Raw genomic sequence first — 57,671 nt, 5'->3', positions numbered from 1 at the left:
TAAATACCGGCGGTTACTATAACTGTAATAATTATTAATTGCGCTGGAGTTCCTGAAAATAGTTATTACCCTGGCACGTGGTACATAATAGTTGTAAATACCCGGGTCGTTAATGTATGCTTGTGGTGCAAACACCCAATAGCTATCGGGTGTATCATAGCTATTATAACCACCATAAGCGCCATCAGTGTTATCATTAGGGCCTAGTGGAGCCCAACCGTAGTAGCCATCACCACTGCGCCAGTTTACCCAAGCCGGTGCCCATTCGGTATCGGGTATCCATTCCCATCCGTAATAGTCATCAAATCGCCAGCGGCCATAATGGAAGGTAGCCCAGCCCCATGGGTAGTCAGATACCCAAGTGTTACCATAATCGGTCATTACCCAATGCCCATTGGTGGCATAAGGCCTGAAATCCTGATCTACGTCGGGCACCCATACGCTGCCATAATCAGGGTCATCTATCCAAGTACCATAAGGCTGTAATTGGTCGTAAAATTCCTGAAATGTTATTTCATCATCGCTCTGAGCTTTAGCGCAATGAGGGAGTGCCAGCAGGAAGGTAAATGCTATACTGCACAAGCCGATATAGTGAATTAGCTTTCTCATACTTATTGGATTTATAGGTTTGTAAGGTTTGGACTTGTAAAAAGCTAAAGCGTTTAACAGCTGGTATTGTTTTCCTGGGTGCTGGTAAATTGTAGTTCTGCACTGGTAGTTAACAAAAGAAATTCAGCTGAATTTCTGTGTATGTAATCTGAATTAAATAATTTTACCAATTATTATTAAAAAGAGTTATTATGAGCACAGTAAATATTCCGCGACTCGATTTAAACACCTATATCAACGGTGATGCCGAAAGTCGCAAAGCGTTTTCGGATGCTATAGGTAAGGCTTTTAATGAAACCGGCTTTGTTACCATAGCTAATCATGGATTAAGCAAGGAGCTGATTGATAAATTATATGAGCAGGTGAAAGCTTTGTTTGCTTTACCCGAAGATGTAAAGTTAAAATATGAAAAGCCTGAATTAGCTGGTCAGCGTGGTTATACCAGCAAGGGGAAAGAAACTGCCAAAGGTTTTAAAGTGCCTGATTTAAAAGAATTTTGGCAAATAGGTCAAACTGTTACCGACAATGATCCAGTTAAAGATCAATATCCTCAAAACGTACAAGTAACCGAGCTGCCAGAGTTTAATACCGTAACCCGCGAGATTTATCAGAAGCTGGAAACAGCCGGAAAATCTTTGCTGGAAGCTATTGCTACTTACCTTGGTTTGCCGCAAAATTACTTTGATGATAAAGTACACAATGGCAACTCCATATTACGTACATTACATTATTTCCCAATTGAGAACCCGGATGCTGTACCAGCTGATGCCGTACGTGCAGGTGCTCACGAAGATATTAACCTAATTACTTTATTGATTGGCGCCAGTGCCGATGGTTTGGAAGTACTAACCCGCGACAATGAATGGTTCCCAGTAAAAGCACATGGTGAAGATATTGTGGTAAATGTAGGAGATATGCTGCAACGTTTAACCAACAATAAGCTTAAATCAACAACGCACCGGGTAGTAAACCCACCTAAAGAAAAAATGAAAGAATCACGTTATTCAGTGCCTTTCTTCTTACATCCAAAGTCAGGCATGGATTTGACCAGTCTGCCTTCAACCATTGATGAGCAACACCCTAAGCTGTACAGTGACATGACTGCCGGTGAATACTTAGACGAACGTTTACGTGAGATTGGTTTAAAAAAGTAATTTAAAATTTAGTTCTGACTCAGGTCTTATTAAAGGTTATAAATTGCACAAAAAGAGGCTGTCTCATAAGGGACAGTCTCTTGTTGTTTTAGGATATTTTTGGTATCTTAAAGGCATGGGAGGCAAGATAGTCTTTAAGGAATATGATCCAGACCAGTTAACGTTTTTACCGTACAAACTGGAGGAACTGGTACCGACAGGTCATCCGGTCCGTATCGTTAAACAGGTCGTGGACACGGTAGATGTCAAACCGATCAACCGGAAGTACAAAGGCGGCGGGGCGTCAAGTTTCCATCCCCGGCTGATGCTGAAGCTGCTGGTTTACGGCTATCTGACCAATACTTATTCCTCACGCAAACTGGAAGAACAGGCGGCACAGAACGTACACTTCATGTGGCTTTTAGGGATGAAAAAGCCCGACCACAACACCATCAACCGTTTTCGCAGCGAGAAGTTGTCAGGCGTCTTAAAGCAGATCTTCTCACAAATCGTGTTGCTGCTCGAGCAGGAAGGTATCGTATCCTTGAAAGAAGCCGTTTTTACTGATGGTACCAAGATCGAATCAGCGGCGAACAAGTACACCTTCGTATGGGGCAAAAACATCAAGGCGAATAAAGATAAGATGAAAGCCCAGCTTGATGAACTGTGGGGTTATGCGCAAAGCATTGCCGCCGAAGAACTAAAAGATACAGCGCCCTTGGAATATAGTGAGATCAACCCGGAGAAAGTAAAGGAAACCATCTCAAAGATCAATGCAGCCTTAGATGATAAAGAAGACGTAGACAAAAAAGTAAAGCAAAAGCTGAACTACGCAAAGAAGCACTGGCCGGAGAGCCTGGCACGGTATGACGAGCAGGAAAAGTTATTAGCCGGCCGTAACAGCATGTCAAAGACCGACCCGGATGCCACCTTCATGCGGATGAAGGAAGACCATATGCTGAACGGACAACTTAAGCCGGCCTATAACCTGCAGATATCCACCCAGGAGCAATTCATCCTTAATTATACCCTGCATCAAACCTCAACCGATTACCAAACCTTGTCTTCCCATATTGAACAATACCAAGCCTTATATAAAGACCTGCCCAAAGCCATTGTTGCCGACGCCGGCTACGGATCGGATGAGAACTACGGTGTGTTAGCGCGAAAAGGCATTGAGGCTTACATCAAATACAATACGTTCGATAAGGAACAAAAGGACGGTATCAAAGCGTTCAGTAACGACAGCCTGCATTATAACGAAGCGGAGAATTACCTTGTTTGTCCGATAGGTCAATGGATGGCGCATATCGGTAACGGTCAGCGAGTCACTTCATCTGGTTTTGTACAACTGATCAGCCGTTACCGTGCCCAGAACTGTGAAGGTTGCCCGATGCGTGGTGTTTGCCATACTACACAGGGTAACCGGGTCGTTGAGATCAACCACAGCCTAAGACAACATAAACAGGCAGCCAAAGAACGGTTGAATACAGAACAGGGTATCAACCTCAGGAAACGAAGGCCGGCCGATGTGGAACCGGTATTCGCCCAATTAAAGCATAACCATGGCTTCAGACGATTCCTGCTGAAAGGGATGTCCAAGGCCGAGGTCGAAATCGGCTTATTATCCATCGCACATAACCTAAGAAAATGGAAAACCTGAAAACAAGCTTTTTATAGACTTTTAGAACCTGTTAGAATCAATCCCCCGGTTCTTAAACGGCTGCTGACATCTTTCACTCAACCTTCCAACCAAAAATCATAACTAAATAAAAAACCGCCTCATATTTGACTTATGAGACGGCCTCTTTTTGTGAGTTAAAACTAGTTATTAAATTTTAACGCCAAAACCAACATTAAAGGTAATGCCATCAGCAGGTAATATGCCAGGTCCTGGTAAAATGGTGATTCTACGAGTAAAGTATTTAGCGTTTAAAAGGTTGTTGATATTGCTGAAAACATGATAATGCTGCAAAAAACTATAGTTGAACGACCAGTCAAAAACATGATATGCTGGTACGATGCCACTTAGCCCAGTAGGGTTAAATACCGTATTGTTGGCATCGGTGAAGTTTTTGCCTACGTAGCTAAACTGCAAAGTAGTGCTAATATGCTGGTTCAGGTAAGTTAATCCAGTACGATTAATCCAGGTAGGAGTACCTTCAAGCCAATTACCATTTAAGCTGATATTAGTACTGCCAGCAGTAATTGAACCACTGGTGTACCGGGCATGATTATAAGACAAGGAATTAAATAATCTTATATCCTGTACCGATTCTTTGTCAAACAATTTCCATAAAGACAGCTCCGTAAACATCTCAATGCCTTTTGCTACGCCATTACCAATGTTCGTAGTGTAAATGTAGGTTTGTTTGTTTGCGTTTACTTCAGTCAGGTTACCAATACGATTTCCATAATAAACGTAATACAAATCAAAATCATAGTTGAATATATTGTTGATGTTACCCCGATAGCCTAAATCGGCACTATAACCACGACTGTCTTTCAAGTTCGGATCTACTATAGCTAAATCATTACCCGGAATAATGTTGGCATATGAAAATGGTCGGTAAGCTTGTGAAATATTACCGTAAAGCTGGCTGCTATTGGTAAGTTGATACTGTAAACCTGTTCCAAAAAGCGGGAAATGGCGATTGTTTTTATACGCTACATAATGAGTTGCATTATCAATTACACCATCCATACTGGTGTTAATGATTTCATATCGGGCACCAGGGGTTACTGAAAAGCGCGAAGTAATCTGGAAAGTATTCTCGGCAAAAGCGGCATAATTGTGCGTATGCAGATTTAAGGCTATACCATACGGGTTCACTAAGGTTAAGTCGTAGTCAGAACCGGTAGTGCCGGTGCCTTTTTGATCCCGTTTGGTACCTTCTATAAAATACCTTAAGCCAGAAGTAAAGGTACTGGTTTGATTGCCTAGTTGGTAACGAGTTAAAAACCGGGCTTCTGTAGTAAAGCCGGTATAGTAATCACGATCAACCTGGCGCGGATTATAAGTGTTTAATTTTTTGTTAACTGTATCAGCAACGTTAGGGTTATTCAAGAATTGTACACTGTTACGTTCGCCAATTATAAAATGTGAAGTGACTTCCAGTTTACTTCGTTTACCTAAATTATAATTAAATAGTAAAGCAGGTATATTAATTTCCGGATCAAAGTAATTACGCGAGCGGGTAGATTGTTGTCTATCTGCATTAAACTGGGCATCAGTTAAGCCGCCCGCGTCCTGCTCCCGAAAGTTTACCCTCGAAAATTGCAGGGCAATGCTACCTTTTGCGTTAAACTGGTACTTTAAGTTGCCATAAAACCACTGCCCGTTAAAAGCCGAGTTTTTACGCCAGCCATCACCAGTACGACTAGCAAAATAACCATAGTAGCTCCATTTGCCGCTTTTCCCACTTACCGCATTAAACGAGTTGAAATAATGGTTAGAACCTGCGCTTTGCTCACTTTCAATGCCTAATACTTTACTAGTGTCACCTTCTTTCATTTTGTAATTCACCATGCCACCAAACTGACTGCCGAATTGTAATGCAGCTGAGCCACGTACAATTTGTATTTCCTGCACAGCTTGAAATTGGGGTACATAATGAGCTTCAGGATAGCCAAACAAATCGGAGTTGGTGTTATAGCCATTCTGGCGTACGTTGGTTTCATTAGAACGATGTGTATCAGTACCCCGGGTGCCAATATTTACCTGAAAGCCATTGCCGCTCATTTCCCAAACATTCACTCCTGGAACTGTAGCAAATATGGTTCTGATGGTGCTATTTGCCAAATTGGCTCTGCCCGCATCAGGCGTTATGGTAAAGGTTTTTTTTCCGGCAAAAATGTAGGTGCCACTTACATCAGGCAGGTGCTTAGCCCGGCTTTCCCGTATCCTGATACTATCCAGTTGTACGATGCTAGTGTCATTATCTTTTTTGCTTTGTGCAGCAGCGTAGCGGTTAGTTAAGGTGAATAAAGAAGTAAAAATAAAACCTGTGTAAATTAGTTTCATAGGCTAGTGGAGTGGTTATGAATTAAGTGCTATAGAAAAGTTGTTAGTGGAAGTAAATGCCACCAATGCATAAATTCGTTATTCATGAGCGTATATAACGTTTAATGTGATGTATGGTTTTATGATCGTCTTCAATATAAAGTTAGCTTATTTATAAGCTTAGTTCCTGATGTAGATTGATACCGGAAGATTTGGAAATAAATTAATAAAAAATGTAGCTGTTGTACGGCAATGTTTAATGTCAGAGCCGCATATTAAGCATTACTGTTGCATTTCGCTTTGTATTGCCCGTAAAAACTCATTAGGGTGCTGCGAACCAATAATGTAAACCAAACCATCACGATCAATAAGATGTATAGCTTCATTACCAGCAGTATAAAACCGGATAGTCCCTTTTTTATGCAGATTATAAACCGGGTTGTTAAAAAGATAACGGCTGTAACTACCAATTTCGACACTTACAATGCTGTTTAAATCAATCTTTACCAAACGGGTAGTCCACAAACCATCCAGCAAAATGCTTTTGTTTTGTACTTGAGTCCGGAAGTGCAGAACAAAGCCCAAAACAATCGACACCAGTAGTATCGTAAAGCCAACCACCGCCAGCAAATCAGCTGTTTTGTCGTTATTATCAGTAAAGCAATAAATAGCAAAACATAGTATAGCTAGCATCAGCCGTATGGTAATAGGTATCCACTCGCGCCCTAAATACTGTTTCTCTGTAAAAACCGGTTTTGTAGATGTCATGATTTCGATAGTTCGAATATAGTAACTTTTTGGGTATCGGCTGTTATTTTGTAGCGGTTATCCAACCGATAGCCACTTACCCAAATGATATCACCATTACCATTTATTAGCAAAGGAATTTTGGTTTTTTGATATAAAGGCACTTTTTGATGAATAAAAAAGTCGCTTAGCTTTTTATGAGTATTCATACCCAGGGGTATAAAAAGATCTCCTTGTTGCCAGGTGCGTATTATTAGTGGATAAATTAATAAACTAGTATCAACTGCAGCAATCATGAGGTTGCGGCTAACAGTTTCTACTTTATCACTATGAGTTATATGCAAGGTGTAATTACCGGAGCTAACGTAGCTATCCTGTACTGTAATGCTGGTGTATTGTGTAGGTTGATGTATTTTAACGGTAAGAATCAACCGATCACGATCGAGCAGCAAGGTATGGGTAGGGGATGCAAATGTTCGACCTGAATGCTTGCCTAAAACGGAAATTAAATCATCTATCACAGATTCTGTAAAACCATAAGGCTTTAACAAATTAAATAATAATAAATGTTGTGGATGTAACTGCTGAATAGCTGCCAGGTTGATCTGTAGATCACCATCTATTTCTGTAAAAAGCTTCTTTCGGTACTCCTCAACTTGTTGATTAAGTAATTGTTCCAGTTCTGTAAAATGGCGTTGGTTCCGTTCAAAGGTTTGCTCCAGGTTGGGGTTTAACTCTTTCAACCTAGGTATTACTTCGTGCCGTAGTTTGTTGCGGGCATATTTTACCGAACTGTTTGAACTATCTTCCCGATAAGCAAACTGATTTTGCTGTATTAACGTATCAATCTCGGTGCGGGTTAAAAATAAGAGTGGCCTTACCAACCGTCCGTTAAGGGCTAAGATACCGTGTAAGCCGGCAATACCGGTACCACGGGTTAGGTTTAGCAATATTGTTTCAATTGTGTCGTTCTGGTGATGAGCTAGCGCAACTACGTCATATTGATGAAGTTGCCTGATTTTTTCAAACCAGGCATAGCGTAACTCTCGGGCTGCCATCTGTACCGATACTTTATGTTGCTGTACATAAGTAATGGTATCAAAATTTGTGGTGTGGAAAGGTACTTGCAGCTCAGTAGCCAGTTGTTGGCAAAATTGCTGGTCAGCATCAGCATTGGCTCCGCGTAGCTGAAAATTACAGTGAGCCAAACCAAATGTGTACCCCGCTGCTTTAAGCAGATGTGCCATCAGTACTGAATCCATACCGCCGCTTACGGCTGCTAGTATGCGGCTATCGGGAGTAAACAGCTGATTTTGCTGTATAAAGTGAGTAAAGCGTTGAACCGGCAGCATGGTCAAAATTATTTAATTTAATTACCGTAACCAAAAAACTAATTTTGCTGAGTGATTAAGCATCTGTTAACCTTTCTGTTATTGTTCACAGTACTGGCCGCTGTTAGTCAGCGAAAAACTGCCCAGCCCAAAAAAGCTACAGGGCAAAAAAAGTCTATTGTGCAGCTAATCAAATCGGCCAGCACACAAGGCATCAAGATAAATGGTGAAGATGTTTACAAGGTATATAAAGGTACCTTTCAGCAGGAGTATTCTATACTGAGTTCAGATAGTGCTTACTTCTATCCGCAAAAAAATGCTTTTGATGCCTTTGGACATGTACGTATTAAACAAGGTGATACCTTAAACGTGTATTCTGATAAGCTAAATTATGATGGTAATACCCATACAGCTCTGCTTACCGATAATGTGCGCCTGGTGGATAAAGATGCTACGCTAAGTACCAACTATTTAACTTACAATACAGCTACTCGTACCGGTACCTACACGGGTGGTGGTAAACTGGTAAATAAACAAAATACATTAGTAAGCCAAAACGGCTACTACTATGCCAACACACGCGATGCCTATTTTCGGTATAATGTTGTACTAACAACAAATGATGCCGTAATTAACACCGATACGCTTCGGTACAACTCCGGTTCGCGTATTGCCTACTTTTTAGGGCCTACCAACATTATTGGCAAAAAGGATAAAGATAACTTGTACACCGAAAATGGTATTTATAACACTATTACTGAACAAGCCTCTTTTGGCAAAAAGAATTTATATACTCAAGGTACCAAAACTTTGAAAGGGGATAGCTTATTTTACGATCGTCTGAAAGGTTACGGCCGGGCAGTAAAAAACATCACCTTTAATGATGAGGAACAAAAAATAACCATGCGTGGCGATTTGGGTACTTACTACAAAGCCGATGAGCACACTGTTGTAACCAAAAATGCTTACGTTATTATTGTTACTGAAGAAAAGGATACAACCAAAACTGATTCTACCGTAAGACCATTAACACCAACGGGCAAAAAAAGCAAACCTGCTACTGTTAAGAATACGCCTCCGCCTAATACTATACCGGTAAAAAGTATAAAAGCTACTGCGAAAAACCAATTACCTGCCAATGTCAAAGATAGCTTACTAAATGCAGTGCGTACCAGAGTGCCGGTTCAGATTAAAGATTCCCTATTAGCCAATAAGCAGGTTAAAGCACTAGCACAAGCTAAACCTGGTTTGCCGGCGAATGTAAAAGTTCCGGCACCTACCAACGCGCAGATAAAATCAGTAGCGGATGAGGCAAAAAAACTGTCTTTGGCAGATACCTTGAAAGGTAAAGCAATTACAGGTAAAAAGCCCAAGACTAGTACACCAACAGATACAGTTAAGCTAGCTAAAGCTCCCGCTAAAACCAAGCTGGATTCAATTTATATAGGTGCTGATACTTTGGAAACAAAGATTATCACCTACAAGGCTCAAAAAGATTTACAAGAAAAGATGCGGAAGGCTGGTATTAAAGATACCACTTTCAAAAATAAAGCAACAACTGCAGTACCTACCAAAAAGAAAATACAGCTATCTACCGCCAAGAATCTGATTATGCCGCCGTCACCATCAATCATTCGGACGGATACCAGCTATTATCATCGAGATTATTTTGGTTTACCACGTAAACAGGCAGTAGATACTACACAAAAAAAGAAGGCAACTCCACCTAAGGTAGTTAAAGCATCTTCGCTTAAAAAACAGACTTTAGATTCTGTTTATCTAACTCGCGAGATTAACCTGAGTGATACCGCACGAGTTCGGATATTGAGTGCGCATCATGATGTTAAAATATTTAAGTCGGATTTACAGGCTGTATCTGATTCGATGTTTTACAGTAATAGTGATTCGATTATGCGCTGCTATGTTCATCCTATGTTCTGGACACAAGGTTCGCAGCTTTCCGGTGATACCATTCATTTGCAGCTGCAAAACAAAAAGCTGAACAACATGAATATTTTTTTGTCAGGCTTTATCGTCAATATTGAAAATAATGATTCGACACACTTTAACCAATTAGCAGGCAAACGCATGCGTGGGTATTTTGTAGATAACAAGTTGCAACGTGTGTTTGTGGATGGTAATGCTGAGAGTATTTATTTCAACCGGGATAGCGGAAAAGTTACCGACATGGTACGCTCCCTGGGCAGTCGTATCCGCATCAACTTTAGAGATAATAAAGCCGTTAACCTGGCCGTTTTTACAAAACCTGAAAATAAATACGGTTCTTTAGAAAGCTTTCCAGAAGATGACCGTATCTTAAGAGGGTTCATTTGGAAACCCAAAGATCGACCTGTGTCTAAAGACGCTGTTATTCATCGTACAAGACGTAAACTATCGGGAGAGAAAGAGGCACCTGCTAAAACGCCTTCGCATAGCAGTTCACCACCAGCTAAAGGTGGTACACCGCCACCAGCGCTTCCAACTAAGGGGCAGCCTAGGCTTAAACCTCCACCTAAAGATTCGGTAAGTACTAAGCCAGCGGTACGTGATACCATAAAGGCCGTAAAACCGTAAAAGAAACATAAAAAGCAAGAAGACCATTGTTCTGCTATCGCTAACAATGGTCTTCTTGTTTATAGCGTAATGTTTAAAAATGTGGCAAAATTTGTAGCGTATTTCTAACAACAGGTGTTACTCTTCTAATTGCTGCAAGTAGGTATTGAAGCCAGCCCTCAAGATTGCTGGTTTAAAAAGTTAATCAGCTTCTCCATAGCTATAGCACGATGACTGATGCGGTTTTTTTCTTCCAGACTCATTTCGGCAAATGTAATATTGTAACCTTCTGGTTCAAAAATAGGGTCATAGCCGAAACCGCCAGTACCGGCTCTTTCCGTACGGATAAGACCGTTAATAGTGCCTTCAAAAAAATGTTCTTGTCCCTGCCATAGCAAAGAAATTATCGTACGAAAGCGAGCTTTGCGGTTGGTGGCGCCATGCAATCCAGCCAGTACTTTATCCATATTAGCTTCATGGTTGCCATGCTCGCCAGCATAGCGGGCAGAGTACACGCCAGGTTCATTATGTAAAGCTTCTACTTCCAAACCGCTGTCATCGGCAAAGCAATTGAGCTGATACCGGTCAAAAACATAATGGCTTTTTATAGATGCATTTTCATGGAAAGTAACACCAGTTTCCGGTATATCTTCGGTACAACCTATATCAGTTAAGCTAAGCAGTTGTAGTTGATTGCCAGTTTTGGCAGTTACTTCTTGTAACTTTTTAGCATTGTGAGTGGCAAATACTAGGGGAGTAGGCATGTTTTAAAAAGTTTTAATCAGGTTCCAAAAAGCTTTTGTGTTATCTTTATTACCCACCATTTCATCAAAGCTATAGGTATAAAGTACTTGTTGGGTATGGTGTTGTTGTAAGTTGTGTTGTTGTAAGGCTGGGGCGTTAGCTGGTAGGGCAAACAGGCCAAGCAGTAGTACTTTTTCTGGTGTAAAGTAATTTACCAAGGTTGCCCAATCCGTATCCGGGTATGTAGCCAAGTTAAGTAGCGCTACATTATCCATACTCATTTCTTTACGTTTTAATGTACTTTCCAATGCAGTTAAATGGGTAGGTGTCATAAACTCTTGATCAGGATAATAGCTCAGGATCAGGAAGCTTTTTTCGTTATTACCCAAATGCTTGAAACTTATTACAGGTACTGGTTCCAGAACATTAGTTTCCATAGGCTGACGAGGCTCACGGTAATAAGCAGCATCATCGGGCAGTAAATATAAATCATCAGATAGCAGGTAGCGCAAATTGGCTGGGGTAGGCTCACTCATCACTTTAACAAATTTTAACAAAAATAATTAAAGTGCTTGAAGCTTTATCCGGATATTCGCAGCTGAAAAGGTAAACAGCATTTAATGACACAATTATGCTGCTCAAATTCATAATTTTTCCGACATTCGGGAGTTTATTAACCAAGGTGTATCCTCCTGATAAACAATAAGCACATCCATACTGTACATGAGAAAAATTACATATTTATTTTTTAGTTTTATACTGATTGCTCTTACTGCCAGCGCGCAAAAACAAACGTTAGATAAAGTAGCCGGCGTGGTAGGTGGCAGCATTGTTTTACAATCAGATATTGAATCTACATACGCCCAGTATCTATCATCTGGTATGCAGCCCGATCCTGCTGCTAAGTGTACTATATTACAGCGCCTGATTGTTCAGAAATTATTGGCACAGCAAGCCGTTATTGATAGTGTTACGGTGAATGAAGATGACGTGGACGCGGAGGTTGACCGCCGTATGCGTGCCATGATACGTAATGCCGGTAGTCAGGAGCGTTTGGAGCAGTTTTTAGGTCGCTCGGTAGTTCAGTATAAAGATGAAATACGTCCTGATATTAAAGAGCAATTGGTAGCTAACAAAATGCAGGGTAAAATTACTGAAAAGGTAAGTGTTACTCCGCAAGAAGTAGAGCGCTTTTTTAACAAGATACCTAAGGATAGCTTGCCTTCTTACAACAAAGAGGTAGAAGTTGCCCAGATAATGTTTCAACCAAAACTTAATAAAGAAGAAAAAGCTTACTACAAGCAAAAAGCCGAAGATTTGCGTACTCGTATTAAGAATGGAGAAGATTTTGGTACATTGGCTCGTTTGTATTCGCAAGACCCTGGTACAGCACCTAGCGGTGGTGAACTTGGTTTTCAAGACCGGAGCAGCGGTTTGGCTACTGAATATGCTGCAATGGCTTTTAAGCTGAAAGCAGGTGAGCTATCGCCAGTGTTTGAAACCGATTTTGGTTTTCACTTTTTGCAAGTTATCGAGCGTCGCGGTGAGCAAGTAAATACTCGCCATATCCTGATTATGCCGACTACTACCCCAGCCAGTATTGAACGTGCAAAATCAAAAGCTGATAGTATTTACAACCTGGTTACACTCAATAAAAATATTGATTTTGCGTCAGCCGCTTCTTTCTATTCTGACGATAAAGAAACCAAATATAATGGTGGTATGATGATGAACTACGAGGATGTGCAATCTCGTTCAACCATTATCCCTACTGATAAATTAGATCCGCAAGTGGCTCTGGTAGTAGATACCATGAAAGTAGGTGAAGTGTCAAAACCACAATTGATTACTGGACAGGATGGTAAATCAACCTATCGTATTTTCTATTTGCGTTCAGTAACTAATGCTCACAAAGCCAACTTAGCGCAGGATTTTCCTCGTATTAAGGATTTAGCACAGAGTGATAAAGTGAACCGTACGGTAAGCGAATGGTTCGAGAAGAAAAGAAAGGATAACTTTATTCGCATCGATCCTGAGTTTCAATCTTGCCCGCAATTAAAAGGTTGGAACAGTACCTCAGTAGCAGCGCAGGTAACAGCCACCAAGTCTGACGAGAAATAATAAATGATAACGTATCCATCAGAAGTTGAAGCAGCCGATGCTTTACGGCAAGCATACCAGCGTATCAGAGCCGAAATAGGTAAAGTTATTGTAGGTCAGGATGAGGTGGTGAAATCCGTTCTTATCTCAGTATTCAGTAACGGACACTGCCTGCTGGTTGGTGTTCCTGGCTTGGCTAAAACCCTGTTGGTACAAACTGTTGCACAAGTGCTAGACCTGCATTTTAACCGGGTACAGTTTACGCCCGATTTAATGCCTTCAGATATTATAGGTGCTGAAATATTGGGCGAAGATCGAAACTTTAAATTTATACGTGGGCCTATTTTTGCCAATATCATTTTGGCAGATGAGATTAACCGTACGCCACCTAAAACACAGGCTGCCTTGCTGGAGGCTATGCAGGAAAAAGCTGTTACAGCCGCTGGTGTAACTCATAAACTGGAACAACCCTTTTTTGTATTAGCTACACAAAACCCAATAGAGCAGGAAGGAACTTATCCATTACCTGAAGCGCAGCTTGATCGTTTTATGTTTAATGTGGCTTTAAACTACCCATCGTTTGCGGAGGAATTGCAGGTAGTTAAAAATACCACTAGTACCATCAAACCGCAGGTAAATAAGATTATTGGAGCTGAACAAATTGTTTATTTTCAGCACTTGGTTCGCAATATACCGGTGACCGATCATGTGCTGGAGTATGCCGTAAGATTGGTGGCTAAAACCCGTCCGCAAGGAGAAATGGCTACGCCGCAGGTAAAAAGATTATTAAACTGGGGAGCAGGACCACGAGCTTCGCAGTTCCTGATATTGGGTGCTAAATGCCATGCGGTAATCAGTGGAAAGTACTCGCCAGATATAGAAGATGTTCAGGCAGTAGCTAAGCCTATTTTAAGGCACCGTATTGTACGTAGCTACCATGCTGAAGCCGAAGGTTTATCTACCGATCAGATTATTGAGCAGCTATTTTAAATAGCTGCTAATATTATAAAAAAGAAAGCCCCGGTTATTTAATAACCGGGGCTTTCTTTTTTACTCAGCTTCAATAGCCGAAAATACTTCGAGCAGTACATTCCATTGGTGCTTGGCATCAATCTCCCAGATACGAACGTAATTGTAATTGCTTACAATAGCACCTTTTTTGATACGGGCCCGCCCATAACTGTAAGCTAAATCACCACTTGAAGAACGGCCGGCATTAACCGTTTGTGCGCTAATGGTAACAGCCTGACTTTCTAAAAAGTGTAGAGTTTGGTCTTGTCCTACCATTGGGTTAAAGCCTGGGAATAGGTAATGGGCCTCAGGTTCAAAAAATATTTTGTAAGCTGCCAGCGTTGATTTTTGCAACGTAGTATTAAACAGCTTATCCGTATTCATAATAACATTTTTCCCATTAAACGGATCTTTTGATGGAGCAGCATGAACTGGTTGGGGTTCTTTGATGTCTGTTAACTCCTCTTTTTCATTTTCCGGGTGCTGAATGCCTAGGTTAATTAGCAGCTTTAGCTTGTTGTCGGTGCTCATACGCCAAACTGATACACAATCGCCAAATACTTTATCTTCATCAGTTTTGCCGTTTTGGTAAACGTAAGGGCCGGCAGTTACTGCCAAGTCGCCGCTGGCTGATGTACGGGCAAATTTAGTATGCCAGGTTAAAGTGCCGGGCTGCTTATCTATTTTACTATAAAAATCAGTAATATTGACAGCCTCAGGTTTAAAAACAATGCCTTCCGGATCGGCCACAGTTAAAAATGCATCTTTAATGCCTTTACGAGAAACCAGTTTGTTAAAATCTTCTTCTGCTTTAATAACGGTTTGTGTAGTTGCCGTAGTAGTTTGTGCTAACGCAGATAGCGTGAAGCAACTTGCAATCACTAAAGATGATAAGGTTTTGTATGTATTCATATGTGGATTGAAAATAAACAACAATGTTAACAGCTATTCCTCAAAAGCTATTAACCATATCATTCAAACTAACTTAAAAATATCATAATTATTATACTTTTACTTAGTAGTAAATGTAATTAGTTGATAGTAAGAGTTTTTTGTTGTTATGAGTAGTGGTTTAAATAAATTGAATTTACTTGTTCTAGTTTTATTAGTTTATATCCCAGGTTACACTTGCAGTAAATATTACATTTTGTTCCAAAGTGTACCTTCTTTACTGTCTTTCAACTGAAAACCTATTTTTTGCAGTCCTTCTCTTATTTTATCTGAAGTGGCATAATCGCGGTTAGTTTTAGCTTCACTACGTAGGTTAACAATAAAGTCAAGAACTTCAGGTAGTTCATTACTGTTGGCATGTTCGTCTTTTAAGCCTAAAATATCTGTAACAAAGTCATGCATTAGTTTGCGGAGAAGGTCTAAATTCTGTTCATCTATTTTAAGCTTGTTGTCATGCACCGAGTTGATGATACGTGAGGCTTCAAATAATTCAGCAATCAATATAGGGCTGTTAAAGTCATCATTCAAGGCTTCATAGCAGCGGGTAAGCAGGGGTTGTATTTCTATGTCAGTTTGGGGTGATGGCTTTAAATCATCCAGCAAATTAAAGGCATTCATCAAACGTTTGAAACCTTTCTCAGATGCTTCCATAGCATCGTTGCTAAAATCAAGCGTGCTACGATAATGAGCCTGTAACATGAAAAAGCGCACCGTCATGGGGCTATATCCTTTATTTAGGATGCTGTTTTGACCACTAAATAACTCATGCGGTAAAAAGCTGTTACCTAAAGATTTTGACATTTTCTGCCCGTTTACTGTTAGCATATTGGTATGTACCCAATAGCAAGCCGGATTTTTACCGCAGCAAGCCACATGCTGCGCAATCTCATTTGTGTGATGGGTAGGAATCAAATCAATGCCGCCGCCATGAATATCAAATTGTTCACCCAAGTACTTCTGACTCATAGCCGAGCACTCTAGGTGCCAGCCTGGAAACCCTAATCCCCAAGGTGAAGGCCACTTCATCAGGTGTTCGGGCTTGGCTTTTATCCATAAGGCAAAGTCCAGCTTACCTTTTTTTTCTTCCTGTCCGCCCAGTGTACGGGTGTTATTTAGTAAATCTTCTAAATGGCGGCCACTTAGTACGCCATAATCTCGAGATTGGTTGTACTTCTCTACATCAAAATAAACTGAACCATCCACCTCATAAGCATAACCTTGTGCCAATATAGCTTTTACCAGTTCAATTTGCTCAATAATATGCCCGGTAGCTGTAGGTTCAATACTAGGGGGTAATACATTAAAAGCTCGCATTACATCATGAAAGCCGGTAGTGTAGGTTTGCACAATTTCCATAGGCTCCAGTTTAGATAACTTAGCCTTTTTGGATATTTTATCTTCCCCTTCATCTGTATCCCCTTCCAAGTGACCAGCATCAGTAATATTACGTACGTAACGTACCTTGTAACCCAGATGTGTAAAGTAACGAAACATCAAATCAAATGATATATAGGTTCGGGCATTACCTAGGTGCGCATCACTGTAAACGGTTGGGCCGCACACATACATGCCAATGTAAGGAGCATCTAATGGCACAAATTCTTCCTTGCTGCGGGTTAGAGTATTGTAAACAAATATATTTTGTTTCATGGGCGCAAACTTACAATTTTTTAAGTTCTGACTGAGGTATTTTAACCAGGCTGTAGTACATCTTGCTGTACAATATTGAGGCTATCAGGTATTTATCTGATAACAATATCACTACATACTGGGTAGTGGTCAGATAACTTTTTGGGGATCACCCAATAGCTGGCTACGTCTAGTTGCGGACTGGTCATGATATAATCAATTTGGTAGTTCGGGAAGCTACCGTTGTAGGTACGCCCTAATCCTGTGCCTTTTTCTCGAAAGGCGTTCTTCATGTTTTTAGCCATTTGGTTAACTGCAAATGAAGTTGGCGTATCATTAAAATCGCCCGAAAAAATATACGGATATGGGCATTGTGCTGCATGAGATTTTATCTTAAAAACCTGCTCGCTACGTTGTATAAAAGCTGCTTTAAGTTTGCTGCCAATGCGTTTAGACGAATTTACACTGGTTTTTCCCTGCTTAGATACTTTGTTCAAGTACTCATAATCTACAGGATCGAGCCTGATGGATTGCAGGTGGATGCTATAGATACGGATAATTTGTTTGTTCTTTTTTAAATCTACGAACAAACATTGGTTTTCGCTGCCTTTATCGTCTGATAGATGGATGCTCCCTTGGTTGATAATAGGGTATTTGGAAAATATAGCCAACCCCATAGCATCTGTGGGTCGGTTAAAGCTAAATGGTTCAAAGTAGTAGTACGATGAATGCATAATACTTTTCAGTGAATCAGTCATATTGTAACGGCCGCGATGGTGAGTGTAATACTCTTGGAAGCCAATAATGTCTGGGTGCTGTTCTTTAATAAGCTCTAGTATCTCGTGCCGGGTAGTAGCGTCATTGTTGTTGGCACCATAAAGTTTAAAATTATGCACATTGTAAGTCATTATTCTAAATTGTTGCTGCGGTGTATAGGCTGATGCTGCTACTTGTGGTATGAAATGAAAACCAATATTGTTGCGCAATACGGGCCAGCCAATTATAATAGTAATGGCAGGTAATAACAGGTAACGGTTGCGTAGCAGCAACCAATACAGTAATACAACTAAATTTACCAGTAGCAAGTAAGGATAGGCTAACCCGAAAAAAGCAATCACCCAGTACCTACGTGGATCAGTTACCGGAGCTAAATAACTTATGAGTAAAGCCAGGCTCAGAAATATGCTAAGCCCTAAAACTAATCTGTTAAAAATACCAAGCTTCTTCTTATTACTATTGCTGGGTTTAATCTTCATTTTTGCTAGCCCGGAATAAAGTTTCTTTTTCCTGTTTATTCAGGCTATCGTATCCGCTGAGGGATATTTTATCTAGAATGCGGTCAATCTCTTCCTGACGCGGAAAAGGAGTTTGATGCACTGTAGGATAAGCGTGACTTTTAGAAACTACTTTCACCTTGGGCTGATGGCTAAGTACTTTCTCGATAGATCGGTTCCAGTCGTGCCCGCTTTTTAATTGTTTAATATAAATAAAGCCTAATAAGGCACCGCCCAGGTGCGCAATTTCGCCACCGGCATTTGGTCCGATAATACCTAAAAAATCAATCAGTACGTAAGCTATGGCTATCCACTTCAGTTTGACCGGGCCAATAAACATCAGGTAAATAGTATAGTCTGGCAGTAGGGTAGCGGTTGCTACCACAATAGCCATTACACTGGCCGACGCACCAACAACAGTAGCATACACCACATGCTCATCTGCAAATACCGGAAACACGTTGTAGCTTAAAATAAAAGCAGCTGCACCGGCCAGTCCTCCTAGCAGATAAAGCCCTATTATACGTTTATTGCCCAAGTATTCTTCAAAAATTTGCCCCATCCAGTATAGCCACAGCATGTTAAACAAGATGTGTAAAATGCCATCGTGCATAAACATGTAGGTAAGTGGTGTCCAGAAGCGAATAGCTAATTTAGGCAGGTAGGATGGCAAGGTTAGGTAATCATTAGCATAACTGCTGATTAAACCATTGCCAAATAGCTCAAGTATTACAGAAGGAATGTTGATGAGCAGAAATACCAATACGTTGATAGCAAGCAGTAAATTGAGTTTACTGCCCGAGTAAAATACTTTATAACGTATATCTTGCCAGATAGAGCCCATAACAAAATGAAGATTTTTTTATGTATTAACTTACATTGCTTAATAAAAATTGTTTGGCGTGCGCGTATGCCAAATTTTAATTAGAATATACCCCACCACAGCCCCACCTACGTGTGCAAAATGGGCTACCATATCGCCTCCTTTTGGGTTAACTCCGCTGTATAATTCATATAAAACATAAAGCGGAACCATATACTTTACTTTTACCGGTATAGGAAAAGGGAATAGCAAGAATTCCAGATCAGGATACAATGCAAATATAGCTGCCATCAAACCAAAAATGGCGCCCGATGCTCCCAAAATTGGATCGCGGTAAATTTCAATAAGTGCTCGTAAATCACTTTCACTTCGAGGCGTGTAGTTATAAATGTCAGGAAAGAATGCACCTGTAATTTGATGTACATGAATAGCCTGAACTATAAAATTAAATAATAGTGCGCCTATACCTGTAATGAAGTAATAATTAAAAAACCGTTTTGAACCAAAAGTTTGCTCTAAAATAGGACCAATGAAAAATAAACCCAACATGTTCGAGAATATGTGCCCTAAGTTGGCATGCATAAACAGGTACGTGATAATTTGCCATATTTTAAAATTAGGCGAACTAGGGTAAAAAGCAGATAAAAGAGCAACTAAATCAATATTAAGCCTACCTAAGGCATAGGTGGCAACAAAAAAAATAATGTTAATAATTAGCAGGTTTTTTACTACCGGAGTAATATTTGAAAACGGGCTTTGGGTGTAAGGACTCATAGATGGGTGTAAAGCTTGAATAAGCTATTTTTCAAATCGTTCTGCTAATTCATTCAACGTAAATGTACTGATTATAGATTTGCCGGTCAATGATAAATTAGGCATTTGGCATGCAAAAAGCTGGTCAACCAATAAATTCATTTCTTCTAAACTTAGTTTAGTGCCAGCTTTAGTAGCGGCATTACGGGCCAGCGTACGGGCCAGGGTGTCGCGCTTATCTAACTTTAAAATGGCTTGGTTGTTTTTAAAATTTTCCAGCAGGTGTTCCAACAATTGTAGCTCGTTGGTGGAGTTAATATCAGCCGGAATTCCTTCTACTACTACCGTATTTTTACCAAACTCTCGAATGTCAAAGCCTAAGGCTCTGATATCAGGCAATAGTTCACGAAGCAGTTCAAAATCACTGCCGTTTAAGGTAACTGTTTGCGGGAATAGGCTTTGCTGGCTTACCCCCGAATGGTTTTGTACTTGCTGTAAAAAACGTTCGTACAGCACCCGTTCATGCGCTGCTTGCTGATTAATCAGCATAAAACCTGATTTGATAGGTGATAAAATATAACGATTATGTAATTGAAATAGCTGTCGCTCGCTGTCTTTACTAATTTGTTGATTGTTAATAGCAAAGCTTGGTGCATCCAATATTTCAGGCTGTGGCTGTTCGGGTTCTTGTTTGGTTATTTCGTATAGCGTCTCCCATTTTTGTGGTATACCAGTTTTAGGTTGATAACCTTCGCTACGAAAAGCCGGATCACGAACAACGGTTCTTTTGCCGTTTGGTGACTCAAATGGATTAAAATTAGGATTGAAAGTTACACTGGGTTGAATAATCTGCTCCAGCGGTTTATGCGTAATCATGTTCCCAATAGTATTGTCTTGTTCAAAATCTAAGGTCGGCGTAATATTATACCGACCTAATGAACGTTTTACCGCCGAACGGATAATGGCATAAATTGATTTCTCATCCTGGTACTTAATTTCTGTTTTAGTAGGATGAACATTGATATCAATTTTACTAGGGTCAATATCAATAAATAGTACATACAATGGGTAGCTGTCTTCTGGTAATAACTCTTCAAATGCTGTTAGTACAGCATGATTTAAATAGTTATCACGAATAAAGCGGTTATTAACAAAAAAGAATTGTTCGCCTCGTGTTTTGCGGGCAAATTCAGGTTTGCCTACAAAGCCGTTTAGTTTAATGATAGAAGTGTCTTCTTCAACCGGCACCAGGCGTTGGTTGTAATTGTTGCCCAATAAATGTACAATGCGCTGTTTGAGTGAGGTAGCCGGCAGGTGATATACTTCCTGCCCATCATGATGCAGTGTGAAAAATATTTGCGGATGTGCTAAAGCCACGCGCTGAAATTCATCCAGCACATGCCGCATCTCTACCGAATTACTTTTTAGGAAGTTACGGCGGGCAGGTATATTATAAAACAGGTTTTTTATACTAATAGAAGTACCCGCACTAGCTGCACAAGCTTCCTGGCCTAACACTTCCGAACCCTCAATTGAAATGCAGGTGCCTAGTTCGTCTTCATGGCGACGTGTTTTTAGTTCTACATGGGCAATAGCAGCAATAGAAGCCATAGCTTCGCCACGAAAGCCCATGGTACGAATGGCAAATAAATCTTCGGCTTTGCGTATTTTTGAAGTGGCATGACGCTTAAAGCACATGCGGGCATCGGTAAGGCTCATGCCACAGCCGTTATCAATTACTTGTATCAGGGTTTTGCCTGCATCTTTTAGCAGCAATTGTATCTTATCCGCTCCTGCGTCAATGGCATTTTCTACCAACTCTTTTACCGCCGAGGCAGGGCGTTGCACCACCTCGCCTGCGGCAATCTGGTTTGCCACCGCATCTGGTAAAAGCTGTATAATATCAGACATGTCCAAAAACTCCCTTCATTTCTAATTCGATGCTAAATTAAAAAAATTGCCGTCATAACTTTACCTTTACACCGTTGTATATAGTTTTACGATGAGTTGACGAAGCTTAACCCTGTTTATACCAACCTGATGAAAAAAATTTGGCCTGTGCTATTGCTGGCAATTTTAGCTGCCTGTAACCAAAAAAAGGAATATAACGCCGACCTCCTGGTTAAAAATGCCCTAGTTTATACAGTTGATAGTAATTTTACTCAAGCTGATGCCTTTGTAGTAAGTGCCGGTAAAATTATAGCCGTAGGTAAAGCTGATACTCTTGAGAAAAAGTACAACGTCCGTGAGATAGTTAATGCACATGGCAACCCGGTTTACCCGGGCTTTATTGATGCTCACACTCATTTTTATCGCTATGGCTTAGGTTTACAAGATGTAAATTTGGTAGGTACCAAAAGCTGGGGCGATATTTTAGATTCGGTACAAAATTATGCCAAGCGCAATAGCGAAGGCTGGATTGTAGGCCACGGCTGGGATCAGAATGATTGGACTATAAAACAATTTCCGAACAAAGCAAAGCTGGATTCTTTATTCCCGGTACGTCCGGTAATTTTAACCCGGGTAGATGGGCATGGCGCAATTGCTAACCAAGCCGCTTTAAGTATTGCTGGTATCAAACCCGATCAAAAAATTAATGGTGGTGAAATTGAAACTGTTAAGGGTAAGTTAACCGGTATATTGGTAGATAATGCCGTAGGCTTGGTTACGCATAAGATACCCGAACCTACCGATCAGATTACCGAAGCGGCTTTACTGAATGCACAGCGTAACTGCTTTGCTGTAGGGTTGACTACCGTTGATGATTGCGGCCTACCTTATACTATGGTGAATACTATAGCTGAGCTACAGCATAAAGGGGCGCTGAAAATGCGTATGTATGTAATGCTTTCAGACAATGAAGATAATATTGCCTACCTGTTTAAACGCGGAGTATATAAAACACCAGGATTAAACGTTCGATCGTTCAAGGTATATGCGGATGGTGCTTTAGGTTCAAGAGGTGCTTGTTTGCTGCAAGATTATGCTGACCAGAAAGGCTGGAAAGGTTTTTTACTGAACAGCCAAAAGCATTTTCAGGATGTAGCCGAACGTATTGCGGCTAAAGGTTTTCAGATGTGTACGCATTGTATTGGTGATTCCGCCAATCGTGCTATTTTGAAAATTTATGCTGGTGTACTGAAAGGTAAAAACGACCGCCGCTGGCGTATTGAGCATGCTCAGATTATATCTCCAGAGGATATGCACTACTTTAAAGATTACAACATTATTCCATCGGTACAACCTACTCATGCTACTTCCGATATGTACTGGGCGGGTAAGCGCTTGGGACCGCAGCGCCTCAAAAATGCTTATGCTTACCGTGAATTGTTGCAACAAAATGGTTGGATGCCGCTGGGTACAGATTTTCCTGTAGAAAATATTAGCCCATTGTACACATTTTATGCTGCGGTTGAACGTAAGGATATGAAAGGTTATCCGGAAGGTGGTTTCCAAAAAGAAAATGCTTTAAACCGTATTGAGGCACTTCGGGGTATAACTATTTGGGCCGCTCGTGCCAATTTTGAAGAAAAAGAAAAAGGCAGTATTGAGGTTGGTAAATATGCTGACTTTGTGATTTTAGATAAAGATTTAATGAAAGTTTCCGGTGCTGATTTACCAAAAATAAAAGTGCTAAAAACTTATATCAATGGTGACAAGGTTTATGAGAAGAAGTAAGGGTTGGTTAATTGCTGTTATAGCTGCATTTATTTTGTTAAATACTGCCTGTGCACAACCATCTCAACAATTGCCTACCGGTCAGGCTTACTTGACCGAAGAGCATTTGGCTGAGCAGTCTACCGTTTTGCTGAATAATAATCCGCAGGTTATTCCTTTACAAAGCCTTGATAAGATCAAGGTGGCTAGCATAAGGTTTATCAATAGCAATGCGCCTGTATTTGATAGTTTGCTGAATAAATATACCCGTGTACAAAGTTTTAACGGACTTACTTACAACGGTGTTAAAGGTATAAATACTTTAACTGACGATTTAAAGTTGTACACCACCATTATTCTGCAGCTTACCGATCAAGACTTAAATAATAATTTAATTACCAATTTTATTACAACTAATAACAAGTTGAAGAATTTGGTAATAGTTTATTGGGGAAATGGTTCCTGGTTGTCGGCACTTGATGATGCTACTACCGTGCCTATCATATGGATGAAGCAAACAACACCGGTAGCTGCTTCGTATGCTGCACAAGCGGTGTTTGGTGGTGTGGCTATTACTCAAAAGCTAATGCAAACCATGTCGGCCAGATACGTGGCTGGTGCTGGTTTTTTAACTGCTAAAACACGCCTGCAATATACAGTACCCGAAGAAGTAGGTATTAATGCCAATAATTTACTGCCCATTGAGGATATCGCCCGCGAAGCTGTAGGCGATCATGCTACACCTGGTTTTGTAGTGCTGGTAGCTAAAGATGGAAAGGTTATTTTTAATAAAGCTTATGGATATCACACATATGATAAGGTTCTATCTGATAAAATAACCGATATTTTCGACTTGGCCAGCTGTACCAAAATATCAGCCACTACTATGGAAGCCATGCAGCTTACTGAACAAGGTAAGCTGAGCCTTGATTCAACAGTGGGTAGTTATATTGCTTTAGCGCGGAATACTAGTAAAAACAATATTCTGGTGCGCGAGTTAATGTTGCACCAATCTGGGTTAATACCTGATATTCCTACTTATGAAAGGCTAAAGCCCAGCGATCATAGTACCGATTCTTCTGCCGCTTACCCAACCAAAATAGTAGATCATTACTATTTGCGTAAAGATTATTTTAAAGACGTAATGTGGCCTGAAATGCTGAACTCACCTTTGCGTACCCGTGGCCAGTACGTGTATAGTGACCTGAGCATGTATTTCATGAAAGAAATCATGGAAACAATTACCGCTACGCCGCTGAATGTTTACGTGCAGAATCATTTCTATAATCCGTTAGGCATGCAAACTGCAGGCTTTTTACCGCTTAATCGTTTTAAGCCGGAGCAAATTCCGCCTACTGAAAATGATACTTATTTCAGGCATACACTGCTAGATGGTTACGTGCATGACCAAGGTGCGGGTTTGGTAGGAGGTGTGGCAGGCCATGCCGGGCTTTTTGCCAGTGCCAATGATTTAGCTATATTATACCAGATGGTGCTGAATGGTGGTACTTATGGCGGTATTCAATACTTGAAACCTGAAACTGTAGCCCAATTTACTGCTAAGCAATCAAACGTAAGTCGCCGGGGTTTAGGTTTTGACCGCTGGGATCCGGTTACTACACACCATTACCCGTCCGAGTTGGCTTCACCGCAAACTTACGGGCACACAGGTTATACCGGTACCTGCATTTGGGTAGATCCAAAATATAACTTGGTTTATATCCTGTTATCCAATCGGGTGTATCCAAAAGATTTAACACTGTTTAACAGTCGGCGTATTCGTCCGCGTGTACAGGATGTGGTTTATCAAGCCATTCAAAAAGGATTGTAATTGCGTATATCGGTAACAAGAAAGACCTAGAGGGAATTTGCTGCAAATTATCAGATTTTTTGATTTCTAGACTTAGCGCTAATCTTTACACCCGTTTAACACATTTACCATAAAATGCTGTTAAACTTGCAGCCATGAAAACACCTGATGCTGCTATCCTGAAAAGCTGTGTTGTGAAGCCGTATTATGGGGTTTTATTACATCCAAAAATCAAATCACAGTAATGAAAATCGGCATAGTTTGTTATCCCACTTTTGGCGGGAGCGGCGTAGTAGCCACCGAGTTAGGTAAAGGTCTGGCCGACCGTGGGCACCAGATTCACTTTATTACCTACAACCAGCCGGTACGTCTGGATTTTTTCTCCGAAAACTTGTTCTATCATGAGGTTAGTGTTAGCAAGTACCCTTTATTTGATTTTCCGCCTTATGAGTTGGCTTTAGCCAGCCGTATGGTAGATGTGGTAAGATTTGAAAAGCTGGATGTATTGCACGTACATTATGCTATACCACATGCCTCAGCTGCTTTTATGGCTAAGCAGATTCTGACAACTTATGATATCCATATCCCCGTAATAACCACTTTGCATGGTACTGATATTACTTTGGTAGGGAATGATCGTACTTACAAGCCGGTAGTTACATTTTCTATTAACCAGAGCGATGGGGTAACTTCTGTATCTGAACATTTAAAGCAGGACACTTACCGCTTTTTTGATATTACCAGGGATATAAAAGTAATTACCAACTTCATTGATCTGAAGCGGTTTATCCATACGCCTAAAGAACATTTTAAAAAAGCTATAGCGCCCGAAGGTGAAAAGATATTAATACACACCTCCAACTTCAGGCGGGTAAAACGAGCTTCTGATGTGGTACGTATTTTTGCTAAGGTAAACGAGCAAATACCATCTAAATTACTTATGGTAGGAGATGGGCAAGACCGGCCTGAGTGTGAGCAATTAGCACGTGACTTAGGAGTAAGTCAAGACGTCCGTTTTTTAGGTAAACAAGATGCTATTGAAGAAATCTTGTCAGTATCTGACTTGTTTTTAATGCCTTCGCAATCAGAAAGCTTTGGTTTGGCTGCGTTGGAAGCTATGGCTTGCCGGGTTCCAGTCATTAGCACTAATGCAGGTGGTTTACCTGAATTAAATATAGAAGGCTTAACCGGTTACCTGCGCGATGTAGGTGATGTAGATGGCATGGCCGAACAAGCTATTTACATTTTGCAGGATCAAGAACGATTAAACCAGTTTAAAGAAAATGCGCTAATACATGCCCGCAAATTTGACTTAGCTAATATTTTGCCTGAGTACGAAAACTTCTATATGCAAGTAATTGAAAGCAGCAAAAAGGCTAATTCATAAGTTCAGGAATACTTCATTAGAAAGAGTCATAGCACACTAATACAAACAAGTTAGGTCGGATGGATGTATTATAACCTTAATAATACATTTGATACTATGAAAAAAATACTTCAATTCGCATTACTTTGTTTAGGTATAGCTATTACATTGGCTTCCTGTTCAGGATCAAAAAACCTGTCATCAGCCAACAGCTCAGTTAATGTATCACGTGGTAAATTTACCGGCACCTGGGTACTCAATCAGGTAAGTTATGAGGGTATAGTACAGAGTGCGGTAACAACCGTATTTGATCAGGCACCGCCTGCTGCATTTACGGGTAGTACCTGGAGGCTTACCAATAGCGGAAACGGCATTTACACGTTGAATAATGGTACCTCACAAACTATCTATTGGTCAATTTATAACGGCGACGCAGCTGGGCAGATGTTTCAATTCAAGAAAATATACCAAGGTGATAAAGCTAAGAATGTAGATACCGGTTATCGCCTGTTAGTAAGCAACAACGATGGACGTAACATGACACTGAAATCGCCGGTTAATTTAGGTAATGGTACAGGGTATGTAGTTTATACTTTTACTAAACAATAATCAGCATGATGTTTTTAAATAAGAAAGAGGCTGTCTCATAAGGGACAGTCTCTTGTTGTTTTAAGGAGATTTTTGTATCTTAAAGGCATGGGAGGCAAGATAGTCTTTAAGGAATATGATCCAGACCAGTTAACGTTTTTACCGTACAAACTGGAGGAACTGGTACCGACAGGTCATCCGGTCCGTATCGTTAAACAGGTCGTGGACGCGGTAGATGTCAAACCGATCAACCGGAAGTACAAAGGCGGCGGGGCGTCAAGTTTCCATCCCCGGCTGATGCTGAAGCTGCTGGTTTACGGCTATCTGACCAATACTTATTCCTCACGCAAACTGGAAGAACAGGCCGCGCAGAACGTACACTTCATGTGGCTTTTAGGGATGAAAAAGCCCGACCACAACACCATCAACCGTTTTCGCAGCGAGAAGTTGTCAGGCGTCTTAAAGCAGATCTTCTCACAAATCGTGTTGCTGCTCGAGCAGGAAGGTATCGTATCCTTGAAAGAAGCCGTTTTTACTGATGGTACCAAGATCGAATCAGCGGCGAACAAGTACACCTTCGTATGGGGCAAAAACATCAAGGCGAATAAAGATAAGATGAAAGCCCAGCTTGATGAACTGTGGGGTTATGCGCAAAGCATTGCCGCCGAAGAACTAAAAGATACAGCGCCCTTGGAATATAGTGAGATCAACCCGGAGAAAGTAAAGGAAACCATCTCAAAGATCAATGCAGCCTTAGATGATAAAGAAGACGTAGACAAAAAAGTAAAGCAAAAGCTGAACTACGCAAAGAAGCACTGGCCGGAGAGCCTGGCACGGTATGACGAGCAGGAAAAGTTATTAGCCGGCCGTAACAGCATGTCAAAGACCGACCCGGATGCCACCTTCATGCGGATGAAGGAAGACCATATGCTGAACGGACAACTTAAGCCGGCCTATAACCTGCAGATATCCACCCAGGAGCAATTCATCCTTAATTATACCCTGCATCAAACCTCAACCGATTACCAAACCTTGTCTTCCCATATTGAACAATACCAAGCCTTATATAAAGACCTGCCCAAAGCCATTGTTGCCGACGCCGGCTACGGATCGGATGAGAACTACGGTGTGTTAGCGCGAAAAGGCATTGAGGCTTACATCAAATACAATACGTTCGATAAGGAACAAAAGGACGGTATCAAAGCGTTCAGTAACGACAGCCTGCATTATAACGAAGCGGAGAATTACCTTGTTTGTCCGATAGGTCAATGGATGGCGCATATCGGTAACGGTCAGCGAGTCACTTCATCTGGTTTTGTACAACTGATCAGCCGTTACCGTGCCCAGAACTGTGAAGGTTGCCCGATGCGTGGTGTTTGCCATACTACACAGGGTAACCGGGTCGTTGAGATCAACCACAGCCTAAGACAACATAAACAGGCAGCCAAAGAACGGTTGAATACAGAACAGGGTATCAACCTCAGGAAACGAAGGCCGGCCGATGTGGAACCGGTATTCGCCCAATTAAAGCATAACCATGGCTTCAGACGATTCCTGCTGAAAGGGATGTCCAAGGCCGAGGTCGAAATCGGCTTATTATCCATCGCACATAACCTAAGAAAATGGAAAACCTGAAAACAAGCTTTTTATAGACTTTTAGAACCTGTTAGAATCAATCCCCGGTTCTTAAACGGCTGCTGACATCTTTCACTCAACCTTCCAACCAAAAATCATAACTAAATAAAAAACCGCCTCATATTTGACTTATGAGACGGCCTCTTTCTTATTTAAAGTCGGCTATGGCTTAGCTAACGGGTACAAACTTTAAACAAACTGGGCTATCTACATCAATTTTTACTCCGATTGAAATAAGTCGTCCGTTTATTTTATCAATTCTGAATACCACAATATTGTTACCTTTCTGGTTGGCTACCAGCAGGAAGTTACCGGTAGGGTCAATGACAAAGTTACGTGGTGTAGCACCTTGAGCAGCGATATGCTGAATAACACTTAACTGACCATCCTCTTGGTTAATAGAATAAACAATAATTTCGTTAGCATCACCCCGATTGGTGGCGTATAAAAAGCGGCCATCAGGAGATACATGAATATCAGCAGCGCCTACTTGTCCGGTATAGCCGTCAGGTACAATACTTACTGTTTGATTGTGTTTTAATTTGCCATCATCATAATTGTATCCATAAATATGTCCCCCCATTTCGGTAATCAGGTACATGTATTTATGGTTAGGGGTAAAATCAATATGTCGGGGGCCTTCACCACCATCAACGCTAATGTAAGCTGGAGCAGATGGGCTAAGCGGTACTCGGGCTGAGGCTTTATATCGGTAGATATTCACCTTATCAGTACCCAGGTCTGTAAACATAACGTACTTTTCATCTGGGGTTAATACAGCTGTATGTACATGGGGCTTATCTTGGCGTTCTTTATTCGGTCCTTGGCCCTGATCTTGCAGCGTTTCGGTACTCGGTTTTAAAGAGCCGTCAGCATTTAGCGGGAACACACTTAGGCTACCACCCGCATAATTAGCCGAAAAAACATTTTTCTGCGCTTTATCTACCGAAATATAGCAAGGCCCAGCTCCCGATGGCTGCTTGTTAATAAAGTCAATTTTACCTGTTTTGGGTTCAAACGAAAAGGCACTTACGCTACCCTTCCGATCATCACCCACCTCATTTACCGAATAAATAAATTTGTGATTGTCGGATACACATAAATAGGAAGGATTATCAACACCATCAATTTCGTTCAGGTAAGCCAGTCGGCCGCGCTCTGTATAAAAACGGTATACATAAATACCTTTACTAGCACCAGTAGTATAAGTACCTACCAGTAAATCATAGCTTTTTACTGCCGGTTTATTATCAGCCGGCTTGTTTTGTGCCTGCAATAACACAGGGTATAGCAACAAAGCCCATAAGAGTTTTTTCATAAACAGATAGTTTTTGGATAAATGCAAAGTAACAACACTTTTCAGAATAGGATAAAAATTATTTCAGCTTAGCGTTATTGCCCAGTTTTTTGTGAGCCATAAAATAGATACCCTTGTAAATTGAATAACACCCAACCTGTCAGTATAAATAGTATTTTTAGCCTGACTTATAATTCTGGAATCATGAAAAAACTATTTTTTGCAGCGATAACACTTTTAATATCATTGGGCACTTTGGCACAAAACAAGCAAGCCGTAACTAAATCATCCATTACTTACGAGATTAAGAATATGGGTATTAACACCAGTGGTAAGTTTAATGGTTTGGAGGCCAACATTAACTTTGATAAAGCCAATTTACCCGCCAGCAGCATAGAAGCTACAGTAGATGTGAATACATTAGATTCAGATAATTCTATGCGTGATAACCATTTGAAAGCGGAAGATTACTTTGATGTAGCGCACTATCCGAAAATTACTATGAAGTCAACCTCGTTTAAATATAAAGGTGGTAACAACTATGTAGGCTTGTTTAATGTTACCATTAAAAGCAAAACAAAAGCAGTTGAAGTACCTTTTACTTATATAGAAACTGCCAATATGGGTTTATTTAAAGGTAGCTTTAAAATAAACCGTGCCGATTTTGGTATTGGCGGTAAAAGCATGGTGCTGGCCAATGAAGCTACCATTGTGCTGAATGTGGATGTCAGCAAATAGTGATTTATAATATGGGGAGTTGTATTAGTGCGATAGGTACGGCCAATCCGGTTAACCGGGTAACGCAGCAGGATGCTTATCAATTTATGGTTGATGCTTTCAATCTCAATCCTGATCATGCCTTGCGCTTGAAAAGTATTTATGAAAATTCAGGGATTGATTACCGCTACACTGCTGTAGATGATTTTAATCCGCATGTACCCCGTGCTAATTACCAGTTTTTTGAACCTACGCCTGATCTAGAGCCTTTTGTAACTACCGAAAAACGCCTGAAACTATATCAGGAAAAAGCAGTGCAGATAGCAATACAGGCTGTAAATAAATGTCTGAAAAACTTTGATGAGCATATCATTCAGCAAATTACTCATATTGTTACTATAAGTTGTACCGGCATGTATGCGCCGGGACTTGATATTGATTTGGTAGAGCAGTTAGGACTGCCTCGTACTACCGAACGTATCTGTATTAATTTTATGGGCTGTTATGGTGCTATTAACGGCCTGAAAACAGCCGATTATATTTGCAGGGCTAATCCAACTGCTAAAGTATTGGTGGTGAGCACAGAACTGTGTACCCTACATTTTCAAAAACACAACACCTTGGACAATTGGGTAGCTAATTCATTGTTCTCTGATGGTTCAGCCGCTGCGCTGATTGAAAATACCGAACATAAGCTAGGCACACAACCCGGTTTGGAACTGGAAAGTTTTTATTCAGAATTTATGTCCGAAAGCCGTAACGAAATGGGCTGGTTCATCGGTAATACAGGCTTTGAGATGAAGCTAACTTCTAAAGTGTCAAAGCAAATTAAAAAACATATCAAAGGCGTTACCGAACGCTTGTTAAGTAAAGCTAATCTGACAACAGAGCAAGTTGGTTCATACGCCATTCATCCCGGCGGCAAGAAAATTCTGGAAGCCGTAGAAGAAGCATTGGAACTACCGGAGGAAAGTAATGCTTTTGCATATGAGGTGTTGCGTGAGTACGGTAACATGTCGTCGGCTACTATTTTGTTTGTATTGCAGAAGATGATGCATTCGGGTAAGCTAAGCGGGCATAATATTGTAAGCTATGCTTTTGGCCCTGGTTTGACGGTTGAGGGCATGGCGCTTAAAATGCAGTAATTTTCTTTCACATGAGCGATGTTATTATTGCAGGTGGCGGACTGGCCGGCTTATTCAACGCCTTACTGCTGAACCGCGCCGGCTTGCAGGTTGCTGTAATTGAACGTAAAAGTTATCCTTTTCACCGGGTTTGTGGTGAATATATCTCTAACGAAGTACTACCATTTTTAGAAGAGTTGGATATTGATGTAAGTCTATTAGGTGCATCAAGTATTCAGCGGTTAGAAGTTACAGCCACATCTGGCGCAATATTTAAGCAACCGTTAGATTTAGGCGGCTTTGGCCTGAGCCGTTATGCTTTTGATAATTACTTGTACGAAAAAGCGCAGGCCGAAGGCGTACAGTTTCTGCTTGATACCCGTGTGGACGATATGCGATTGGTGAATAACCTTTTTGAAGTGGTTACACATAACGATAAACTGACAGCGCCGTTGGTAATTGGCGCTTTCGGCAAACGATCAAATTTAGATAGTAAACTGCATCGTGCTTTTTTTTATCGCCGAAGTCCGTATGTAGGAATTAAGGTACATGCCCGAATAAATTTCCCGGATGACTTAATTCAATTGAATACTTTTCGTAACGGTTACTGTGGTGTATCTAAAGTAGAAGGCAATCAATATTGTATCTGTTCATTAGCGCATCGTAATGATTTGCGCAAGCAGGGTAGTCTGGATGCTTTACAAGAAAAGGTTATTAACCAAAATCCTTATCAAAAAGAAATCTTCCGAAATGCAGAGCTGCTCATGGATAAGCCAGAGGTAATAAACGAAATATCTTTTGAGAAAAAGAAACCTGTGGAGCAACACATCTTAATGAGTGGCGATACCGCTGGTATGATAGCCCCGCTATGCGGTAATGGCATGACTATGGCTATCCATTCGGCCAAGCTTTTGGCGGAAATCATTCCACAACATTATCAGTCCGGCAGGTTTTTTACAGGGCAACAGCGCTTAGCTTTAGAGAATGCTTATCGCCATGCCTGGAACAACCAGTTTGCTCATCGACTGTGGGTAGGCCGGCAACTGCAACGCTTGTTCGGCAGTAATAGGCTAATGCACTGGGCTATTCAAACCCTTAATCATGTACCAGCAGTAACTCGCTTGGTGATGAAGCAGACACATGGCAAACCATTTTATTTAAATTCTGCTCATGAACTTCAACGAGGTTAGGGTAGAAAAATAAACAGTTATGCAGAATATATTACTATTCATTATAGCATTCAATTCATCTATTTCAGATAACGTTAGGAGGAGTAAAACATCATGCTAAACTTAGCCAAGCGTATCAATGGTGTTGATGAATTGATGGATGATTTTGCCTTACCTGCCAGTGAGCTTAATCCGGTATTAAAAGGTTTAGGTAACCTCAACGCATGGTTTGGCGGACATAAAACTCTCATTAAGGCTTTAGTAAAGTTTCCGGTACAAGCTGGTAACACCATTAGTGATTGGGGCTGTGGTGGTGGTGATGCTTTGAAAGCCATTGCCAGCTGGGCAGCTAAACGTAAGCTACCGTTGCAACTTACCGGCATTGATGCAGCCCCGGCAGCCATCAGCTTTGCCCAACAAGAAACGGCGGCTTATCCCAATATTCATTATCAGCTTACCGATGTAATGAGTGATGGATTACAAGATAATCAGTTTGATATTATCTTATCCAGCTTATTTACTCACCACTTTGAAGATGAGGCTTGGATAGCGCTGGTTAAAAAAATGTACCGCACTGCCAAGCGAGGTGTAATTATTACCGATTTGCACCGGCATTGGCTATTATATTATTCATTGGCAGTTATAGCCAAAGTAGTAGTGCGTAACCCCATGATTTATCATGATGGGCTATTGTCAGTTAAGCGAAGCTTTAAAAAATCAGAACTAAAACACCTGTTGGCACAGGCTGGTATCACACATTATAGCATTAAATGGAAATGGGCTTTCCGTTGGCAGGTAATCATTTATAAACCATAGTTTTGTGGTATGAAATTAAGTGTACTGGTTTTTATTAATGCTTTAGCAGTAGCTATTACCCTGTCTATTGTTAATTATTATTTTAAACATAGCTGGTATGATATGGCTGTTACGTTTTCTATATCGTTTATAACCAGCTTCATTGTTTTTTATTATTTAATTGAAAAATACGTTTATTCTAAAATTAAGCTCATTTACAAACAAATACATAGTCTTAAACTAGGGCGTGACTTGCGCGATGCCTTAAGCGAATCGGTAAGTATTGATCCGATTGGCGATGTAGAGCAGGAAGTGAAAAACTGGGCTAGTGAAAAAAAGATAGAGATTGAGCAATTACGCAGTCAGGAAAAATTCAGACGGGAGTTTCTATCTAACATTTCGCACGAGTTTAAAACACCACTATTTGCTATACAAGGTTACATTGAAGCCATACTTGATGATGATTTAGAAGATAAAGATATGGCTATGCAGTTTTTGCAGAAAGCTGCACGAAATGTAGATCGAATGAGTTATTTGATTAAAGATCTGGATGAAATATCAAAGCTGGAATCTGGAGAAATTCCTATTAATTACACAAAATTCAGAGTTAATGACCTGATTAAAGAGGTTTTTGAAACCATGGAGTTCAAAGCCAAACAGCACAATATCAAGCTGGTGTTTAAGCAAAAATACGATGAACCTTATTTAGTAAATGCAGACCGGCAAAAAATTACACAGGTATTGGTGAACCTGATTGATAACTCATTTAAATACGGTAATCAGGGAGGAAGTACATCAGTAAGCTTTTTTGATTTGCATGATCAGATACTGGTTGAAGTAACCGACGATGGGATGGGCATTAGTGAAAAGAACTTGCCCCGCTTGTTTGAGCGTTTTTACCGTACCGATAGCAGCCGCTCGCGTGAGATTGGCGGCTCAGGTTTAGGGCTGGCCATTGTAAAGCATATTGTAGAAGCTCACCAGCAAACTATCAATGTGCGTAGTACCGAAGGTTTAGGTTCAACCTTTGGTTTTACGCTAGAAAAGGTTAAGCAAGGGCCTTTTCCATTACCAATATTGAATAGTTAACATTAACTTAACATTGTAAACGTACCTTTGTAGCAACTATTTGATTTACGCATGTCATTAAACAGCTTTTTCCAGTACTTTGTACCTAAGGATAAAAAAGTATTCTTCCCCTTATTTGAGCAAGCTGCCAGTAACGTTGTAGCTATGGCTACTGTGTTGGTAGAGGCGGTAAACTCTAAAAGCTCAACTACACGACAAGAACTTTTTAAACAGATTGATAAACTGGAAAATAAAGGTGATGAGTTAACCCACCAGATTTACCTGGAGCTGGGTAAAAACTTTATTACCCCATTTGACCGTGAAGATATACATGCTCTAGCTACAGCAATTGATGATGTAGCCGATTACATACAAGGTTCAGCTAACCGTATGCTGTTGTATAACATTGAGGATTATACAGAACCTATTTGTAAACTATCTGATCTGATTTTACAAGGTAGCAATGATTTGGAAAAAGCCGTTCGTGAGTTGAAAGACTTGAAAAACGTACGCAATATTGCCGATTCGTGCATTCGTATAAACAGTGTGGAAAACCAAGCCGATTATGTGTTTGATCGTGCTGTAGCCGACTTGTTTTTGTATGAGAAAGATGCACTTAAACTGATTAAGTACAAAGAAATACTGGCAGCGCTGGAAACAGCAACTGATATGTGCGAGGATGCCGCCAATGTAATGGAGTCTATATTAGTTAAAAACGCTTAATTGTTTTAATACTCACCTGCACATGGTTACTAGTTTGCTTGTTGTTGTTGTGATGCTGGCCATCATTTTTGATTTTATTAATGGTTTTCACGATGCGGCCAACTCTATTGCTACCATTGTATCTACCAAAGTACTCACACCTTTTCAGGCCGTGCTGTGGGCAGCTGCTTTTAACTTTTTGGCTTTCTTTTTAATTAAAGATCATAAAGTAGCTAACACCATCGCTAAAACTGTGCACGAAAATTTTATTACCATGCACGTTATTTTGGCAGGGCTGGTAGCCGCTATTACTTGGAACTTAATTACTTGGTGGTTTGGTATTCCATCTAGCTCATCACATACGCTAATTGGTGGTTTTGCTGGTGCAGGTATGACAAATGCTTTATTCTTGGGAGCCAATGCCTGGAACGCGGTAGATACGCATTCTATATTTACTATAGCTGCGTACATTTTTCTGGCACCATTTATTGGTTTGTTCATTGCTTATGTAATTACTATTATCATTCTGCACATTTTTAAAAATTCAAGACCTGCATCAGCTGAGCGATGGTTTAAAAGTGCGCAACTTGTTTCATCAGGTGCGTTAAGCTTTGCACATGGTGGTAACGATGCTCAGAAAGTAATGGGTATTATTTACGTAGCTCTAATTGCTTCAAAAGTGATACCTCCAGATGCTAAGATGCCTGAGTGGATCCCATTGGCTTGTTACAGTGCTATCGCTCTAGGTACCATGTCTGGCGGTTGGAAAATCGTAAAAACCATGGGTAGCAAAATTACTAAGGTAACCCCACTAGAAGGCGTAAGTGCTGAAACAGCTGGTGCCATCACCTTATTTGTTACTGAGCGTTTAGGTATTCCGGTTTCTACTACTCATACCATTACCGGTTCTATCATCGGTGTAGGCTTAACTAAGCGGGTATCAGCTGTGCGTTGGGGCGTGACTATCAATTTGCTTTGGGCATGGGTGATTACCATTCCTATATCAGCCTTAGTAGCTGCTTTGGTATTTACTATCATCCATTTTACACAGTAAGTCATTAATCATATCCTGCGTACAATAAACGCATGAAAAGATTAACTGTATTAGCCACTTTATTACCTGTATGGATATCAGTTACCAGCTTTAGCAGTAAACCTGCAAGGCTGATTAACGAAGCTGCTACTTTTGTTCCATTGCAAAGTACGCCATCTACTTTAGAAATGGTGAGTGGCCTAAAGCAGGCGCTGGAACAAGGAACTGATAAAAGTACCAGTCAGCTATCGGCATTAAATGGTTTTTTTGGCAATGCTGCTATCAAACTCTTGTTTCCACCCGAGGCACAAAAGGCTGAGCGTACTTTACGTAAGTTAGGGTTAAATAAACTGTGTGATAACGTTATTCTATCTTTAAACCGGGCTGCTGAAGATGCCGCTGGTAAAGCTAAGCCCATTTTTGTAGCCGCCATAAAACAGATGACGGTACAGGATATAACCACCATTTTGTTGAGTAGTAACCAAGATGCAGCCACTCAATATTTTAAACGCACTACTACAAACCAATTAACTGACCAATTTAAGCCAGTAGTACATACTAGTTTAGCTAATGTAGGTGCAACCCATTATTACAGCCAATTGGCTACACAGTACAACAAAATTCCGCTTACTTTCAATAAAATCAATCCTGATCTGGACGATTATGTTACTCAGAAAGCTATTGATGGCTTGTTTTACCGTATTGCTCAAGAAGAATTGAATATTAGGTCTAGTATATCTTTCCGTTCTACACCATTGCTGCAAAAAGTATTTGGTTTTGTACAACAGAAAACAAGATAATGTATCAAACAAGAAAGGCATCTCAATAGGATGCCTTTCTTGTTTGATAGTAAGTTAATTATTTCTGACTGGCAATCCAGTTGTCTATTTTGCTATCCAATACGGCCAGCGGCATAGAGCCATCTTTAAGTATTTGATTATGAAACTCGGCTAAATCAAATTTGCCACCTAAAGCTTTTTGGGCTTTACTACGTAGCTCGCGTATTTTCAACGCACCAATTTTGTAACCCAATGCTTGGCCAGGTATCGCCATATAGCGTTCAGTCTCGGCCACTGCACTCTCTTGGCTAACGGGTTCATTAGTCATCATATATCTGATGGCTTGTTCGCGTGTCATGCCTTTGCTGTGCATGCCTACATCTACTACTAAACGGATAGCGCGGTGTATTTCATCGCCTAATGCCCCCATGTGCTGGTAAGGATCTTGAAACAAACCTAATTCTTTACCCAACGATTCGCAATATAAGGCCCAGCCTTCTACATAAGCATTATCAACACCAAAACGACGGAACTTAGGTAATGTATTATTTTCTTGCGTTAAAGAAATTTGGTAATGGTGACCAGGAACGGCTTCATGCAAGAACGTAGATTCCATACCCGAAGTGGTATTGTACTTAGTAGCATCCAAAATAGGTACATAGAATATGCCTGGCCGGCTACCATCGGCAGTGCCTGGATAGTATTCTATGCTGGCTGATGCTGCACGGAATGCTTCCGTTTGCCTGATTTCAAACTTGGTTTTAGGCACATGGCTAAACATCTTTTTCAAGTTAGGCTCCATACGCTGGTGGATGTTCTCAAAGGCATTCAGCACATCCTGTGGTGTTTTATAAGGTGTAAATTTAGGGTCGGTGTTCATGTATTTGAAAAAAGCTACTAAGTCGCCCTTAAAACCTACTTTATTTTTAATGCTATCCATTTTGCCCCGAATGCGTGCTACCTCACTTAATCCCAACTGATAAATTTCATCAGGCGTTTTATTGGTAGTGGTCTGCTGCTTTACCAGGTAGGTGTAAATAGCCATACCACCTGGCATAGCTGAATAGCCGGTAGTGCTGCGAGCATGAGGTAAATACTGCGTTTTTAAATAGGTACCCAGCTTTTGGTAAGTAGGTACAGCTACCGTCATGATAGCCTTTTTATACTCATCTGTTAATTTTTGCTTGTCAGCTGCGGAAAAGTTTTGCGGCAAATGAGTAATTGGGCCATAAAACAAGCTTTTGCTTGGATCGGTAACAACCATAGCTTCCATTTGCGGAATCATTTTTACGACCAATACTTTAGGTAATACCACACCAGCTTTAACACCTTTGTTGAAGTTAACTATAGCCGTATCAGCCCATGTTGCAAAATTATTCAATCTTTTTAGCCAGTCTTCATAATCTTTTACTGTTTTGAATGGCTGTGTACCTGTACCCGAACCAAACTGCCCCATAGTTAGGGGTAAGGCATTGAACTGGTTAAATGGCATGTACTCAAAATGGTAGTTATAGCTTTGTAACTGTATGCCGGCTTGGTAATCCAGAATGTCGTACGATAATTGATCTTCCTCGTTTAAATCTTCACGTTTAAACCGATGAAGTTTGTTCAGATAAGTTTTGTAATAATTCTTAGTCTGGTTGATAAACTGCTGGGAGCCATCATTAGGTAATAAATCGTTGTACCGGTTATCGCCAATAGCTGTAGCGTTAAGGGGGAACAATTTTAAACCATCTTCAAAATAATTATCCAGCAACTTATTGAAATCTTTGTTGCTGCCGGATGATGTATCAGAGCCAGAGGGTTTACAGGCAGCCAACAAGCCGACCATACTGAATAGCAGAAATGTTTTTTTCATGATGAGCAAATGCAAATGTTTAAATGTAGCAAATAATTCAATCGCAGTAAGATAGATTACTCGTGTGTAAAACGGATAGTGAGCGTTACCTTTTCAGGCTGGTCATTTAGATTATGTAACCAGCTTGGTCCTTCTTTAATAAGCCGGATAGCTTCCTGATCAGCTTCTTGGCTGAGACTTTTGATGATAATGAAATCCGTTAAACTATTATCGGCATTAACCATAAAGCTCACACGTACTTTGCCGGTACTACTATCTGTTACATGAGCCTGATTAGCTAAGTATTGTTTAAAACTCTTCCAGCCGGTAACAGGATGTGCTTTTGTAATTATATTGGATGAGGTACCATAACCCGTTACTGCCACTTCAGATAAGGACATGTGAGTTGGCTTAAGTGTTACCTGAAGATTATTCTGGTCTTTAACCTTAAGCTGTATCGGCTCAAATCCTAAGTAGGCTATGTTTAACTGATCATTTTTTTGTGCTTTTATCGAGAAGTTACCATCAGCATTGGTAGTTACATTAGTATTGACTCCTTCCACTTTTACCACGACACCAGGTAGTGGGCTTCCGCTTTCGTCGGTTACTTTACCTGTAATGGTTTTAATTTTTGTGGTGTCTGTTCTATAAAGTTTACTGTTCAAAATATTTACACCAGCTATCCGGCTTACTGGTGCATTACCAACAGGTTCATCCAACTGTTGTGCCTGTACTTGAGCTATACTACCTGTTATGCTGGTTTTCTTTTGTGTAGAGTATCCAATTACCGCCACTTCATTAAGCAGATTGCCTTTAATGCTACTATCAGTGGCAACTGGTTGCTCAAGAAGAACATCATGAGTCAATAAAGGAGATTGCCTTGGTTTAGCAAAGGTTTGCCGGCTGTATCTGCGGTTTAGTTGTGCAATATTATTTGAGGTTGGTAATGATACATCCGCATCAGTTAAGGTGGGCTGTTGTTTGCTTTTAGTAACAGTTGAATCCACATTAGATGACGGTATAGGAATATGTACCATACTGCCAGTTGAGGGTAAAGTTATTCGGGTAGTTGAAGTTTGATGAAGCAACCACCAGCAACCCACAGCTATAAATAAAATTATCGAAGCAGCCGCAGCTAAGCGAGGCCATAATAAACGCTGTTTGGCAGGTTGTACGCGCTGTTGCAAACGGTTGTATAAGTCTGTTAAATGCTGTTGCTGATTGTTATCGTTCTGCTCATATCCTTCCAAAGCATCCATCAAAAACGGATCATTTAATGCCTGTTTCTCCAGCTTGTGCATAGCATGGGCATCCAGTTCTCCGTTCAGATACTTCCTGATTTGCGATATGTCAGTCTTTTTAGCGCTCACGATTATTTTCCAGGCAAATTTTCAGATTTCGTTTTCCGTTTTGGATATAGCTTTTAACTTCATTCAAGCTATATCCGGTATGTTCTGCTACTTCTTTATAAGATTTTTCCTGCAAGTAAAATATTTGGATGCTTTGCTGTTGTGCAGGCGTTAGTTTCTTCAAGCAATCTTCCAGTTGATTTATTTTATGCTCATCATTATCATCAGGATGCAGAACAAATGGAGATTCCATAACTTCTTCTAAGCTTAAGGTTTCCATTTTTTTGTTGGTACGTAATTGCATTAGGCAGTAATTACGGCTTAATACATACAACCAGGGTCTGAACTCTTTTATTTCATGCCGGGTAACTTTTATAACTAATTCTTCAAATATCTGCATAACGGCATCTTTACTCTGCTCTTCATCCTGCAAATACTTTAAGCAAACACCATATACCAAGGGCATATATTGCTCATACAAACGTCCTAATACAGCTAAATCACCACTTTGGCGATACTGCTGCAACAGGTCTGCATCACCTGCCTGATCTGGCTGCTTACGTTTGCTGAACAACTTCATTAACGGAGGTAAAATAATTTTTTTAAATGGTTTATGGAAATAGGCATGCGGTTACATCCTTATTACAAAAACAAATAAAAACAGCCATGAAAAAGCTTGCACTAGTACTATTAATGCTTATTAGCCTAACAAGCGTTAGGGCTGATAGCAGCCGAATGATTACCGGTATGGTATATGACAATCAAAGTAAACAACCTTTACCTGGCGTAATTGTACAGATTAAGGGTACAAAAACTTCTATCCAGACAGATAGCAAAGGACACTATGCTATTAATATTATGAATTCGTATGATAAGCTAACCTTTAGCTTTATTGGTTACAAATCACAAACTATAGATGTAAAAAATAAAGGTAAAGTTGATGTGTATCTACAAGCGTCAAGTGCTATACTACATGATGTAGTTGTAGTAGGTTACAGTACGCAACAGAAAACCAGCATAATAGGTAGTGCAACTCAGGTACAGGCTGCTCCGCTTAACGAGGTGGTGGGTAATGCTCCGGTAAGTAGAATAATACAAGGTAGAGCAGCTGGTTTAATGGTAAATAAAGTTTACCCTGGTTCAATATACCCTCAGCCAGTACAAAATACCGAATCGTACAAAGGTATTACTGAGAACGGTTTCCAAAACCCGAAAGAGAATCCGCTCAGTACGTTTTCTGTTGATGTGGATGCGGCCTCATACAGTAATGTGCGCCGGTTTATCAACAACGGTCAGTTGCCGCCTAAAGATGCGGTGCGTATTGAGGAAATGATTAACTATTTCGGTTACAACTTGCTCACACCTACGGATGGCAGCCCGGTAGCTATTCATACTGAATTATCTACAGCACCTTGGAACCCAGAACACCAATTAGTACGTATTGGCTTAAAAGCTAAGGCGGTAAATAATCATAAGCTGCCGGCCTCTAACCTGGTCTTTCTGGTTGATGTTTCAGGCTCCATGATCATGCCTAATAAATTACCACTAGTTCAATCGTCTATGAAATTGCTCGTAGATCAGCTACGTCCGCAAGATAAGGTTGCCATAGTGGTATATGCCGGTCAGGCTGGCTTAGTATTGCCATCTACATCTGGCAGCCAAAAAACTACGATTAAAGATGCTATCGACCGATTAAGTGCAGGTGGTTCAACTGCAGGAGGGGAGGGCATCAAACTGGCTTACCGTGTAGCTAAGGAAAACTTCATGAAAAATGGTAATAATCGCGTGATATTGGCTACTGATGGTGACTTTAATGTAGGGGCCTCATCCGATCAGGATATGGAACATTTGATTTAACAGGAACGGAACAGCGGTATATTTTTGTCTGCATTAGGGTTTGGGATGGGGAATTACAAGGATAGCAAAATGGAAACACTGGCCGACAAAGGCAATGGAAATTATGCTTACATCGACAACATTACTGAGGCTCGTAAAACTTTGGTGAGCGAATTTGGTGGTACCTTGTTTACGGTAGCTAAAGATGTAAAACTACAAATTGAGTTTAATCCTGCACATGTACAAGCTTACCGACTAATCGGTTATGAAAACCGCATTTTGAACAAGGAAGATTTTAACAATGACCAGAAAGATGCTGGGGATATGGGAGCCGGACATACTGTTACAGCATTTTATGAAATTATCCCGGTAGGTATAAAAGATAAGTTTACGGTTGATCCGTTAAAATATCAAAAGCCTAAAGCACTAATCAATTACATAGCTTCTGATGAAATGATGACTGTTAAATTCCGGTATAAAGAACCAAATTCATCGGTTAGTAAATTGAGCCAGGTTACCATAGCTGATAAACCGATTGATTTTAATAAAGCATCATCCGATTTCCGGTTTGCCGCTGCCGTAGCCGAATTCGGCATGATGCTGCGTAACTCAGATTATAAGCAAAATGCCAGCTACAATCAAGCTATCACAATAGCCAAAGCTGCTAAAGGCGAAGATGCGGAAGGCTACCGGGCAGAATTAGTGAAACTGGCTGAGAGCGCCAAACTACTTAGCAGAAGTAATGGATTGGCTGCAAATGATTAATTAAGTACACATTAAACCAGCCGTGGTCTATGTACTTTATGGATAACGGTTGGTTTAATAGTTTATTATAAACAGTATTGTTTTTATAAAACAGACCTGAAAGCATCTAGGTATTTATCAATGTAAAACTGTTTAGTGGATAATTTATACTGCATAATAAATCTAGGATGTTCCAGGGCAATAATGCGTTTGAAGAAGTGATGCTCGGCATTGAGCTTGCGTAAAAAAAAATCGTTTTTACCATTACCAAAGCAAAATGCTATATCAGTATAAACACCTAAGTCAATTTGCTTTTGCATACTCTCCACAATAAAAGGGTAGGCAGCCTGAGTAAGTTCTTTACTATCATAATAATTATAGTTTTTTTCTTTGCCTTTAGCATCAAGTGTAGTAAAGCCAAGCGGGCAAACCGAACTGATGTAAAACTTTTCATAAAAAGCTTTTACGCCGCCATAGGCGTTAATAACATCATACACAAAAACGGAAGAGAGTTCATGTGCTGATTTACCTTCATAATGAATACCACATTCTTTTTCCAAACGTTTCGGATCGGTAAAAGGAATACCTGTAAGGCCTCCACCAAACCGACCAGGATTAATGCCCATAATGATATGCCGTTTATTAGTATCCTGATAATACTGGTGGTAAAACCGTTCGGCAATCGACAAAGCTTGTGCTGATTCCTGAAAAGGATTTAATATGCGAATACCAGATGGCAACTGCCCACCGGTAAATACCAGATGTTGATTAAAGTTAATAACATTATCGGCAAATGTTTTCATATAGCTTATTCAACAAAAAAGGCCATACATGGTGTATGGCCTTTGATTATAAATTTTTGTTTTATGGTATTAGATTAATAATCTAACAGGTTCTTCCAACAATGCTTTTAATGTTTGCAGGAAGGAAGCGGCTGTTGCACCATCAACTGTACGGTGGTCGGCACTTAAGGTAACCTTCATGATGTTACCTGGAACTACTGCACCATTTTTAACTACCGGTACTGCTTGTATACCGCTAACAGCTAATATACAAGAGTCTGGCGAATTGATGATAGCAGTAAATTCTTCAACACCAAACATGCCTAAGTTAGAAATGGTGAATGTTGAACCTTCCCAATCAGATGGTTGCAGTTTTTTATCTTTTGCTTTTTTAGCAAATTCTTTCACTTCGGCCGAAATGCGGCTTAATGATTTGCCATCAGCAAAACGTACTACAGGTACCAGCAAGCCTTCGTCAACCGCTACAGCAATGCCAATATTTACGTGCTCGTTAAAGCGGATTTTATCTCCTAACCATGATGAGTTAATAGCAGGGTGTTGTTTTAATGCCACAGCACATGCTTTTACAACCAAATCATTAAATGATATTTTAACCGGAGATACTTCGTTCATTTTACCACGAGCCTCAATAGCTGCATCCATATCAATTGACATGGTTACAAAGAAGTGTGGTGCGGTAAATAAACTTTCTGATAAGCGTTTGGCAATAACCTTACGCATTTGAGTAACCGGCTTTTCAGTAAACTTCTCTTCGCCTACAAAAGGAGATAAAGTAATAGTTGGGCCAGCTTTTGCTGCAGCTTCTTTAGCTTTAGCACTAGCGGCTTCTTCTTTTTGTATCTCACCTAATGATGCAGACATTGGCTGTTGTGCAGGAGCAGCTTTTTGCCCATCGGTATTTTGCGCTAATTTTGCAGAAGGGGTAAAGCTTTCTACATCTTTCTTCACAATGCGGCCGCCTTCGGCAGATCCTTTAACGTCGTTCAGATTGATACCTTTATCTTTAGCAATTTTACGTGCCAGCGGAGATGCTTTTACACGGCTGTCGTCTTCTGTTGAACTTTGTGACTCAGCAGAAGCTTCGGCTGGTGCTTCGTTAGTAGCTGGTTGTTCGCCACCTCCTTGCGGAGCAGGAGCGCTGCCACTTTGCAGTAATGGGGTAATATCAGTACCTTCTTTACCTACAATAGCTATAATATCATTTACTTTAGCAGCTTCACCCTCTTTAACACCAATATAAAGCAGGGTACCTTCTTCGTATCCCACAACTTCCATAGTAGCCTTATCGGTTTCTACATCAGCTAACGAATCGTCAGATTTTACTTTATCGCCTACTTTAAAGTTCCATTTATTAATCACACCTTCAGTCATGGTGTCGCTTAACAAAGGCATACGAATTACAGCCGCTGGAATATTAGAAGTATCTACAGCCGGAGCAGCAGGTTTTTCAGCAGCAGGCGCAGCTGGTGCTGCATTAGCTTGTGGCGCAGGTTCAGCCTTTTTCTCTTCGGCTGGTGCACTACCACTTTCGCTGTTTAAAGCAGCTTTGTAGTCTTCACCTTCATTACCAATCACAGCAATAACTGAATCTACTGGAGCAGCTTTACCTTCTTCGGCACCTATATATAAAAGCGTACCTTCTTGGTACGATTCAAAATCCATTGTGGCTTTATCAGTTTCAATCTCAGCCATCAAATCGCCGGATTTTACCTTGTCACCTACTTTTTTATGCCATTTAGCGATAACCCCTTCGGTCATGGTATCGCTCATTTTCGGCATTTTAACTACTTCAGCCATATATTGTTGATGAATAGTTGGTTTAAAATGTTTTAATAAATAGTTAGCTTCTGATGAAAGGATAATCTTTCTCTACATACACATCAGTATAGAGTTCTGATGCATCTGGCCAAGGTGATTCTTCTGAGAACTGAACAGCTTCATCAACCTGGGCTTTTACTTTAGCTGCAATTTCATCAAACCATTTTTCATCGGCATAGCCTTTTTCTTCAATGGCTTTGCGGGTAATCTCAATTGGGTCTTTGGCTTTGTAAGATTCCACCTCATCTTTGGTACGGTACTTCTGCGGGTCAGACATAGAGTGACCTTTGTAGCGGTAAGTACGAATTTCCAAGAAGGTTGGGCCTTCACCAGCACGAGCACGTTGTACGGCTTCATCCATAGCGGTGTGTACAGCTACAGGGTCCATGCCATCAACAGGTGATGAAGGAATACCGTAAGGAATACCTAATTTATAAATATCAGTTTCAGCAGTAGTACGAGCTACAGAAGTTCCCATAGCGTAACCATTGTTTTCACAAACAAATATAACAGGCAGTTTCCAAAGGGCTGCCATATTGAATGTTTCGTTAAGTGCACCTTGGCGTACTGCGCCATCGCCCATGTAAGCTACGCAAACATTATCAGTACCATTGTATTTTTCGGCAAAAGCAATACCAGCACCCAGCGGAATCTGACCGCCTACAATACCATGCCCGCCATAAAAGTTGTTTTCTTTATCAAACATGTGCATAGAGCCACCTTTGCCTTTTGAGCAACCGGTAACTTTACCATACATTTCGGCCATGATGGCGTTCGGGTGTGTACCTTTAGCCAGTGCATGAGCATGGTCACGGTAAGCCGTAATCATCGCATCTTCATGACGTAGTACCGACATAGCACCGGCTAATACTGCTTCCTGACCAATATACAAGTGGCAAAAGCCCCTGATTTTTTGCTGACCGTATAATTGTCCTGTTTTTTCTTCAAAACGACGCATCAGCAGCATTGACTCATACCACCTCAGGTAGGTGTCTTTAGTTATTTCGATGGAACTCATGTATTAAACAATCAATATTCTTTTATTCGAGAATGCGCAAATCTAATTATATCCTTGTAAAAAATAGATGTAAAGCCGTATTTGTTAAAAATTATTTACGCGGCTTTGAGTAATTTTAACCTCAGTGATAGGTTAAATTAATTATAAAATAATTTTTAAGGGATTTGGTATTTTAAAAATAATGTATAGCTTTGTCTTCAACAATAGACACCAGTGTCCAGTTTAAGAAACATAAGGCTTTAAAAAACCTGAAAATAACGAATTAGATGAAGAAATTGTCCCTAGCTATTGCCCTATTTTTGACTGTTCTATCTACCCAAGCACAAACAAAAAGCATTCCAAACATAACTGCTCAAGCGCCTGATGAACAGGAGAGTTTAGCTAAAGATTACTTCTCACAAATTATGGGTGTAGCGATGTCAGCTACTTCAAACGTGAAATTATTTCAATTTGTATATGACTGGATCGGAACGCCTTACCACTTAGGCGGTGATACCAAAAATGGTATTGATTGCTCCGGTTTTGCATACCAGTTATATAATAAAGTATTCAATACTGCTATCGGTAATAACAGCCGTAACATTTTCAGCATGGTTAACCCGGTAGATAAAGAAGAGTTAAAAGAAGGCGATTTGGTTTTCTTTAAAATACACAGTCGGGCTATCACCCATGTAGGCGTTTATATTGGCAACGGCAAATTTGCACATGCATCAAGCAGCAAAGGGGTAATGATCAGTTACCTGGCCGATCCATACTGGACGCGTTATTATTATAAGGGTGGACGCCTGCTTAACGATCAGCAACCTGTTCAGAATAATTAATATAAACATTGATTGAAAGCTCCCGGTCGTCCGGGAGCTTTTTTATTATTGCTCGTCTTTAGTGCCTTTTACCAGGCCAATCCCCGAAAAGAAAAATAGCAAAGAAATTAAGCCTACTACCACCATGGTGGTGGTATCGGTTTTATGCTGAATGATTTCAATACCGGTGTAAATTAAGCCGATAATGCCTAATACGGTGAGTATACCGCCAAATGTCCGTTTTAAATTCATGGATTAAATTATTTTGTTAGTGATCAGTAGTTGACAATTATATTTTTATATTTATTCCCTACTTAACACAATATCATGATTGCCGTTTGGATTATTCTATTTATTTTATTAATTGTTTTCTTTTCATCATTTGTAACCATTAAACAAGGCACTATTGGGGTAATTACCGTTTTTGGTAAATACCGGCGCATACTACTGCCTGGCCTTAATTTTAAGGTGCCTTTAATTGAGCAGCTGTACTCCCGCATTTCTATCCAGAACCGTTCAGTTGAGCTGGAATTTCAGGCGGTAACTATCGATCAGGCGAATGTTTACTTCAAAGCCATGTTACTGTACTCGGTTTTAAACCAGAGTGAAGAGACTATACAAAATGTAGCTTTCAAGTTTGTAGATGAGCGTAACCTGATGCAAGCACTGGTGCGTACGGTAGAAGGTTCGATACGAGCTTACGTAGCCACCAAGCGTCAAAGCGATGTGCTGGTACTTCGCCGTGAAATTGTAGAACACGTAAAAGATCAAATTGACAATATATTGGAAGGCTGGGGTTATCATCTGCAAGATTTGCAACTGAATGATATTACCTTTGATGAAGCCATAATGAAGTCTATGAGCCAGGTAGTGGCCTCCAATAACCTGAAGGCAGCTGCTGAAAACGAAGGTCAAGCTTTGCTGATTACCAAAACTAAAGCTGCCGAGGCCGAGGGTAATGCTATCAAGATTGCTGCTGAAGCTGAACGTCAAGCTTCGCAATTGCGCGGGCAGGGCGTGGCTTTGTTCCGTGAAGAGGTGGCTAAGGGTATGACTGTTGCTGCTAAGGAAATGGAGCAAGCTAATATGGACACTTCTGTTATTTTATTTACCATGTGGACAGAGGCCATCAAACACTTTTCAGAGAACTCTAAAGGTAATGTGATTTTTCTGGATGGCTCGGCTGAGAATATGCAACGTACCATGAAAGAGATGATGAGCATGCATGCCTTGGGTATGGAAGAAAATAAACGTTAAGCTGGTGCACAGTTAATCGAATAACCACTAGTCTGTTTAAACTCCCCCTGCATATTTAGATAGCTTAAAAATTTTGTACCCAAAGCAACAAGACTTGTCAGGCCAGATAATTATCTAACAGCATTGCTAAATCTCTTTTACTACTGGTAGCCTCTAACAGGTTTGCTTTTAAAAGATGTGAAATGTGTTTGGGGTGAAGTTTTACAGCCATTTTGCTTAACAACCGGAATGAGGTGATTTCGAAAGATTCAACCATAATCAAATGCATAATTAATGAACAATCGATTTTGTAAGGGCTGTCAAAACCGATGCTGTTTTTTATATAGTTCTGCAAGTTTAGATCAATGGCCGCTGTTTGATTTTTCGTTATAGCTTCAGCTTTTAGCAAAGCCATAATGATATTCATCCGGAATAGTTGTGCCTGTATATTAATACCACATTGCAGTATGGCTGTTTTTACCGCATGTACATGGGCTTGATCTGACATAAGGGGCAAGTAACCCAATAATTCAGATTTCATTTTAAAAACTTCGTTCAATAACTTAATGAACATGGGCTTTAATTGTTCATCGGGAACAGATAAGTCTTTTTTTAATTCCACTGCCATAATGTTGTAGGTTAATTGGTAAATGAGCCAATGGAATAAGCTGTGAGGGCCCGGCGTACTAGCGTTGTATATACTTAAAGACAACCTAAAATAACCAAAAGTTTAGTTAAATAGAAAGAATTTAGAAGTAATGTGTAACAAATAAGTGGGAAATTCTTACACCAGTTTATTTATTAGATCCAGTGTGTAAAAGCAGATTATGCCAACAGCTTTTTGATACTTGATGGCGGCCTTTTAGTTATAGTAAAAATATGCTAATAAAGTTTGTACGTTATGAAGTGAAGGAGGCGAATAAATATTTAGTAGGATTCTGCTTTCGATGTAAATCAGAAATATTAAAGCATACCAGTTTTTACTAATACACAGTTAATTATAGCTGTGTATGGATAATATACAAGGTATGTTGCCGAGTAGTAAGATACTTCAGGTTAACTTTTGCATTTTATAGCAAATCAGCACTGGTCGAGAAGCATGCAGCAAAAGTGTATTTAGAAAGTAGCTTTGTTTTTGTAATTATTAAAAGCAACTACGATGTTGGCTAAAACTAATCCTGTAATTAAAGTAATCATTATTGTAAGAATATAAAGTTAATCTATTGTTAAATAGACAAAACTTGTTCCATTAGTTTTAAGCGTATATTATAGGTTCAAAATTTATATATTGAGTAAATATGTGTATTTTATTGTGTGATTTTTTCTACAATTTGTGTACTTTTTTGTAGAGTTATGTGGTGTTTATTGAGGAGTGTTTGCTTTCCCTTTTATTTCCTCTTTTTTCGTGGATTAGTAGTAGCAGGAACAATAGGTTCTAGGTCATCATCTTCAAAAGCATCATACCGGCGAGCCATTTTAGCCACACGATCTTCCAAGCTTTCTAAACTTAGTTTTTCACGCAAACCATCTACCAGTATTGGAAAGGCAAAAGGCGTAGGGCGTACTATCTTTTTAATCACAACATTTTGCCGGGCAATGCGCAGTAGAGCCTCGCGTAATCTGAATTCTTCCAGTTGATAGGCCAATGCTTCATTGTAAGCTTGTCTTACCAGCAGGTTGTTTGGTTCGTATTCGCTAAAAACGTCAAACAACAACCCGGTAGAAGCTTGCAAATGCCGGTTTTTAATTTGTTGTCCGGGATAGCCGGTAAACACTAAGCCACCAATGTGAGCAATGTCGCGAAAACGGCGGCGAGCCATTTCATTTGCATTTAAGCTGCTTTGAATATCAGCCAGCAGGTTATGAATAGTAAACAAATCTTCTTCCAGCGCTTCCAGTAAGGGGATCGGCTCATCTGTTAGTAACTCAAAGCCATAATCATTCATGGCAATGCTGTAAGTCGCTTTTTTGATTTTTCCGATGCGGTAAGCAATCAGTGAAGCCATGCCCTCATGCACCAAGCGGCCTTCAAACGGATAAAAAAACAGGTGATAGCCATCTCGGGATTCGAAAGATTCAATCAATAAATCCTGCTTTTGGGGTAAATGGGATAGTTTTTCTTGTAAATTAAACAAGGTGCGTAACGCCAATACTTCTTCATCCTTTTCTAAATGATGAGCTGCTTCGTCCATCTTTTCACGCAATACAAATGATAGCTGCGATGATAGTGGCATACGGCTACCAGCCCAGCTCGGTATTAAGCCCTTTGTAGCGCTCGATTTTTTTACCAAAGCAGTCATCTCTTTCAATTGCACAAACTCCAAGCTCCGACCGGCAAACCAGAAGGTATCACCAGGTTTTAAACGGGCAATAAAGCCTTCTTCAATAGTACCTAAACTACCGCCATGCAGCATTTTTACACGCAGGCTCATCTCGCTGGTAATAGTGCCAATGCTCATGCGGTGGCGCATAGCTACCCGGCGACTGGCTACTTTGTACAGGCCATCATCTACTTCTACTTTTTGGTATTCGTCGTACTCAGACAATGTATTTCCGCCAGTAGTAATAAAGTTTAACAGTTCATCAAATTCCGTACGGCGTAAATCGGCAAAGGCAAATGTCGTTTTAATCTCTTGGTACAATTGGTCGGCCCGAAACCCATCAGACACAGCCAATGTTACCAAGTACTGAATTAACACATCCATAGCCAGCAGTACCGGATCGCGGCTTTCAAAATGTTGTGTACTGATAGCTTGCTTTAAGGCTGCACCTTCCAATAGTTCCAGCGAATGGGTAGGCACAAAATAGGCTACAGATATGGCTCCCGGATGGTGACCGCTACGGCCTGCCCGTTGCATAAAGCGCGCTACACCTTTTGGACTGCCTACTTGTATAACCGTATCTACCGGGCGAAAATCTACCCCTAAATCTAAGCTCGACGTACATACCACCACTTTTAATATACCATTATGCAAAGCTTGTTCTACCCAGTTACGCAACTCATTATCTAACGAGCCGTGGTGCATAGCCATGATACCGGCATACTCAGGGTAATTGTTTAATATAGCATGGTACCATATTTCTGATTGCGCACGGGTGTTGGTAAAAATCAGGGTAGTTTTGCTATTGGCTACAATCTCCATTACTTGTGGTAATAGTTTTAAACCAATGTGTCCTGTCCACGAGTAATTTTCAATATTTTTCGGGATAACCGATTTAATTTGAAGTTTTTTGTCAATATACGCTCGCACCATTTTAATCCGATCTGACGGAAAGTTGTTGCCTAGCAATACTTCTGCGGCCTGCTCCAGGTTACCAATAGTTGCACTGATACCCCAAATTTTGAGTGCAGGTTGCTGACTAGTAACTTGTGGTAACTTTTGATTGCTATGTTTTTCAATACTTGCTAATCGCCAATGACCACTAGCTACCCAGCTACGGAGTCTGGATAAGCCTAGCTCAACCTGTACACCACGTTTGGTACCCAGCAGTTCGTGCCATTCATCAATCACCACCACTTGCAGGTGTTGAAAGGTTTTGGAATAGTCTTTTTGGGCCAGCATTAAATGCAAACTTTCAGGTGTGGTGAGCAGTACTTCAGGCAACTTTTTACGAAGAGCTTGCTTTTCAGCTTGTGATGTATCACCTGTACGTGTACCAATGTGCCATGGTAAGTTTAGCTCATTACATACTTCCTGCATGGCTTTGCGTATATCGTTGGTTAATGCCCGAAGTGGGGTAATCCACAGCATGAGCAACCCATTGTTGATGCGGGTTTGGTAGGTGTCTGGATATTGGTTGATATACCCGGCCAAAAAAGGTAAAAACAGCGCAAAGGTTTTACCGCTACCTGTAGGAGCATTCAACAAACCGGAATAGCCATTCAGGTAAGCTTCCTGCATTTCTTGCTGAAACGGAAACTGCTGCCAGCCTTTTTTTTGATACCACGTCTGAATGATTTGCTGCCCTTTATGCATGTTCACCTAACAAAATAAATATTGATTGGTTAAAAGTATTTAAAAATGCCAATGATATTTAACGTTCGTATTTTAAGTTTTATATGCTGTAGTGGGTTAGTGATAACTATGCTAGGAGCCTGTCAAAATCCGGCAGCACCCTCTAAGGAACAGGCAAGCACTCAACAGGTAGAGGTCAGTCAAAAGGCTAATGCGCTTGCAACTGTACCGGCTAAACAGCAAATTAAAGCCGGACTGAGTGTTGGACAAATTCACTTGAACATGTCGGCTGATAGTGTAGTAGCTTTGTTAGGCAAACCCGACCAGCAAGATGCCGCTATGGGCACTGCTTCCATGACCTGGTATGCTCAGCATAATGCGGCTGGTTATCAAACTAATATTTGTACCAAAGCTGTACAGGAAGGCGCAAGCGGGAGGCAGCATGCGGCTAAAGCGATACGTATTACATCGCCTTGGTTTAAAACACCAGAGGGTGTACAAACCGGTATGCTTTTAAAGGATATACAACATCATTATTCGCTTAAAAACTTAGGCTTTAATGCACACCATAATACGTTGTACGATGACTTACACCTAGGTGTTGCCTTTGAGGTTGATGCCAAGCAAAGATGTATAGCTATACTGGTGCATGTGCCTGATGATGCCCGTGTGGTTAACTTAAACTTCTATTAATCTTGTAATTTAAATTATGGCTGATATACTTCATGTTTTAAACGGTGATGTTACAGCAGAGGCCTTCGGGCAAACTGCATTACCCGGTGATATATTGGTTTGGCGCGAAGTACTGTCGGAAGGGCCATTAGCCGCCAAGCTAGATGCTAATTTCTGGCATGCCCGCCAAGCTTGGATAAGCCAGATGTTTGAAGATAAACCCGAACGTTATCAGGAGTTGGTGCTGCAGGAGTTAGGTAAACTAAATGAACCTTATCCTGAAGTTAACCTGTGGTTTGAATATGATTTGCATTGCCAGATGAATTTGCTTGGCGTAATGCAACTGCTACACCAGCAAACCAACTTAAGTGAACGCACTGTGTACCTGACTTGTCCGGATGCACCTATAGGCGCAATTAATTATAAAAGCTTTGGCGAACTGGATGCTGCACAATTGGAGGATGTTTTTGATAACAGAGTTCAGCTTACCGATTACGATTTTATCTTAGCTGCTGAAGCTTGGTTGGTTTGTGTACATAGTGATGCTGCCGCCATGCAACAGTGGTTTAACCAAGTGCCGTTTTGGGGAAACTTGCCCTTACTGCAATCAGCTTTGCAGGCCCATATAAAACGTATGCAGGTAGATGCACAAGGTTTAAGTTATATTGAGCAAAAACTATTGCATCTATATCAAAACGGTGTTCGGCAGCGTGCTGCCATTTATCATTCTTTCTGGAACGAATCATCAATTTACTGTATGGGTGATATGGAACTGGATATTTATTTAAAGGGGTTAGAAAATAAAGGTTTAATTAACCTTGAAGATTAGTACTTACTACTTTTATGTTTAATTTTCTTCCAGTGCAATATTGATGTTAACTTGTCGTTAAAGTAAAAGTATTCCCCTTACAGAGGCACAACTGCTATTATAGCTTGTGCCTCTGTAAAACCAATCCTAGAATTTTATTGTCTGCTTGCTAAGCTGTTTATATTTGCAGCATTAATCAAACACATCTATGGCAACTTATTTAGTTAGTGGTGCAGGCAGTGGTATTGGTCGTGCTATTGTACAAAACTTGGCTGATGCCGGGCATCAATGTATATTGTTAGGCCGCAATGAAAATCATTTACAAGCTACCTTAAATAGTTTGCCTAATAGCGGTCATCAGCTTCTAGTAGCCGATATCCGCAGCATATCTTCATTACAACAAGCTGCCGGGCTGTTGGGTAGTATAGCCGTTAATGGCCTAATTGCTAACTCTGGCATTGGTGGTGAAAATTATTGGGGTGAGACAGATCGTTGGAACGACATCATCAGCACAAACTTAACGGGTACTTACAATTTTGTGAATACCTTCTTACCACATTTGCGCCAAACGGCGGGTATTAAACAAGTGGTAATTACCTCATCTGTGCTGGCTCGTTTAGGTGTAGCTAATTATTCAGCTTATTGTGCTTCTAAAGCCGGGCTGTTAGGGCTGATGCGCTCATGGGCGGTACAGTGGGCACCGGAAGATATATTGGTAAATGCGATTTGCCCAGGCTGGGTAGATACGGAAATGTCGCAGGAAGGTTTGCAAGGTATTGCTGATGGTATCGGTATTACCAAAGATGAGTTTTACAACATAGCAATGCAAAGCGTACCCTTGCGCCGCATGAGCCAGCCTGAAGAAATTGCAGATTTGATAGCTTATTTGCTTAGTCAACGTTCAATCACCGGGCAAACGCTGGATATTAACTGCGGTGCTGTAATGAATAGTTAAAGTGTATTCATGAAGATAGTTAAGTTGGAAAATGTGGTTACGATTTTCAGCTTAAACAATATTCATCATGTTTAACAAAAAAGGGGCTGTATAATACAGTCCCTTTTTTGTTATCGGTAAGCTATCGTTGTAGTAACCGGCGGGCTTTCATTTTTAAGCCTGTCTAGGGCTGTTACAATGTACGTGTAATTCTTTCCCTTTTCGGCTGTTTCATCTTCAGCCGTAGTAGCTGTATTGTACTGGATATGCAGAATATGGCTGGCACCGCTCAAGTCAATTTTTTCACCTTCGTAAAAGCGATAAACTACGTAGCCGTATACCGCTTCTTTATCATGAGCCAGTAAGGGGATCTGCCAATTTAGAGTTAAACCACGTTCTTCATTTCTTGAAACCAATAATTGACGTGGTGCGTTAGGTGCTACTGAATCCAGCCAGAGCATAACTGGCGGTAAAGCTGGGGTTTTATAATAATGAGTTCGCAACGAATCGTTAAAGCCCAAAATATTACGACGTAAAGAAGCAGAGCTGAAAAATACGCTGCCCTGCACACGTGGGTTATTACGCAGGTAACGTATTTGTGCCGTAAGCTGATCCGGGTTTTTAAAGCCAGTTGAGGCTATTTCGTTACCTCGGTAGGCTGCTTGACCAACATAGAGGTGGTGGTTAAAAGCATTATCACTCCACCAGCTCACCAGTTTTTCGAAAGCCGCAGCCCGGTTACCAAAAGGCCAATAAATTTGTGGATTGATATAATCCAGCCAACCTTCAGCTATCCATTTTTGACTATCAGCAAACTGTTCATCGTATGATGATCCACCATGCGTGTCCGATCCTTCTGAATCGTCTGATTTATTGCGCCAAATACCAAATGGGCTAATGCCAAACTTAATATAAGGCTTATGCTTATGAATACTATCCGCTAAGCTATGAATTAACAGATCTACATTATTGCGACGCCAATCTTTGATGTTATCAAAGCCGCTACCATATTGCGCATAAGTAGCTGCATCATTAATGTGTTGCCCGGCAATAGGGTAGGGATAGAAGTAATCGTCCATGTGTATACCGTCCACATCATAGTTATCCACCACATCCAATATCACCTGCACAATATAGGCGCGAACTTCAGGCAGCCCAGGATTAAACAACTTGCGTCCTCCGTAAATAAAAAACCAATCAGGATGCAGTTTGGTAACATGTTGCGGACTTAAAGCGGCAAAGTTGCCGTCCATAGTAGCTCTGTAAGGATTAAACCAGGCATGAAGCTCCATACCACGTTTATGCGCCTCAGTAATGGCAAACTCTAGTGGATCATATGCAATGCTGGGGGCTTGACCCTGGTGTCCGCTCAACCATTTTGACCAGGGTTCACGGCTTTTAGCATAAAAAGCATCAGCCGCCGGGCGTACCTGTAGCATAATAGCGTTAATGCCGGTTTGCTGATGATAATTCAGAATATTAGTTAGTTCCTGCTGCTGCCGCTCGGCAGGCAGTCCGGGCCGGCTAGGCCAATCTACATTGGTAACGGTAGCTACCCATACCCCCCTGAATTCGCGCTTAGGCGCAGGGTGTATTTGTTTAATGGTATCGGTTTGGGCATGTAGTTGTAATACTGCAAGTCCTATAGATAGTATCAGCACTAATCGTTTAAATAGCATACCGTTAACACATTGATTTGAGGGTGACAAAGATAATTAACTTATGGTTAGCAGGTTTAGTATAACCTTCCTTTTATAAGGTGCTTTTTGTGATTTTATGATTTTGTAATTATTTTTAGCGCGTTGGGTTTGTCCTGATGGCTATGTTTATTTAGTGTATTTGTTTGTAAGTCAATGGGTTTTTGTTTCCTAGATTAGAATGTCCTGTAATAAACACTTAGACTTTACAGCGTATTATAAATGTTAACTATAAATTTGTTTCACAAGCCTGATATGATTTTTTAATCAAAAGGCGTTATTAAGAGAATATCTAACCAATAATTGTTAAACTCTATGGAAAATAAAACCGGACAAAACACCAATCGAAAAAACTCAAACGTAATATACTTTCTGATCGCGGTAGTAGTGGCTTTGTTGGGTACGGACGTTTATCTGTACATGCAGAAAAAATCGGACGTTGCTAAAATTGTTTATCAAAAAGAAGATGAAAAACACCGCTTGCAAACCGAGCTGGATAGCTTGGAAGCTCAAATTCAGCAGGTAAATAGTGTAAGTGAAGGAAAAACTAAGCTGAATGCAGCTATGCAGGCCCGTAATGATTCATTGCAGGCTAAAATAAAGGTTTTAAGACGTGCTCTGGCCAAAGGCCAGCTTTCGGTAGCCGAATTAAAACAGGCACAGGAAGATGTAAAGCAACTACGTTATTTTGTAACAAAATATACTGCTGATATTGAAGACCTGAAACGTCAGAACGCTTCGCTAACTACCGAGCGTGATACA

49 protein-coding genes (2 of these 49 cut by a window edge) are annotated in these 57,671 nt (G+C 40.5%); 26 read left to right on the top strand and 23 right to left on the bottom strand.

Going from position 1 to position 57,671, the window contains the following annotated elements; all coding sequences use genetic code 11:
- Positions 1-609, bottom strand: the start of a protein-coding gene (locus HH214_RS05560; RefSeq protein WP_169606391.1) for a DUF6600 domain-containing protein. Its footprint begins 1,158 nt before the window's first position; only the first 609 of its 1,767 coding nucleotides appear in the window; the start codon lies at positions 607-609; its stop codon lies off the left edge, out of view.
- A gap of 191 nt (positions 610-800) precedes the next feature.
- Between HH214_RS05560 and HH214_RS05555 the strand changes: the two genes are divergently transcribed.
- Complete coding sequence (locus HH214_RS05555; RefSeq protein ID WP_169606390.1) at positions 801-1,763, top strand: isopenicillin N synthase family dioxygenase; 963 nt, start codon at positions 801-803, stop codon at positions 1,761-1,763.
- Between the two features lie 115 nt (positions 1,764-1,878).
- Positions 1,879-3,405, top strand: coding sequence for an IS1182 family transposase (locus HH214_RS05550; RefSeq protein ID WP_169606389.1), 1,527 nt, complete (start codon positions 1,879-1,881; stop codon positions 3,403-3,405).
- 168 nt (positions 3,406-3,573) lie between these two features.
- Here the strand turns inward: HH214_RS05550 and HH214_RS05545 are convergent, their stop codons facing one another.
- From HH214_RS05545 to tilS, 3 genes are all read right to left on the bottom strand, one after another.
- Positions 3,574-5,766, bottom strand: a complete 2,193-nt coding sequence (locus HH214_RS05545) for a TonB-dependent receptor family protein (protein WP_169606388.1) — start codon at positions 5,764-5,766, stop codon at positions 3,574-3,576.
- A gap of 261 nt (positions 5,767-6,027) precedes the next feature.
- Positions 6,028-6,513 carry a hypothetical protein gene (locus HH214_RS05540; RefSeq protein ID WP_169606387.1) on the bottom strand — a complete coding sequence of 162 codons (486 nt, stop codon included), beginning with the start codon at positions 6,511-6,513 and terminating at the stop codon, positions 6,028-6,030.
- Positions 6,510-7,844, bottom strand: a complete 1,335-nt coding sequence (gene tilS / locus HH214_RS05535; protein WP_169606386.1) for a tRNA lysidine(34) synthetase TilS — start codon at positions 7,842-7,844, stop codon at positions 6,510-6,512. Before tilS ends, HH214_RS05540 begins: the two co-directional genes overlap by 4 nt.
- A gap of 51 nt (positions 7,845-7,895) precedes the next feature.
- On the opposite strand from tilS, the gene HH214_RS05530 reads away from it, so the two are divergent.
- Positions 7,896-10,397 carry an OstA-like protein gene (locus HH214_RS05530; RefSeq protein ID WP_169606385.1) on the top strand — a complete coding sequence of 834 codons (2,502 nt, stop codon included), beginning with the start codon at positions 7,896-7,898 and terminating at the stop codon, positions 10,395-10,397.
- A gap of 158 nt (positions 10,398-10,555) precedes the next feature.
- Here HH214_RS05530 and HH214_RS05525 read toward each other — a convergent pair whose 3' ends face one another.
- The gene (locus tag HH214_RS05525) at positions 10,556-11,140 is read right to left on the bottom strand and encodes a non-canonical purine NTP diphosphatase (RefSeq protein ID WP_169606384.1); all 585 of its coding nucleotides are present in this window, start codon (positions 11,138-11,140) and stop codon (positions 10,556-10,558) included.
- Positions 11,141-11,143: 3 nt separating this feature from the next.
- Entirely contained in the window at positions 11,144-11,656 is a 513-nt protein-coding gene (locus HH214_RS05520; RefSeq protein WP_169606383.1) for a hypothetical protein, read from the bottom strand.
- A 187-nt stretch (positions 11,657-11,843) separates the two neighbouring features.
- Here HH214_RS05520 and HH214_RS05515 point away from each other — a divergent pair, with 187 nt between their 5' ends.
- Positions 11,844-13,241 carry a peptidylprolyl isomerase gene (locus HH214_RS05515; RefSeq protein ID WP_169606382.1) on the top strand — a complete coding sequence of 466 codons (1,398 nt, stop codon included), beginning with the start codon at positions 11,844-11,846 and terminating at the stop codon, positions 13,239-13,241.
- A gap of 3 nt (positions 13,242-13,244) precedes the next feature.
- Positions 13,245-14,210 (top strand): AAA family ATPase, encoded by a 966-nt coding sequence (locus HH214_RS05510; RefSeq protein ID WP_169606381.1) that lies wholly within the window; start codon positions 13,245-13,247, stop codon positions 14,208-14,210.
- A gap of 60 nt (positions 14,211-14,270) precedes the next feature.
- Here HH214_RS05510 and HH214_RS05505 read toward each other — a convergent pair whose 3' ends face one another.
- The 6 genes from HH214_RS05505 to mutL all read right to left on the bottom strand — a co-directional run bounded on the left by HH214_RS05505 (position 14,271) and on the right by mutL (position 21,572).
- Entirely contained in the window at positions 14,271-15,143 is an 873-nt protein-coding gene (locus HH214_RS05505) for a hypothetical protein (RefSeq protein ID WP_169606380.1), read from the bottom strand.
- Between the two features lie 228 nt (positions 15,144-15,371).
- A complete protein-coding gene (cysS, locus tag HH214_RS05500) occupies positions 15,372-16,832 on the bottom strand; it encodes a cysteine--tRNA ligase (protein WP_169606379.1) in 1,461 nt (486 codons plus the stop codon).
- A 92-nt stretch (positions 16,833-16,924) separates the two neighbouring features.
- Positions 16,925-18,067 (bottom strand): endonuclease/exonuclease/phosphatase family protein, encoded by a 1,143-nt coding sequence (locus tag HH214_RS05495; protein ID WP_169606378.1) that lies wholly within the window; start codon positions 18,065-18,067, stop codon positions 16,925-16,927.
- On the bottom strand, positions 18,057-18,929 hold the full coding sequence (locus tag HH214_RS05490) for a rhomboid family intramembrane serine protease (protein ID WP_169606377.1): 873 nt from the start codon (positions 18,927-18,929) through the stop codon (positions 18,057-18,059). Before HH214_RS05490 ends, HH214_RS05495 begins: the two co-directional genes overlap by 11 nt.
- Before the next feature lie 39 nt (positions 18,930-18,968).
- The gene (locus tag HH214_RS05485) at positions 18,969-19,682 is read right to left on the bottom strand and encodes a rhomboid family intramembrane serine protease (protein WP_169606376.1); all 714 of its coding nucleotides are present in this window, start codon (positions 19,680-19,682) and stop codon (positions 18,969-18,971) included.
- A gap of 24 nt (positions 19,683-19,706) precedes the next feature.
- The gene (gene mutL / locus HH214_RS05480) at positions 19,707-21,572 is read right to left on the bottom strand and encodes a DNA mismatch repair endonuclease MutL (RefSeq protein WP_169606375.1); all 1,866 of its coding nucleotides are present in this window, start codon (positions 21,570-21,572) and stop codon (positions 19,707-19,709) included.
- 129 nt (positions 21,573-21,701) lie between these two features.
- Between mutL and HH214_RS05475 the strand changes: the two genes are divergently transcribed.
- The 5 genes from HH214_RS05475 to HH214_RS05455 all read left to right on the top strand — a co-directional run bounded on the left by HH214_RS05475 (position 21,702) and on the right by HH214_RS05455 (position 28,717).
- Positions 21,702-23,339: an amidohydrolase gene (locus tag HH214_RS05475; protein WP_169606374.1), complete on the top strand. Its 1,638-nt coding sequence runs from the start codon at positions 21,702-21,704 to the stop codon at positions 23,337-23,339.
- Positions 23,326-25,149 carry a serine hydrolase domain-containing protein gene (locus HH214_RS05470; RefSeq protein ID WP_169606373.1) on the top strand — a complete coding sequence of 608 codons (1,824 nt, stop codon included), beginning with the start codon at positions 23,326-23,328 and terminating at the stop codon, positions 25,147-25,149. The genes HH214_RS05475 and HH214_RS05470 overlap by 14 nt, the downstream gene beginning before the upstream one ends.
- Positions 25,150-25,372: 223 nt before the next feature.
- Positions 25,373-26,515 carry an N-acetyl-alpha-D-glucosaminyl L-malate synthase BshA gene (bshA, locus tag HH214_RS05465; RefSeq protein ID WP_169606372.1) on the top strand — a complete coding sequence of 381 codons (1,143 nt, stop codon included), beginning with the start codon at positions 25,373-25,375 and terminating at the stop codon, positions 26,513-26,515.
- Between the two features lie 96 nt (positions 26,516-26,611).
- On the top strand, positions 26,612-27,103 hold the full coding sequence (locus tag HH214_RS05460; RefSeq protein WP_169606371.1) for a hypothetical protein: 492 nt from the start codon (positions 26,612-26,614) through the stop codon (positions 27,101-27,103).
- Between the two features lie 87 nt (positions 27,104-27,190).
- Positions 27,191-28,717 carry an IS1182 family transposase gene (locus HH214_RS05455; RefSeq protein ID WP_169606335.1) on the top strand — a complete coding sequence of 509 codons (1,527 nt, stop codon included), beginning with the start codon at positions 27,191-27,193 and terminating at the stop codon, positions 28,715-28,717.
- A gap of 169 nt (positions 28,718-28,886) precedes the next feature.
- Here HH214_RS05455 and HH214_RS05450 read toward each other — a convergent pair whose 3' ends face one another.
- Positions 28,887-30,035, bottom strand: coding sequence for a lactonase family protein (locus HH214_RS05450; RefSeq protein ID WP_169606370.1), 1,149 nt, complete (start codon positions 30,033-30,035; stop codon positions 28,887-28,889).
- Positions 30,036-30,218: 183 nt separating this feature from the next.
- Here HH214_RS05450 and HH214_RS05445 point away from each other — a divergent pair, with 183 nt between their 5' ends.
- From HH214_RS05445 to HH214_RS05410, 8 genes are all read left to right on the top strand, one after another.
- A complete protein-coding gene (locus HH214_RS05445; protein ID WP_169606369.1) occupies positions 30,219-30,752 on the top strand; it encodes a YceI family protein in 534 nt (177 codons plus the stop codon).
- Between the two features lie 11 nt (positions 30,753-30,763).
- Positions 30,764-31,876, top strand: coding sequence for a type III polyketide synthase (locus HH214_RS05440; protein WP_169606368.1), 1,113 nt, complete (start codon positions 30,764-30,766; stop codon positions 31,874-31,876).
- An 11-nt stretch (positions 31,877-31,887) separates the two neighbouring features.
- Positions 31,888-33,045: an NAD(P)/FAD-dependent oxidoreductase gene (locus HH214_RS05435; RefSeq protein ID WP_169606367.1), complete on the top strand. Its 1,158-nt coding sequence runs from the start codon at positions 31,888-31,890 to the stop codon at positions 33,043-33,045.
- A 93-nt stretch (positions 33,046-33,138) separates the two neighbouring features.
- Positions 33,139-33,840, top strand: a complete 702-nt coding sequence (locus HH214_RS05430) for a methyltransferase domain-containing protein (protein ID WP_169606366.1) — start codon at positions 33,139-33,141, stop codon at positions 33,838-33,840.
- A gap of 9 nt (positions 33,841-33,849) precedes the next feature.
- Positions 33,850-34,908, top strand: coding sequence for a sensor histidine kinase (locus HH214_RS05425; protein WP_169606365.1), 1,059 nt, complete (start codon positions 33,850-33,852; stop codon positions 34,906-34,908).
- A gap of 51 nt (positions 34,909-34,959) precedes the next feature.
- On the top strand, positions 34,960-35,610 hold the full coding sequence (locus tag HH214_RS05420) for a DUF47 domain-containing protein (protein ID WP_169606364.1): 651 nt from the start codon (positions 34,960-34,962) through the stop codon (positions 35,608-35,610).
- A gap of 22 nt (positions 35,611-35,632) precedes the next feature.
- On the top strand, positions 35,633-36,643 hold the full coding sequence (locus HH214_RS05415) for an inorganic phosphate transporter (protein WP_169606363.1): 1,011 nt from the start codon (positions 35,633-35,635) through the stop codon (positions 36,641-36,643).
- A gap of 32 nt (positions 36,644-36,675) precedes the next feature.
- Complete coding sequence (locus HH214_RS05410) at positions 36,676-37,422, top strand: DUF4197 domain-containing protein (protein ID WP_169606362.1); 747 nt, start codon at positions 36,676-36,678, stop codon at positions 37,420-37,422.
- Positions 37,423-37,480: 58 nt separating this feature from the next.
- On the opposite strand, the gene HH214_RS05405 is transcribed toward HH214_RS05410, so the two are convergent.
- The 3 genes from HH214_RS05405 to HH214_RS05395 are packed head-to-tail and all read right to left on the bottom strand — an operon-like array spanning position 37,481 to position 41,167.
- On the bottom strand, positions 37,481-39,259 hold the full coding sequence (locus HH214_RS05405) for a DUF885 domain-containing protein (RefSeq protein ID WP_169606361.1): 1,779 nt from the start codon (positions 39,257-39,259) through the stop codon (positions 37,481-37,483).
- A gap of 56 nt (positions 39,260-39,315) precedes the next feature.
- A complete protein-coding gene (locus HH214_RS05400) occupies positions 39,316-40,608 on the bottom strand; it encodes an energy transducer TonB (protein WP_169606360.1) in 1,293 nt (430 codons plus the stop codon).
- Positions 40,598-41,167: an RNA polymerase sigma factor gene (locus HH214_RS05395; protein ID WP_169606359.1), complete on the bottom strand. Its 570-nt coding sequence runs from the start codon at positions 41,165-41,167 to the stop codon at positions 40,598-40,600. The genes HH214_RS05400 and HH214_RS05395 overlap by 11 nt, the downstream gene beginning before the upstream one ends.
- Positions 41,168-41,253: 86 nt before the next feature.
- Between HH214_RS05395 and HH214_RS22045 the strand changes: the two genes are divergently transcribed.
- Positions 41,254-42,444 (top strand): vWA domain-containing protein, encoded by a 1,191-nt coding sequence (locus tag HH214_RS22045; protein WP_248282215.1) that lies wholly within the window; start codon positions 41,254-41,256, stop codon positions 42,442-42,444.
- A 69-nt stretch (positions 42,445-42,513) separates the two neighbouring features.
- A complete protein-coding gene (locus HH214_RS22040; RefSeq protein WP_248282214.1) occupies positions 42,514-43,188 on the top strand; it encodes a YfbK domain-containing protein in 675 nt (224 codons plus the stop codon).
- Between the two features lie 83 nt (positions 43,189-43,271).
- Here HH214_RS22040 and HH214_RS05385 read toward each other — a convergent pair whose 3' ends face one another.
- The 3 genes from HH214_RS05385 to pdhA all read right to left on the bottom strand — a co-directional run bounded on the left by HH214_RS05385 (position 43,272) and on the right by pdhA (position 46,806).
- Entirely contained in the window at positions 43,272-43,970 is a 699-nt protein-coding gene (locus HH214_RS05385; RefSeq protein ID WP_169606358.1) for a uracil-DNA glycosylase family protein, read from the bottom strand.
- Positions 43,971-44,039: 69 nt separating this feature from the next.
- Complete coding sequence (locus tag HH214_RS05380) at positions 44,040-45,767, bottom strand: pyruvate dehydrogenase complex dihydrolipoamide acetyltransferase (RefSeq protein ID WP_169606357.1); 1,728 nt, start codon at positions 45,765-45,767, stop codon at positions 44,040-44,042.
- A gap of 43 nt (positions 45,768-45,810) precedes the next feature.
- Positions 45,811-46,806: a pyruvate dehydrogenase (acetyl-transferring) E1 component subunit alpha gene (pdhA, locus tag HH214_RS05375; protein ID WP_169606356.1), complete on the bottom strand. Its 996-nt coding sequence runs from the start codon at positions 46,804-46,806 to the stop codon at positions 45,811-45,813.
- Between the two features lie 266 nt (positions 46,807-47,072).
- On the opposite strand from pdhA, the gene HH214_RS05370 reads away from it, so the two are divergent.
- Positions 47,073-47,627 carry a C40 family peptidase gene (locus tag HH214_RS05370; RefSeq protein ID WP_169606355.1) on the top strand — a complete coding sequence of 185 codons (555 nt, stop codon included), beginning with the start codon at positions 47,073-47,075 and terminating at the stop codon, positions 47,625-47,627.
- A gap of 45 nt (positions 47,628-47,672) precedes the next feature.
- Here HH214_RS05370 and HH214_RS05365 read toward each other — a convergent pair whose 3' ends face one another.
- Positions 47,673-47,858, bottom strand: a complete 186-nt coding sequence (locus HH214_RS05365; protein WP_169606354.1) for a hypothetical protein — start codon at positions 47,856-47,858, stop codon at positions 47,673-47,675.
- 75 nt (positions 47,859-47,933) lie between these two features.
- Between HH214_RS05365 and HH214_RS05360 the strand changes: the two genes are divergently transcribed.
- Positions 47,934-48,863 (top strand): SPFH domain-containing protein, encoded by a 930-nt coding sequence (locus HH214_RS05360; RefSeq protein ID WP_169606353.1) that lies wholly within the window; start codon positions 47,934-47,936, stop codon positions 48,861-48,863.
- A gap of 97 nt (positions 48,864-48,960) precedes the next feature.
- On the opposite strand, the gene HH214_RS05355 is transcribed toward HH214_RS05360, so the two are convergent.
- Together HH214_RS05355 and HH214_RS05350 are read right to left on the bottom strand one after the other, a co-directional pair.
- A complete protein-coding gene (locus tag HH214_RS05355) occupies positions 48,961-49,470 on the bottom strand; it encodes a DUF892 family protein (RefSeq protein ID WP_169606352.1) in 510 nt (169 codons plus the stop codon).
- A 760-nt stretch (positions 49,471-50,230) separates the two neighbouring features.
- The gene (locus tag HH214_RS05350) at positions 50,231-52,819 is read right to left on the bottom strand and encodes a ligase-associated DNA damage response DEXH box helicase (RefSeq protein ID WP_169611054.1); all 2,589 of its coding nucleotides are present in this window, start codon (positions 52,817-52,819) and stop codon (positions 50,231-50,233) included.
- 108 nt (positions 52,820-52,927) lie between these two features.
- On the opposite strand from HH214_RS05350, the gene HH214_RS05345 reads away from it, so the two are divergent.
- The 3 genes from HH214_RS05345 to HH214_RS05335 all read left to right on the top strand — a co-directional run bounded on the left by HH214_RS05345 (position 52,928) and on the right by HH214_RS05335 (position 55,233).
- A complete protein-coding gene (locus HH214_RS05345; RefSeq protein ID WP_169606351.1) occupies positions 52,928-53,491 on the top strand; it encodes a hypothetical protein in 564 nt (187 codons plus the stop codon).
- A 16-nt stretch (positions 53,492-53,507) separates the two neighbouring features.
- Positions 53,508-54,299 (top strand): DUF1835 domain-containing protein, encoded by a 792-nt coding sequence (locus HH214_RS05340; protein ID WP_169606350.1) that lies wholly within the window; start codon positions 53,508-53,510, stop codon positions 54,297-54,299.
- A 187-nt stretch (positions 54,300-54,486) separates the two neighbouring features.
- Positions 54,487-55,233 carry an SDR family NAD(P)-dependent oxidoreductase gene (locus HH214_RS05335; RefSeq protein ID WP_169606349.1) on the top strand — a complete coding sequence of 249 codons (747 nt, stop codon included), beginning with the start codon at positions 54,487-54,489 and terminating at the stop codon, positions 55,231-55,233.
- A 110-nt stretch (positions 55,234-55,343) separates the two neighbouring features.
- Here the strand turns inward: HH214_RS05335 and HH214_RS05330 are convergent, their stop codons facing one another.
- Positions 55,344-56,891 (bottom strand): glycoside hydrolase family 10 protein, encoded by a 1,548-nt coding sequence (locus tag HH214_RS05330; protein ID WP_169606348.1) that lies wholly within the window; start codon positions 56,889-56,891, stop codon positions 55,344-55,346.
- Positions 56,892-57,224: 333 nt separating this feature from the next.
- Between HH214_RS05330 and HH214_RS05325 the strand changes: the two genes are divergently transcribed.
- On the top strand, positions 57,225-57,671 hold the 5' portion of the coding sequence (locus HH214_RS05325) for a hypothetical protein (protein ID WP_169606347.1). It continues 480 nt past the right edge of the window; 447 of the gene's 927 nt are visible here — the first part of the coding sequence; it begins with the start codon at positions 57,225-57,227; its stop codon lies beyond the right edge, outside the window.

Source organism: Mucilaginibacter robiniae, assembly GCF_012849215.1.
Classification (GTDB): Bacteria; Bacteroidota; Bacteroidia; order Sphingobacteriales; family Sphingobacteriaceae; genus Mucilaginibacter; species Mucilaginibacter robiniae.
The sequence above is the reverse complement of the archived record's forward strand: the minus strand, read 5'-3'. Positions and strand labels throughout refer to the sequence as shown.

Bases quoted from the DNA above. Each gene is read 5' to 3' on its own strand.
- HH214_RS05345 (WP_169606351.1), top strand. From the start codon at position 52,928: ATGCTAGGAGCCTGTCAAAATCCGGCAGCACCCTCTAAGGAACAGGCA.
- HH214_RS05450 (WP_169606370.1), bottom strand. From the start codon at position 30,035: ATGAAAAAACTCTTATGGGCTTTGTTGCTATACCCTGTGTTATTGCAG.
- HH214_RS22045 (WP_248282215.1), top strand. From the start codon at position 41,254: ATGAAAAAGCTTGCACTAGTACTATTAATGCTTATTAGCCTAACAAGC.
- HH214_RS05350 (WP_169611054.1), bottom strand. From the start codon at position 52,819: ATGCATAAAGGGCAGCAAATCATTCAGACGTGGTATCAAAAAAAAGGC.
- HH214_RS05395 (WP_169606359.1), bottom strand. From the start codon at position 41,167: ATGAAGTTGTTCAGCAAACGTAAGCAGCCAGATCAGGCAGGTGATGCA.
- HH214_RS05380 (WP_169606357.1), bottom strand. From the start codon at position 45,767: ATGGCTGAAGTAGTTAAAATGCCGAAAATGAGCGATACCATGACCGAA.
- HH214_RS05540 (WP_169606387.1), bottom strand. From the start codon at position 6,513: ATGACATCTACAAAACCGGTTTTTACAGAGAAACAGTATTTAGGGCGC.
- HH214_RS05340 (WP_169606350.1), top strand. From the start codon at position 53,508: ATGGCTGATATACTTCATGTTTTAAACGGTGATGTTACAGCAGAGGCC.
- HH214_RS05330 (WP_169606348.1), bottom strand. From the start codon at position 56,891: ATGCTATTTAAACGATTAGTGCTGATACTATCTATAGGACTTGCAGTA.
- HH214_RS05520 (WP_169606383.1), bottom strand. From the start codon at position 11,656: ATGAGTGAGCCTACCCCAGCCAATTTGCGCTACCTGCTATCTGATGAT.
- HH214_RS05425 (WP_169606365.1), top strand. From the start codon at position 33,850: ATGAAATTAAGTGTACTGGTTTTTATTAATGCTTTAGCAGTAGCTATT.
- HH214_RS05445 (WP_169606369.1), top strand. From the start codon at position 30,219: ATGAAAAAACTATTTTTTGCAGCGATAACACTTTTAATATCATTGGGC.
- HH214_RS05365 (WP_169606354.1), bottom strand. From the start codon at position 47,858: ATGAATTTAAAACGGACATTTGGCGGTATACTCACCGTATTAGGCATT.
- HH214_RS22040 (WP_248282214.1), top strand. From the start codon at position 42,514: ATGGAAACACTGGCCGACAAAGGCAATGGAAATTATGCTTACATCGAC.
- mutL (WP_169606375.1), bottom strand. From the start codon at position 21,572: ATGTCTGATATTATACAGCTTTTACCAGATGCGGTGGCAAACCAGATT.
- HH214_RS05545 (WP_169606388.1), bottom strand. From the start codon at position 5,766: ATGAAACTAATTTACACAGGTTTTATTTTTACTTCTTTATTCACCTTA.
- HH214_RS05355 (WP_169606352.1), bottom strand. From the start codon at position 49,470: ATGGCAGTGGAATTAAAAAAAGACTTATCTGTTCCCGATGAACAATTA.
- HH214_RS05525 (WP_169606384.1), bottom strand. From the start codon at position 11,140: ATGCCTACTCCCCTAGTATTTGCCACTCACAATGCTAAAAAGTTACAA.
- HH214_RS05455 (WP_169606335.1), top strand. From the start codon at position 27,191: ATGGGAGGCAAGATAGTCTTTAAGGAATATGATCCAGACCAGTTAACG.
- HH214_RS05460 (WP_169606371.1), top strand. From the start codon at position 26,612: ATGAAAAAAATACTTCAATTCGCATTACTTTGTTTAGGTATAGCTATT.
- HH214_RS05505 (WP_169606380.1), bottom strand. From the start codon at position 15,143: ATGAATACATACAAAACCTTATCATCTTTAGTGATTGCAAGTTGCTTC.
- HH214_RS05475 (WP_169606374.1), top strand. From the start codon at position 21,702: ATGAAAAAAATTTGGCCTGTGCTATTGCTGGCAATTTTAGCTGCCTGT.
- HH214_RS05550 (WP_169606389.1), top strand. From the start codon at position 1,879: ATGGGAGGCAAGATAGTCTTTAAGGAATATGATCCAGACCAGTTAACG.
- HH214_RS05415 (WP_169606363.1), top strand. From the start codon at position 35,633: ATGGTTACTAGTTTGCTTGTTGTTGTTGTGATGCTGGCCATCATTTTT.
- HH214_RS05440 (WP_169606368.1), top strand. From the start codon at position 30,764: ATGGGGAGTTGTATTAGTGCGATAGGTACGGCCAATCCGGTTAACCGG.
- HH214_RS05470 (WP_169606373.1), top strand. From the start codon at position 23,326: ATGAGAAGAAGTAAGGGTTGGTTAATTGCTGTTATAGCTGCATTTATT.
- HH214_RS05515 (WP_169606382.1), top strand. From the start codon at position 11,844: ATGAGAAAAATTACATATTTATTTTTTAGTTTTATACTGATTGCTCTT.
- HH214_RS05495 (WP_169606378.1), bottom strand. From the start codon at position 18,067: ATGAAGATTAAACCCAGCAATAGTAATAAGAAGAAGCTTGGTATTTTT.
- HH214_RS05485 (WP_169606376.1), bottom strand. From the start codon at position 19,682: ATGAGTCCTTACACCCAAAGCCCGTTTTCAAATATTACTCCGGTAGTA.
- HH214_RS05430 (WP_169606366.1), top strand. From the start codon at position 33,139: ATGCTAAACTTAGCCAAGCGTATCAATGGTGTTGATGAATTGATGGAT.
- HH214_RS05385 (WP_169606358.1), bottom strand. From the start codon at position 43,970: ATGAAAACATTTGCCGATAATGTTATTAACTTTAATCAACATCTGGTA.
- HH214_RS05420 (WP_169606364.1), top strand. From the start codon at position 34,960: ATGTCATTAAACAGCTTTTTCCAGTACTTTGTACCTAAGGATAAAAAA.
- HH214_RS05435 (WP_169606367.1), top strand. From the start codon at position 31,888: ATGAGCGATGTTATTATTGCAGGTGGCGGACTGGCCGGCTTATTCAAC.
- bshA (WP_169606372.1), top strand. From the start codon at position 25,373: ATGAAAATCGGCATAGTTTGTTATCCCACTTTTGGCGGGAGCGGCGTA.
- pdhA (WP_169606356.1), bottom strand. From the start codon at position 46,806: ATGAGTTCCATCGAAATAACTAAAGACACCTACCTGAGGTGGTATGAG.
- HH214_RS05490 (WP_169606377.1), bottom strand. From the start codon at position 18,929: ATGGGCTCTATCTGGCAAGATATACGTTATAAAGTATTTTACTCGGGC.
- HH214_RS05410 (WP_169606362.1), top strand. From the start codon at position 36,676: ATGAAAAGATTAACTGTATTAGCCACTTTATTACCTGTATGGATATCA.
- HH214_RS05510 (WP_169606381.1), top strand. From the start codon at position 13,245: ATGATAACGTATCCATCAGAAGTTGAAGCAGCCGATGCTTTACGGCAA.
- HH214_RS05360 (WP_169606353.1), top strand. From the start codon at position 47,934: ATGATTGCCGTTTGGATTATTCTATTTATTTTATTAATTGTTTTCTTT.
- cysS (WP_169606379.1), bottom strand. From the start codon at position 16,832: ATGAAACAAAATATATTTGTTTACAATACTCTAACCCGCAGCAAGGAA.
- HH214_RS05370 (WP_169606355.1), top strand. From the start codon at position 47,073: ATGAAGAAATTGTCCCTAGCTATTGCCCTATTTTTGACTGTTCTATCT.
- tilS (WP_169606386.1), bottom strand. From the start codon at position 7,844: ATGCTGCCGGTTCAACGCTTTACTCACTTTATACAGCAAAATCAGCTG.
- HH214_RS05405 (WP_169606361.1), bottom strand. From the start codon at position 39,259: ATGAAAAAAACATTTCTGCTATTCAGTATGGTCGGCTTGTTGGCTGCC.
- HH214_RS05335 (WP_169606349.1), top strand. From the start codon at position 54,487: ATGGCAACTTATTTAGTTAGTGGTGCAGGCAGTGGTATTGGTCGTGCT.
- HH214_RS05555 (WP_169606390.1), top strand. From the start codon at position 801: ATGAGCACAGTAAATATTCCGCGACTCGATTTAAACACCTATATCAAC.